Below are 57,671 nucleotides of genomic sequence, written 5' to 3' on the forward strand. Positions count from 1 at the left end.
CCTTTTCCGCGGCCGGCCCCGCCCGGGGGCCGCGACGCGTACTGCGTCGCGGCCCGCTGTCGGTGGTTTTCCTACCGGTCGCGCAGAGCGTACGGCTCGACCGCGCCGCGCTCCAGGGCCCGCGCGTCGATCGTCTCGGCGCGGTAGGGGAGCAGGGCGAGACGGTCGCGCATGCCGCGAACCGGGTCGTCGATCTTCTCGTTCAGGCCGAACAGGAAGGTCCATTCGTGCTCGTCGCTGCCGTAGGGGACCACGGTGGCGAACTGCTCGTGGAAACGACCCCACGAACGCTTCAGCGTCTCGTTGCGCCACATGGTCGCGCAGCCGGCCTGCGCCGACAGCACGCCGCCGGGGGCGAGCAGCGCCTTACATCGGGACAGGAACTCCGACTCGTAGAGTCGGTTGTGCTGGGCGTCCTCGACGCGCTCGTCGGGCAGATCGATCACGATCACGTCGTAGCGGGTGCCCGCCTCCTGCGCGTTCGCCAGGAAGTCCCAGCCGTCGGCGTAGTGCACGTGCACCGGGCCCTCGTGCTCGACTGCGGCGGTCAGCTCTTCGGTGGTGTAGCCGTAGGGCAGGTGCTCGGCACACAGCTCCACTTCGCGCTGATCGATGTCGACATGGTCGACCAGGGTCGCCCCGGCCGCCACCGACATCTGCGAGGCCACACCCTCACCGGACCCGATGATCAGCACCCGGTCGAGCTTCTCCGCCAGCACGAACGCCGGGACCATCATGGCCTCGTGGTAGGTGACCTGGGAGAACTCGGTGGACTGACGATCGTCGTCGGAGAACAGGGAGATCCCCTGATCGGTCCGCGCGATCACCATGTGCTGGAACGGGGTGTTCGTATCCACGATCACCTCGTGCAGATCCCAGATCCGGGTCAGGCCGTCGCCCACCGGTTCGTAGATCTTCTCGGCGCCGTGGCCACGCTGGACCGTCTGCATCCGAACTGTGGTGGGGGACAACTTGTCTCGGAGCAGCTCGACAGCTTTCGTCGCGCCCGCACCGATGCTGCCGCAGGTGAAGACGTCGACGAAGATGTCGCCGGACTCCGGATAAGTGTGAATCGAGGCGTGAGACTCCGACAACAGCGCGAGGACGGTCACCCCCTGCGGATCGAACTTTTTGTGAACGACTTCGCAGATGGTGACGCCCGCCGCGATCAGAGACTCACGCAACGCCGATTCGAGTCGTTCGAGATCGTCACACAGGGCTGTGTCGACGCCACCGAACTCGGCCAGCACGTGCCAACCGGTGAATTCCGCCGTCATGGGCAAACTCACTCTCGCTCAGCGCCCGAGACATGAACGGTCAAGGGCGGAAAACCATTGAAGGACACCGACGAATAACTCGCGGTATAGGCGCCGGTGTGCAGGATCTGAATCCGGTCACCGGCTCGCAACGTGGTCGGCAGAAGGACCTTCGTGCGTTGATACAGTACATCGTCGCCGTCGCAGGTCGGACCCGCGACCACCGCCTCCGACACCGGATCGCCGTCGCGATCGGTGACGAAACGGTAGGCGATGTACTCGTTCTCGGTCTCGGCCATACCGTTGTATCGGCCGATGTCGAGATACACCCAGCGCCGGCCATCCGGCGCGAATCGCACGCCGACGACCTCGGCGTGCACAGTGCCCGCGTTACCCACCAGCGCACGGCCGGGTTCCACGATCAGGCCGATGGCCGCGGGCAGGAACTCGGCGGCGGCGCCGGAGATGGCGGCCGCGATCGCGTCGAGTTCGGGGGCGGCGTCGACGTAGGAGATCGGCAGACCGCCGCCCACATTGACCGCCGTGACGTGAATGTCTTTGTCCGCCAGCGCCGTGACGATCGCACCCGCCTGCTCGATGCCGATCCGCCATGCGGCGGGGTCGAGCTGCTGGGAGCCGACGTGGAAATAGGGGCCGCCGACCCGCAGGCCCAGATCCCGGGCGCGCACCAGCAGCCGCAGGGCTTCGGCGGGCGCGCATCCGAACTTGGTGCCGAACGGGGTCCGTGATTCGGGGGCCGAGGACAGGAACCGGCACTCGACCTCGGAGCCGGGCGCGTGCTCGGCGATACGGTCGAGGTCGTCCTCGGTGTCGAAGGCGTAGCGGCGAACCCCTAGGGCGAAGGCGCGCGCGATGTGGGCGCTCTTCTTGATCGGGTTGCCGTAGCAGAGCCGCTCGGGCGCGACGCCGAGGTCGAGGCACTGGTCGATCTCGCCGATACTGGCGACGTCGAATTCGGCGCCCTCGTCGTCGAGCAGGGTGATCAGTTCCGCCACCGGCGCCGCCTTGACCGCGTACCTGATCCGGGTGCCGACAGCGACGGCGGCGTCGAGGGTTCGGTAGTTGGCACGTACCCGCTCGGGGTCGATGACAAGGTACGGGGATTCGGGCACAGGTGAACTTTCGGTCGGCAGCCGGGAGAGACTATCAGCGGCGCCTACCCAACAACGAATCCGTCAAACATTCGTCATATTCGTCATAGGCAACTGGTATTACTCATCCTGCCGTGACTGTGACCTCGTCGAACACGACCTCGCCCGCGGCGTCGGATTCCTCGAGATCCACGATCGCCGTGAGCGCCCAGCCGTGATCACCCGCGGGGTCGTCGATCACCTGGCGGACATGCCAGAAACCGGGCCGCTGCTCGATCCCGAACAGCTGTGGGCCGCGCGCGTCGGGGCCGGTGCCGATCGTGGCGTACTCGTCGAAATAGGGGGCGAAGTCCTCGGCCCAATCGGGGCCGGTGCCGAGTTGATCGAGTTCGTACCAGCGCTGTCGCGACGCCAGCTCCACCCGGCGGAACATGGCGTTGCGCACCATGATCCGGAAGGCGCGTTCGTTGGCGGTGATCGGGCGTACCGTTTCGGCGCCGAAGGCTATCTGCTGGGCGTCGTTCTCGGCGCCGGGGTTGGTGAGCTGTTCCCACTCGTCGAGCAGGCTCGAGTCGACCTGGCGGATGAGTTCGCCGAGCCATTCGGTGAGGTCGTCGAGATCTTCGGTGCGGGCGGCGTCGGGCACGGTGCGGCGCAGGGCACGGTAGGCGTCGGCGAGGTAGCGCAGCACGACGCCTTCGGAGCGGGTCAGCTCGTAGTGCGAGATCAGTTCGGCGAAGGTCATCGCGCGTTCGATCATGTCGCGCACCACCGACTTCGGTGACGGCGCGAATTCCGACACCCAGGGGTGGCCGGCTCGGTAGGTCTCGAACATCGGATCGATCAGCTCGGCCAGGGGTTTGGGCCAGGTGACTTCCTCCAGGAGCTCCATCCGCTCCTCGTATTCGATACCGTCGGCCTTCATTTCGTTGACGGCGACACCACGGGCCTTGTGCTGCTGGGCCATCAGCAGCTGGCGCGGGTCCTCGAGGGTGGCCTCGATCAGGGAGACGACGTCGAGTGTGTAGGTGGGACTTTCGCGATCGAGAAGGTCGAACGCGGCCAGCGCGAACGGTGACAGTGGTTGGTCCAGCGCGAAATCGCGTTGCAGGTCGACGGTCAGCCGCGCCATCCTGCCCTTCGCGTCGGGCTCGGAAAGTTGTTGCACCACACCGGCATCGCGCAGCGACCGGTACAGGCGCAGGGCTCGCAGGATGTGCTTGCGTTGCGCGGGACGCGGCTCGTGGTTGTCCTCGAGCAGGTGACGCATCGCGTAGAAGCAGTTGCCCGGGCGGGCGATCACATTGAGCAACATCGAGTTCGTCACCGCGAAGCGCGACACCATCGGCTCGGGCGGGGCGGCGATCAGCCGGTCGAAGGTCTCCTCGCTCCACGAGACGAAACCCTCCGGGGGCTTGCGGCGCACCACTTTTCGCTGCTTCTTCGGATCATCGCCCGCCTTGGCGATGAGGCGGGTGTTCTCGACCTCGTGCTCGGGAGCCTGCACCACCACAGTGCCCATGGTGTCGTAGCCCGCGCGACCCGCGCGCCCGGCGATCTGATGGAACTCACGCGCTTTGAGCCTGCGGGTGCGCACCCCGTCGTACTTGGTGAGACCGGTGAGCAGCACGGTGCGGATCGGGACGTTGATGCCGACGCCGAGGGTGTCGGTGCCGCACACCACTTTCAGCAGCCCGTCCTGAGCGAGCTTCTCCACGAGGCGGCGATATTTGGGCAGCATGCCCGCGTGGTGCACACCGATGCCGTGACGGATCAGCCGCGACAGCGTCTTGCCGAAGCCCGATGCGAACCGGAAATCGCCGATGGCGGCGGCGATCGCGTCCTTCTCGGCCCGGGAGGCGAAATTCACGCTCGTCAGCGCCTGCGCGCGTTCGAGCGCGGCGGCCTGGGTGAAGTGCACGACGTAGACCGGCGCCTGGTGGGTGGTCACCAGTTCTTCGAGAGTCTCGGTGATCGGGGTGCGCACGTACGAGAACGTCAGTGGGACAGGACGTTCGGTGCCCGCGACCACCGTGGTCGAGCGGCCGGTGCGCGCCTCGAGATCGGCGGCGAAGAAGTCCACTTCGCCCAATGTCGCCGACATCAGCAGGAATTGGGCGCGGGGGAGTTCGATGATCGGCACCTGCCACGCCCAGCCGCGGTCGGGGTCGGCGTAGAAATGGAACTCGTCCATCACGATCTGGCCGACCTCGGCCGCCGCGCCCTCGCGCAACGCCAGGTTCGCCAGGATCTCCGCCGTGGCGCAGATGATCGGGGCATCGGCGTTGACCGCCGCGTCACCGGTCACCATGCCGACGTTCTCCGCGCCGAACACCTCACACAGCGCGAAGAACTTCTCGCTGACCAGCGCCTTGATCGGCGCGGTGTAGTAGCTGCGCTGCCCGTTGGCCATGGCGAACAGGTGCGCGCCGACCGCCACCAGAGACTTTCCGGAGCCGGTCGGCGTCGCCAGAATGACATTGGACCCCGACGCCAACTCCATCAGCGCCTCGTCCTGCGCTGGATACAGGGTTGTGCCCTGCTCGGCAGCCCACGCCGCGAACGACTCGTAGAGCGCGTCGGCGTCGGTCCCGGGAATTTCCAGTAGGTCGGTCAGATCCACTCCGACCACCCTAGTCTGCGCAGCGGTCGAAGCCCTCGTCGGCCGCAGCGAAAGCGCAGCTACGTCCAGTGGGTGTGCGGGTCAGTCCTTGCCGTCGCCGGAGGTGTCGTCGTACCCGCCCTGCTCGGCCAGGAAGCGCTCGAACTCCGCCCCGAGCTCCTCACCGCTGGGTAGTTCGCCGTCGGCGGCGAGCAAGCTTGACTGGCGCTCCTGCGCGGTGACGAAACTGTCGTACTGGCGCTCCAGTGCCGTGACGACCGTCTCCACCTCCTCGTTGCCCGCGATGTGCTCGGCGACCTGCTCACGCACCCGCGCGGCCGCCTCACCCAGCGCCGAGAGCGGCAGATCCAGGCCGGCGTTGTCGGCGAAGTTCTCCAGCAGCGTCTGCGCGGCCTCGGGGTAATCGGTCTGGGCCAGGTAGTGCGGCACGTGCACCGAGAATCCGAGCGATTCGTGGCCGTGCTGCGCCATCCGGTACTCGAGCAGCGACGACGCGCTGCCCGGCACCTGCAACTCGCCCGGCCAGCGCTGGTGCTCGCCGATCAGCGAACGATCCGAGGAATGCGCGGTGACACCGAGCGGACGGGTGTGCGGGATCGCCATCGGAATCGCCGACAGGCCGATCGTGCGGCGCACGCCCAGCTGTTCGGCCAGCAGCCGCACCGCGGTGGTGAACTTCTCCCAGCGCAGGTCCGGTTCCAGGCCCGAGAGCAGCAGGAACGGGGTCCCCGCGGTGTCGCGCAACGCCCACAGGTTCAGTTCCGGTTCCGCGTAGTCGGCGAAATGATCGGTCTTGAACGTCATCAGCGGGCGGCGCGACCGGTAATCGAGCAACTCGTCGACGTCGAAGGACGCGACCAGTTCCGATTCGAGGCTCTCGCGCAGATGGGTCGTCGCCAGACGCACGGCGTGTCCGGCGTCGGTGAAACCTTCCAGACCGTGCACCAGCACGGGGCCCGCACCGTCGTCCGAGGACAACTGCGGCGCCGGAAACTCCAGTTCGTACATGTGCGACTGGTCATCCATCGCGTTTCTCCTTCCTGCGCGGTCCACCATCGCTCGCGGGGTGGGGAAGCGGATCTCCATTGTCCCCCACGCGAGCAGTGCCATCACACACGGCCGGGGACGGCTCGTCCTGTTAGGCAACAGCATGGACACCTCGCGCATTCCCGCCCGCCGCGGGGGACCGGGCTGTGCCGCGCATCCCGTCCGGCGTGGCGCGACCGGGCCGATCGAGGCGGTGGGGCACAGTGGACGGTGTGAACGTGGCGCAGGCGACACCGATCCGCGCGGGTGATCCGGGCCTGCGCCGCTGGTGGCTGGGGTTGGTGGCCGTGTCGTTCGCACTCACCGGGTGTGGGCAGAGCGTCAGCGGGACACCGGTCGCCGAGAGCGCGGTAGCGGTGCGGCAGATCGATGGTTCGCTGGCCGAGCTGCTGCCCGCGCCGTCGCGGTTTCCGGCCCGGTATCCGGCGGTCGTGCTGCCTGCCCAGGCGGCGACGGCGGCCGCGGCCGATCTCGACGGCGTGGGGGCGGGCGCGACCGTCAGCCCGGCGAAATGCACGCCGGCCGAGGCCGAGCCCGGCGGGGAGCCCGCGGCGGTGGCGGTCGGGACCGATGACGCGAGCCGGGCCACCCTGACCGTCGAGTTGTCGCGTAGCGCCGAACCGGTGTCGTCGCTGCGCGACCGACTCGGTGAGTGCGGGCTGATCCAGGTTCGGCGGGCGGGTGCGGGGTCCACTGTCACGACAGCGCTCGACCGGACCGCGCCGACCGGTACCGACGACGCGATAGCGTTGCGGCGCACCGTGGTTCCCGAAGTCGGCGGTGCGGGGCTGACGCAGACGATGCAGACCTCGATCGGGCAGATCGGCGACGTGCGCATCACGGTGACGTCGATGACCTTCGGTGCGGGACAACCGGATACGGCCGCAGTGGACGAGATGTTCGCCACCACCGCCGCCGCCGTACGCGGTAGCTGAAGCGCCTACCACCAGGCGGTGACAAGTTCGCCCGCAGTGCACGGCCGGGACCGGGGTTGCTCCACAGCTTCGGCGCTACGCACAGGGCGGATGAAAGCCCAGGTCGGTGCACCCGGTGCGGGGGAGCAGGCGGGCACCGTGGAGCCATGACGCCTTCGACGAACCCCACCCGCCGGGTCAAGCGCTCCGGCCCGTTTCCCCGCGCACTCGGCTGCGCCGAATCCACTCCCCGCTATCCCGGCGGGCCGCCGCGCCCACCGCTGCGGGTCGACGAACCCGGTGAGCTGATCGCCGCCCTGCCCGCGATGCTCGGCTTCGTCCCCGAACGGTCCCTCGTCGTTGCCGTGCTGCACGAGGTGGCGGGCGGTGCGGCCGAGGCGATCGAGGCGGTGGTGCGCTTCGACCTCGACGTGGCCACCGACATCCGGCTGCTCGACCAGTTCACCGCCTGCCTGGCATCGATCTGCCTGCGCGAAGAGGCGACCGGGGTGCTCGCCGTCTTCGTCGAGGACCGTGCCGAGTTCGAGAGCGAGGAAGTTCTGCGCGCGGCCGAATTGATCGACGTACTGGCCGAGGACGGGATCGCGGTCCGCGGTGCCTGGTCAGTTCCCGCGATCGCGGCGGGCGAACGCTACCGCAGTGTGTTCGGCCTGGTCGGGACCGGCCTGGTCGCCGATCCGTCGTCCTCGATCGTCGCCGTGTCACATGTGCTGGAAGGCAAGCAGATTCGCGGCTCGCGTCAGGAGATGACGGCGCTGATGGTTCCCGACGAGCTGCTGAGCGCGCGCGTGCGCGCTCAGCTCGGGCCCGCGGACGCGCGCTACCGGGGTGGGCTGGCGGCGGCGACGCGCGCCGGTGACGCCCTGGCCTACCAGCGGCGGGCACTGGAATGGGTGCTGTGGCAGATCGCCGACACCGCGTCCGGCGCACCGCGTGCCGCGCGCGAACTCGCGCGACTGGCCGCGACCCTGCGTGATCGGCCGATCCGCGACGCCGTGTACGGCCTCGCGGTCGGCGATCACGCCGAGGCCGCCGAGCGGCTGTGGGCGCAGTTGGTCAGGGCGACACCCGGTACCGACCGCGCCGAAGCAGCGGCTCTGCTCGGCTTCAGTGCCTACCTGCGCGGCGACGGACCGTTCGCCGGCGTCGCGATCGCCGCCGCCGTCGAGGCCGACGCCGAGCACGCGATGGCGGTGCTGCTGGAGACCTCGCTACAGACCGGACTGCGGCCCGAACGGCTGCGCAGACTCGCGCTGTGTGGTCACCAGATCGCCGCCGATCTCGGGGTCGACATCGGCCCGATCACCCGGTGAGTCAGGAAGGTCAGCGAGCGCTGTGGGCCTTCGTGCCGAGGGAACGCAGGAAATCCCAGGCGTCGGAGACGATCTCGTCGAGGTCGTTGTGCTCGGGTCGCCAGCCCAGTTCGGCGACCGCGCGATCACTGGAGGCGATCAATACGGCCGGATCACCCGCGCGGCGCGGCGCGTCGATCGTCTCGATCGGCAGACCGGTGACCCGCTCGCACGCCGAGATCACTTCGCGCACCGAGAAACCCGTGCCCGAACCCAGGTTGCAGATCCGGTGCGTGCCCGGCTGCGACGACGACAGCGCGAGCAGATGCGCCTGCGCCAGGTCGCGGATGTGGATGTAGTCACGCACGCACGTACCGTCCGGCGTCGGCCAGTCGGTGCCGTACACCGAAATGGCCTTGCGGTGACCCAGCGCCACCTGCAACACGAGGGGGATCAGATGTGTTTCCACCACCCGGTTCTCGCCGAGCCCGGCATAGGCGCCCGCCACGTTGAAATAGCGCAGGCTGGTCGCGGCCAGATCGTGGGCCACCGCGTAGGAGGTGATGGCGTGATCGATGGCCAGCTTGCTGGCGCCGTAGGGATTGGTGGGGCGAGTGGGCGAGGCCTCGGTGATCGGGACCTGCTCGGGCTCGCCGTACACCGCGGCGGTGGAGGAGAACACCAGGCGGGGGGTTCCGGTCTCACGGATCGCCTCGAGCAGCGTCAGCGTCTTCACGACGTTGCCGTGCCAGTACTTCTCGGGCTGCTCCACCGACTCGCCGACCAGCGACTGCGCCGCGAAATGCAGAACACCGTCGAAGGATTCGGCACGCAGCAGATCGGGGGCGGCGACAGCGATATCACCGTCGACGAACCGGGCACCGGCCGGCACACCGTCGGCGTTACCGGTCGAGAGGTCATCGACCACGACCACCTCGTGGCCCTCTTCGAGCAGCACGGCGGCGCAACCGCCACCCACGTAGCCGGCGCCGCCGGTGACAAGAAGTTTCACGAATCAGACCAGCCTCACCTGGACGGCATGCGCCATCTCTTCGGACAGTTCGAAACCGTTGTGGCCCGGCACCGTGATCAGTACCGCACCCGGCTTGGTCTCCACGGTAACGCGTGCGTCGGGCACCACGCCCGCCTCACGCAGCCGCCCGATGACCTCCGGGTCGGTCTGGATGTGTTCGGCCAGCCTGCGCACGACCACCGCGTGCAGCGCGCCGTTGGGCAGATCGGAGAGCCGGATCAGCTTCTCCTCGGCGGCGGGAGCGTCGGCGAGACCGAGTTCGTCCAGGCCGGGAATCGGGTTGCCGTAGGGCGAGGTGGTCGGGTGGTTGAGCACCTCGATCAGGCGCCGCTCCACCTCCTCGCTCATCACGTGCTCCCAGCGACACGCCTCGGCGTGGACGTTCTCCCAGTCCAGACCGATGATGTCGACCAGCAACCGCTCGGCGAGCCGGTGCTTGCGCATCACCGAGACGGCCATGGAACGGCCCTTGTCGGTGAGCTCGAGATGGCGATCGCCCGCGACGAGCAACAGGCCGTCGCGCTCCATCCGCGCGACCGTCTGGCTCACCGTCGGACCACTCTGCTCGAGGCGTTCGGCGATGCGTGCCCGCAACGGCACCACGCCCTCTTCCTCGAGGTCGTAGATGGTACGGAGATACATCTCCGTGGTGTCGACCAGATCCTTCACCTGATACCCCTTCGTCAGCACGAATTCTACCCACGCGCGAACGCCGGTCCGCCCGTCGGACCAGCGGCCCTATTTCTACTGCATGTCAACGCCGCACGGGGGCCGCTGCTTCCGGCTAGCGTGGCGACCATGGTCACGTCGCCGCGCAGCGAAACCAGTGGGACCGTCGTGTGGACCGAGCGATTCCTCGGCTACACCTGGAGTCCGGAGCATCCGATGAAGCCGGCGCGCCTGCAATACACCATGTCGCTGGCCGAAAGCCTAGGTCTTCTCGATGGTGTCGAACCGTTGGCACCCGACGCGGCCACCCAGGCCGACCTGATGCGGGTCCACAGCAGCGCCTACATCGAGGCGGTGCGCCGGGCCGGACAGGGGCCGCCGACGCCCGAGGATGTCCTCTACGGGCTCGGAACCGCCGACAATCCGGTGTTCCCGCAGATGCACGAGGCGGCGTCGGTGATCGTCGGCGGCACTCTCGCCGCCGCCAGGGAGATCGCGGCGGGCCGTACCCGGCGGGCTGTGAGCATCGGCGGTGGAATGCACCACGCCATGCCGGATTCGGCAGCGGGGTTCTGTGTCTACAACGATGCCGCGATCGCCATCTCGTGGCTGCTCGACCACGGCTTCGACCGCATCGCCTACCTCGATGTCGACGTCCATCACGGCGACGGTGTGCAACGCGCCTTCTACGCCGATCCGCGGGTGCTCACGGTGTCGATACACCAGCATCCGGCGACGTTGTGGCCCAATACCGGCTGGCCAGAAGAGACCGGGGTCGGGGCGGCCGAAGGTACCTCGATCAATCTGCCGCTGATGCCGGGCACCCGGGACGCACAGTGGCTGAGGGGATTTCACGCGGTGGTACCCGGTGCGGTCGCCGCGTTCCGCCCGCAGATCATCATCAGCCAGTGCGGTGTCGACACCCATCGCGAAGACCCGCTGGCCGATCTGGAACTCACCGTCGACGGTCAGCGCGCGGCCTTCCTCGCGATGCGCGATCTCGCCGACGAATACGCCGAAGGGCGGTGGCTGGCCATCGGCGGTGGCGGATACGGCGTAGTGCGCGTGGTGCCGCGCGCCTGGACCCACCTGCTCGCCGCGGCACTCGACCGGCCGCTCGCCCCCGAAACACCGGTGCCCGCCGACTGGATCGACCAGGTGCGCGCGACCGCGCCGCGCGTGCAACCACCGACGACCATGGGTGACGGAGGCGACACCGCGTATCGGGCCTGGGACGGCCCCGGCGGCACACCCGAGATCGGCGACGCGGGCCAGATCCGCGCGCAGCGCGCGGTCGACACCGCCATCACGGCCACCCGGCGGGCGAGTTTCGGCCTGCTCGGGCTCGATCCGGAGGATCCTCGTGACTGAGCCACTGCTCCCCGATACCTCCGACACGCCCGCGAATCCGCCTGCGCCGCCCCAACATTGGTACGGCGATGTGCTCGCCGCCGACGGTGGCGTGGTCCGGGTGCGCCCGATCGTGCCCGCCGACGCCGACGCGCTCGCGGCCTTTCACACCCGCCTGTCCGATCGCACCCGGTATCTGCGCTATTTCGGTCCGTACCCGCAGATCTCGCCGAAGGACATGTACCGCACCACCCACGTCGATTACCGCGATCGGGTCGGTCTCGTCGCGGTGCTCGGCACGTCGATCATCGGCGTGGCCCGCTACGAACTGCTCGCTCGGCCGGGCCCACGCGCGGCCGAGGTGGCGTTCGTGGTCGCCGACGAGCACCAGGGGCGTGGGCTCGGCTCGGTGTTGCTCGAACACCTCGCCGGTGCCGCCGCCGAGAACGAGGTGATCGCCTTCGTCGCCGAGGTGCTGGCCGAGAACGAGGCGATGATCACGGTCTTCCGTGAGGCCGGCTACCAACTGCAGCGCAGTCGTGACGGTTCCGAGGTACACCTCGAATTCGCCATCGACCCCACCGAAGCGCTGCGCACCGTGCGGGATTCGCGGGAGGCGGCCTCGGAAGCACGCAGTGTCGGCAATCTGCTCGCACCCGGTTCGGTCGCGGTGATCGGTGCCTCACCGGAACAGACCCGGGTCGGCGGCGCGGTATTCGCGAATCTGCTGGCAGGCGGTTTCAGCGGACCCGTGTTTCCGGTGAACCTGCACCGGCGCTCGGTCCGTGGCGTGCGCGCCTACGCCGCGGTGAGCGAGATCCCCGACGAGGTGGACCTGGCGGTGGTGGCGGTGCCACCCGCGGCGATCGGGGCGGTCCTGGACGACTGCATGGCCAAGGGGGTCAAGGGCCTTGTCGTGTTGACCGCGGGCTTCGGCGAGACCGGGGCAGCCGGGCTGGCCGCCGAACACGACCTGGTCGCCGCGGCGCGCGGGCATGGAATGCGCGTGGTCGGACCCAGCGCGCTCGGCATCGCCAACACCGATCCCGCGGTCGGCCTCAACGCGACTCTGGCCCCGGTGCTACCCCAGCGCGGGCGGATCGGCTTCTTCTGCCAATCCGGCCCCCTCGGTGCGGCGATCCTCGGCGAGGCCGCGGCCCGTAACCTCGGCCTGTCGACGTTCGTCTCGGCGGGAAACCGGGCCGACGTCTCGGGCAACGACCTGCTCCAGTACTGGGACACCGCCGCCGATACCGAGGTGATCCTGCTGTACCTGGAGAGCTTCGGTAACCCACGCAAGTTCTCCCGGCTGGCACGCCGGGTGGCCCGCGGCAAACCGATCGTCGCGGTGAGCAGCGGTCGCCTCGCGGCCGGCGCCGACATGGACCGCATCGTGGTCCGCGACCTCTTCGGTCAAGCCGGGATCATCCAGGTCGACTCCATCTCCGAACTGTTCGACTGTGCCGCCCTGCTGGCCTGTCAGCCGCTACCGAAGGGCCCCCGGGTCGCGGTGGTCGGTAACAGCGCCGCGCTGAACTGGCTGGCCATCGACGCCGCCCGCAGCGAAGGGCTGCGGGTGCACCGGCCCGTCACCGCGGTCGACCGAGGTCCCGGAGCCAGGCCCACCGAACGCGGTGTGCAGGCCGCGCGACCGCTGGAGCCGGACCCGCGGAACGCTCGGCCGGACGAGCGCACCGAGCGAGCCGCGGAGCGTGCCGGGCGGTCGGCGTGGGGATTGCGCGGTGCCCGACGGGGGAGCCGGGGCCCGGCCGATTCCGGGGCTGACCGGGCAGGGGACATTGCCGGCGCAGCCGACCGGACCACAGGTAGCGCCGGGCGGCCCGACCGGACCACAGGTAGCGCCGGGCCGCCCGACCGGGCCAGAGGTAGCGCCGGGTCGTCCGATCGGACCATCGACAGTGCCGGGCCGGCTCACCGGGCCGCCGACAGTGCCGGGCCGACCAGCCACACCGAGGGCGACCTCGGCCCGACCGCGCGGAGCGCGGACAGTGCGATCGTGGACGGTCCGGTGGATCTCGGGCCGGAGGCGACACCGGCCGACTTCCGGGAAGCGGTCCTGGCTGCGCTGCGCAGCGAGGAGGTCGACGCGGTGATCGTCGTGGTCGCCCCGCCTGTTCCGGTGCCGATGGAAGGCTTCGGAGACGCATTGCGGGCGGCAGCCGCGGCGGCGCCGGGCAAGCCGGTGCTCACCACGTTCGTCGCGGAATCGGGCATTCCGCGACAGTTGGCGGTGCGTACCACCGCGGGCGCGCCGGCGCGCGGGTCCATCCCGTCCTATCCGGATCCCGAGCGAGCCGCGCGAGCGCTGGCCAGGGTGGATCGGTACGCGCGCTGGCGGGATCGGCCGATCTCGCCGGTGGTGCGCCCGCCCGGAATCGACACCGCGGCCGCGGCGGCACTGGTGGAGGGCTGGCTCGCCGAGTCGGGCGGGCGGTGGCTCACCGACGAGGAGGCGGTGCGGCTACTCGGGTGCTACGGCATCGACGTGGTCGAGTTCCGGGCTGTCCGCGATGCCGACCAGGCGGTCGCCGCGGCCGAGGAACTCGGTTATCCGGTCGCGGCGAAGGCCACGGGGGAGCTGTGGCGGCGCCGACCCGATCTGATCGGCGTGCGTCTGGATCTGTGGGGACCGGAGGCGGTCCGGCAGGCCTACACCGACCTGGTGGAGATCTGCGGCGATCCGCTGCTGCACGTGCAGAAGATGGCGACCAAGGGTGTCGGCTGCGTACTGCGCGTCACCGACGACCCCTCGTTCGGGTCGGTCATCCAGTTCGGCCTGTCCGGCATGATCATCGACCTGCTCGGCGACCGCGCCTACCGCGCGCTACCGCTGACCGAGGAGGAAGCGACCGCGCTCATCGACGCACCACGCGCGGCGCCGCTGCTGTCGGACGGGCCGGGCAGAGTGGGGGTGGACAAAGCCGCGCTGGCCGAACTGGCTCAACGCATCTCGGCCCTGTTCGACGACATCCCCCAGATGCGCGAACTCTCCTGCGACCCCGTACTGGCCGCCTCGGCCTCGGCGGAGATCATCTACGCCCGAGCGCGCATCGGTCCCGAACCGAGCCGCTTCGACACCGGCCCCCGTCGGCTGGCCTGAATGGTGGCCGGTGGGTCCGGTGCAACGAACAACGCCGACCGGCTCGCGACCCGGAGGGGAGGGGTGCGCGGTCGCCGGTCGGCGTTTCGGCAGACGACCCCGCAGGGCTGTCGAGTTCTCGGATCAGCTGGCGTAGGCGCGCAAGCGGTCGGCGCGGTCGCCCTTGCGCAGCTTGGACATGACCTCGCGCTCGATCTGGCGGACCCGCTCGCGAGACAGGCCGAAGAGCTTGCCGATCTGGTCCAGGGTGCGCGGCTGGCCGTCGTCGAGACCGAAGCGCAGGCGGATGACCTGCTGTTCGCGCTCGTCGAGGGTGGCCAGGACGCTGCGCACGTCGTGGTGCAGCAGGCCGGCGATGACGGCGCTCTCGGCGGAGGTGGCCTCGGAGTCCTCGATGAAGTCGCCCAGGGGAGCCTCCTCGTCGTTGCCGACGGGCATGTCCAGGCTCACCGGGTCGCGGCTGTGGTCGAGCAGATCGGCGATCTTCTCCACCGGGATGCCCGACTCGTTGGCCAGCTCGGCGTCGGTGGCCTCGCGGCCCAGCTGCTGATGCAGTTCACGCTTGATCCTGGCGAGCTTGTTCACCTGTTCGACCAGGTGCACGGGCAGCCGGATGGTGCGGCTCTGATCGGCCATGCCGCGGGTGATGGCCTGACGGATCCACCAGGTGGCGTAGGTGGAGAACTTGAAGCCCTTGGCGTAATCGAACTTCTCCATCGCGCGGATCAGCCCGAGGTTGCCCTCCTGGATCAGGTCCAGCAGCGGCATGCCGCGGCCCGTGTAGCGCTTGGCCAGGGATACGACCAGACGCAGGTTGGCCTCGAGCAGGTGCGAGCGGGCGGCAGAGCCCTCGCGAACCAGAATCGCCAGGTCGCGCTTGCGAGCCGCCGTCAACCGCTTACTGGTTGACAGCAGGTTCTGGGCATACAGGCCCGCCTCGATGCGCTTGGCCAATTCGACCTCGTCGGCCGCCGTGAGCAGTGCCGTGCGTCCGATTCCGTTGAGGTACACGCGTACCAGATCGGCTGCGGGGCTCTGGGCGTCGATATCGGCCTCGCTGGGGCGCAAACGAGTGGTGGCGGGGCTTGTCATGACTTGCCTCCTGTCGGTGGTGTCTCACTCCGATCAACGGACCCGACTTAGAGAAAGTTCCCGATCCCGCGGTCGATAAACCGCTCTGAGCTGCTGGTTCCCACCCCAACGGCTGAGAAGTTCCTGAGAAGAGGGTCCTGGTCGGAACTCGCTGCCACCGCGGGGCGGTTCAGACGGGCCGCACCAGTCCGTGCCGGACGAGTCCGGCGACCACACCGAGGGCCTGGGCGGCGAATTCCGGCGTGACCTGCTCCGCTCCGTCGGCGAGGGCGAGTAGTTCGATCAGTTCGTACAACGGCAGCCCGTCGGGCCGCATTCCCGCGACCAGCGCGACCGTCGACTCGTCGACCTCGTGCTGCCAGCGTGGTCCGTCGCCGCGATGAAGCCGGGCCACCTGCTCGGTCCAGCCGAACTCGCCGGGCAGATACACCCGCTCCAGCGCGGTCGCCGGGCTCGGCGCGAAACGGGATGCCCACGCGAGATTTTCGTCGGCGGCCACCGCGCGCAACCATGCCGACCGCGCGAAATACCCGGCCACCTCGGTGCCTAGCGGGTCGTCGAAACCGTGGGTGAGGTCCTCGGCGAGGAGTTCGGTGGGGCCGTCGATCGCGCGCAGATAGACGAAACCGAACCCGACGCCTTCGACGTCGGCGGCCTCGAAGGCGTCGAGCCACCGCGCCGCCTGTTCCTGGGCGGCCGGATCACGCGGGTCCAGGCCCGCGTCGCGCAGCCAGGTGCCGACGTAGAGGCCCGGATCGGCGACGTCGCGCTGCACGACCCACGCGTCGACGCCGTGGGCGGGCAACCAGCTCGACACGCGTTGACGCCAGTCCTCGCCGTCCACGTGCACCCAGGCGGCGAGCATGGCCGCCGTGCCGCCGGGGGCCAGTAGCTCGGGCGCCTGCCCGATGACCAGCTCGCTGGCCCCGTCCAGGGCGAGCCCGGAGTCGCGATAGGTGTGCTCGATGCGTGCCGGACCGACCACGAACGGCGGATTGGCCACGACCTGGTCGAAGCGTCGCCCGGCCACCGGCTCGAACCAGGACCCCTCGAGCAGTTCGATATCGAGTTCGTTGAGCGCGGCCGTGGCCTGCGCCAGCCACAGGGCCCGCGCGTTGACATCGGTGGCGGTGACCCGGCCCGCGTAACCCGCCGCGTGCACGGCCTGCACACCGCAGCCGGTGCCCAGATCCAGCACGGTGCCGACGGGTTCGGTGGGTGTGGCGCGCAGCAACGACAGCGACGCGTGCCCGACGCCGAGGACGTGATCCTCGGTGAGCGTGCGCCGCCGCATCGAATCGTCGAGATCGGACAGGATCCACCGGGTACCCGCGCCGACATCGAGCGGCCGCAGATCCAGCGCGGCCCGCACCTGGTCCCCGTCGCGCGCGAGCAGACCCGCCGCCACCGCCGCGTCGATGCGCACCGGCGCCAACGCGGTCGCGACGTCGCGCTCCGGCAGGACGTCGCCGAGCAGCAGCAACCGCACCAGCGTGCCGAGGTCGCCCGCCGCGCGCGCCGCCCGCCGCACCGGCACCGGCTCCGAACGGCTCAGTGCCGCATGCACATCGGGCCCCAACGCCTCGACGAGGGTGTCGGCGTCGTAGCCGACCCGGATCAGCGCGGTGCGCAGGTCCGGGCACAGCGCGGTGAGCAGGCAGTCGGTCATCGTCGGGTTCGTAGGCACCCGCCTACTCTGCCAGGGCCACGAGCACTGAGAACGACCAGCTGCCACTGCGCGTCGCCGCGTGCGCAGACCCCGGGCTCGGCTGAATACCGCGGTAGCTGTGGCGGCTTGTTCCTCGCGCGGCCGGATGGAAAGCCGTTGAGTGGACCGGCACATCGACGGTGTTCGCGGCAGGTCGCTGTGTGTGGCGGTTCAGCCGGTGTAGGGGTCCCTGGATGTCACGCAGTACAGCGCATTTCCGGGGTCACGCAGGACGATCCAGTGTTCCGCGTCGGTGACCCGGGTAGCGCCGAGGGACTCGTGCCAGGCTGCGGTGGCGGTGATGTTCGACGAGGCCAGGTCGGCGTGCGCGCCGGTGGGGCCGGGTTCATCGAGGCGCTGGAGCAGAAAGTGCAGTGGCTGGTCGGGGCCACGCAGGCGCGAGAATTCCGGGCGGCGGCCGGGCTTGTGCGTCCAGTCGGTGAGTGCCTGCCAGAAGGCGGTATCGGCGTCGATGTCGGTGGGGGACAGGTCGAGGCAGATCTGATCGAGGCGGGTCACTGTGCCATCGGGCGCGGTCGAGACCGTGATCGGCGCCGGACCGAGACCGGGGGGCTCGGTAGAGGGAATGAGGCAGAACGTCTGTCCGGCAGGCGATTCCAGCACGGTGTAGCCGTCCACCTCGGCGACCACCTGGGCGCCGAGCCCGGTCGCGGTCGCTACCGCCGCGGGGAGATCGTCGACGTCGAGATCCAGGTGGATGCCGCCGTCGTCGTGGACGGCCTGCATCTTGATCCACGCGGGCCCGGTGGCGGGCAGCAGGGTGATGAACTCATCGTGTTCGCCGCGCGGTTCCGAGACCGTGGAGTCGGTGACCCGTGCCCAGAATCGTGCGCAGTCGGCGAAAGTGTCGACGGGTCGGTCGAGAAAGGCCCAGGTCCAGCGAATCATGCTGTCTCCCTTCCACTATGAGGACGCCTCTGGAGCCGTCGGCCGGATTCGGTTGTCCTGTCAGGCAGCTCGGGTGGTCCTGTCCGAACGGTAGGCGGCCCGCGCTCCGCTGTCGACAGCCTTATCGGTTCGGTGTGCGGGCACCGCTGTCACGGCCCTTCGTGCGCAGTTCGCTCGCCGCCGGTCGCCCGCGCCCGGCCAACCCCGCCGTTGGCGGGATATTGACGAAACATGTCACACCGGCCACTCGCTCGCTCGGCGTCGATCCGGCACGCTGGCCGAGTGACCGATCTACGTGTGCCCGCGCCGCCCACCGGCGACGACCCGGCCGGCAATCTCACTTCCGCACCGGCATCGGTCACCGACGAACGTCGTCGACTCCATCCCGCGTGGATCGTGGCGGGCGTCGGCTTCGTCGCCCTGCTCGGCGCGGCCGCCTTCCGCTCGGTCCCCAGCGTCCTCATCGAGCCGCTGCACACCGAATTCGGGTGGTCACACGCCACGATCTCCACCGCCATCTCGCTGAATATGCTGCTCTACGGCCTGATCTCGCCGTTCGCCGCCGCGCTGATGGACCGATTCGGCATCCGCAAGGTGGTGTGTTCGGCGCTGGTGCTGATCGCCGCGGGCAGCGGGCTGACGGTGTTCATGACCCAGGCGTGGCAGCTGGTGGCGACGTGGGGATTGCTGGTGGGTGTCGGCGTCGGGTCGATGTCGATGCCGTTCGTCGCGACCATCACCGGTCGTTGGTTCGTCCGGAGTCGTGGCCTGGTCACCGGAGTGCTCACCGCGGCGGGCGCCACCGGTCAGCTGGTGTTCCTGCCGCTGGTGTCGATGCTGGCCACCGAGCACGGCTGGCGGCTGCCGTCGTTGATCGTGGCGGCAGTGGCGCTGTCGGTGGTGCCGCTGGTCTGGCTGTTCGTGCGCGACTATCCCAGCGACGTCGGTGTCCGCGCGTACGGGGCGCCGGCCGATTCGGACGCGGGCGCGCGAGTCCCGATCGTGGGCGGTGCCAACCGGGCGTTGAAGGTGCTCGCCTCGGCCGCGCGCCGGCCCGGATTCTGGCTGCTGGCGGGCGGTTTCGCGATCTGTGGGGCTTCGACGAACGGCCTGGTCGGCACTCATTTCGTCACCGCGGCCCACGACCACGGCATGCCGCCGACCATCGCGGCCGGGCTGCTCGCACTGGTCGGGATCTTCGATGTGGCGGGCACCATCGCCTCGGGCTGGCTCTCGGACCGCGTGGATCCGCGCTACCTGCTCCTCGGCTACTACTCGCTGCGCGGGCTCTCGCTACTGATCCTGCCGTCGCTGCTCGGCCCGCACACCGAGCCGAGTATGTGGGTGTTCATCGTGTTCTACGGCCTGGACTGGATCGCGACCGTCCCGCCGACCGTGCTGCTGTGCCGCGAACTCTTCGGCGCCGACGGCCCGATCGCGTTCGGCTGGGTCTTCGCCGCCCACCAGGTCGGCGCCGCCGTGGCCGCCACCGGCGCGGGCTTCATCCGCGACGTCCAGGGCTCCTACGACCTCGCCTGGTACGTGGCCGGTGCGCTCTGCGGGATCGCCGCGGTCATGTCGATGCTGGTCCGCAGACCGGCAACGGCCGCGTAGCCGCTATTCCAGGGTCTTGTGCCGTCCGGATTCCAGTGCGATCTGGTTCGTGCGGCCGTCCCAGCGGCTGGGTTCGTCCTTGGTCCGCGGCGGGCGGTCGTTGGCGATCAGCACCGCGATCCACGGCAGCGGCACCGAGGCGGCGATGATCAGGATCGAGAGCAGCGGGTTCTCGAACGCGCTGTAGGCGATCGCGGCCAGGATCAGGCAGGGGATCCGGAAGGCCATGATGAACGTGTAGCGGCGCACCCTGGCGCGATGCTGGTCGTCGAGCGAGGGTGCGGCCTCGGTGATCAGCACGGCGTGTTCGGCGGGGGCGGGCCGGAAGAACCCACGCGAGGACTTGGGCTCGGGGGGCATCGTCACTTCCGGGTCCGGCTTCGGTTCGTCGGCGCCTGGGACATCGCCGTAGGACTGCATACCCCGAGTCTTCCACTCGGCGTCATCGAGCGCACACGCGGCTGGTCAGCGGCCCGGGGTCGGGATGCGGCATCATGGAAGGCGTGAGTACAGACACTCTGGTACGCCCGGAAACCACGACCGACGAGACGACCAGCGACGACACCCCCAAATTCTTCCATTACGTGAAGAAGGACCGGATCGCCGAAAGTGCCGTGATGGGCACGATGGTCGTCGCCCTGTGTGGCGAGGTTTTCCCGGTGACGCGTTCGGCCAAGCCCGGCTCGCCCGTGTGCCCGGACTGCAAGAAGGTCTACGAGGGCTTGCGCAAGGACGGCGACTGAGCCGAGGGCTCGGTCGGTGACGCCGGTGCCTCGGAGCGGGCCCCGGCGGTTTCGTCGTGCTCATCGTCATCGTCGTCGTCACCGCGCACCTGGCTGGTGATCCATTCCTTGACCTGCTCGATCCGGGTGGCCCGGGCAGGCCAGAACTCCTGAACGGCGGCGTTGAACTCCGCGCCCAGGATCACCGCGAAGCCGAGGAAGTACGTGAAGAGCAGGAACGCGATCGGGGTGGCCAGCGCGCCGTAGCTCACCCCGGTGGCGGTGATCCACGACAGGTACCGGCGCAGCAGGTCGCTGGCCGCCATGAAGAAGACCCCGGCCACCAGCGCGCCGCCGAACAGCCGATGCCACGGCAGCGATTTGTGCAGGGCCAGCTTGTAGAGCGTGGTCAGCCCGACGATCAGCAGCAACCCGACGATCGGGTAGTAGAACGTGTCGATCAGCCGCAATCCCGGCTCCCGCCACGCCTCGGGCAGCACCCGCCCGATCCTGGTGGGACCCAGTGCGATCACCGGCAGGATGAGCACCGCGGCCACCAGGAACTGCACGTAGAGCAGCAGCGCGAAGATCCGCTGCCAGATCGGATGACGAGCGTCCTGCTGTCCGTGCGCCTCCACGATGGCGTCGACGAAGGTGGCCATCGCCGAGGACCCCGCCCACAGCGACAGCACGAAACCCACCGACACCAGCGCGCCGCGCCCTCGGCCGAGCACGTCGTCGACGGTCGGTTCGATCAGATCCGAGACCACCGACGGGCTGAAGAACTCGCGGCTGAACGCGATGATCTTGCTCTCCACGATCTGCACGGTGTCGGGCCCGAACAGCCCGCCCACATAGCCGAGGCTGCCGAGGAGGCCGAGCAGCAGTGGTGCCAGCGACAGGGTCTGCCAGAATGCCGCCGCCGCGGACTTGGCGAAAATCGAGTTGTCCCAGCACTTGACCGCGACCCGGACCACCAGTCGCCATGCCGTAGCCAGCCATCGCACCCACGGCGCGTGATCGCTGCGACGTTGCGGAGCGGCCTGCGCGCCGACCACAGGGCGCGCGGGCGAGTCGCGGGGCGGCAGCGCCTGCGCCGGGTGCGCCGCGTCGGCAGCCGGGACCTGGTCGTTGTTCATCTCGGTGTCAAGCATCCCGCACGTTGGGGGTCTGTGTGGTGCGGGCCGGGCATCGTGTCGGCGGGTAACAGGTAAATGGCCGGTGACCACGCGCGCGGTTGTGATGCCTGTCGCCCACCCCGCGTCGGTTTGGCGACACGCCGCATCGGGCGGCTAGGGTCGACTGCGTGACTGGGTCGGGTGGCGCCGCTACGGCGAAGCAAGCGGGGACACCGGGCGAGATTGCCGCGGGAGGTGCCCCGTCGGGTTCGTTGCGCGCCTGGCAGCGGCGCGCGTTGACGAAGTACCTGGCCACCAAGCCGCGCGACTTCCTCGCGGTCGCGACGCCCGGCGCCGGTAAGACCACCTTCGCGCTGCGTGTTGCCGCGGAGTTGCTGGCCGATCGTACGGTGGATCAGATCACCGTCGTCGCCCCGACCGAACACCTCAAGCACCAGTGGTCCGCCGCGGCCGCGCGCACCGGGATCCAGCTGGACTCGCGGTTCTCCAACTCCACCGGCGCGACCTCCGGCGACTATCACGGCGTCGTGGTGACCTATGCCCAGGTCGCCGCCCACCCGACACGGCACCGGGTGCGCACCGAGAATCGTCGCACGCTGGTGATCCTCGACGAGATCCATCACGCGGGCGACGCCAAGACCTGGGGCGAGGCGACCGAGGAGGCGTTCGGCGACGCGACACGCCGACTGGCGCTGACCGGAACCCCGTTCCGCAGTGACGATTCGAAGATCCCGTTCGTCACCTACGAGCCCGACGAGGGCGGTTTCCCGCGTTCGCGCGCCGATCACTCCTACGGCTATGCCGACGCGCTCGCCGACGGCGTCGTGCGACCGGTGGTGTTCCTGGCCTACTCCGGTGACGCGCACTGGCGCGACAGCGCGGGCGAGGAACACACCGCCCGCCTCGGCGAACCGCTCAGCGCCGAACACACCGCGCGGGCCTGGCGCACGGCCCTCGACCCGGCGGGTGACTGGATCTCGGCGGTGCTGCGCGCAGCCGACGTGCGCCTGCGTCAGCTGCGCGCGTCGGGCATGCCCGACGCGGGCGGTCTGGTGATCGCCACCGATCAGGAACGGGCCCGCGACTACGCCGAACTGCTCGAGCACATCTGTGGCGAGCGGCCGTCGGTGGTGCTCTCGGACGACCCGCAGTCCTCCCAGCGCATCGGTGAGTTCGGTAAAGGCACCCAGCCGTGGATGGTCGCGGTGCGCATGGTGTCCGAGGGTGTCGACGTGCCACGCCTCGCCGTCGGCGTCTACGCCACCAGCGCCTCGACGCCGCTGTACTTCGCGCAGGCCATCGGCCGTTTCGTGCGTGCCCGCAAGCCGGGAGAGACCGCGAGCGTGTTCCTGCCGTCGGTGCCGGTGCTGCTCGACCTGGCCGCGCAGCTGGAGTTGCAGCGCGATCACGTCATCGGCAAGCCGCACCGCGAGAAGGACGGCCTCGACGACGAGCTCCTGATGGACGCGAACAAGGCCAAGGACGAGCCCGGTGAGGACGAGAAGTCCTTCGTGGCCCTCGCCGCGGACGCCGAGCTCGACCAGGTGATCTACGACGGATCCTCCTTCGGCACCGCCACCATCGCGGGCAGCGACGAGGAAGCCGACTACCTCGGCATTCCCGGTCTGCTCGACGCCGACCAGATGCGTGCTCTGCTCCGCGACCGTCAGACCCGTCAGCTGGCCGACCGTAGCGCCGCGCAGGAGTCCGCCCCCCAGCCCGCGGCCGTCGCCGAACGGGTCGCCACCTCGGACAAACTGGGCGAGCTGCGCCGTGAACTCAACAGCCTCGTCGCGATGCACCACCACCGCACCGGCAAACCCCACGGCGTGATCCACGGCGAACTCCGTCGCGAATGTGGTGGTCCGCCTACGGCATTGGCGAGTGTCGATCAATTGGGTGAACGCATCGCCGCCCTGCGCCGACTCTGAGAGACCGAACCTCGGCGGCGCGTCGGCCCGGCGTCGAAGGCTGCGCCTAGCGTGTCACGGCTTCGAGTGTGCACAGCGCGCTGTCGACGGCGGCGCTGAGTTCGCCGGGGCTGACGCCGTCTCTGGCCTGGATCGACAACCCGTACAGGACAGTGCTGTACAGCATGGCCAGCGAGGCCGTGTCGGTGTCGGGGGAGAGGTCGCCGTCGGTGACGCCGCGATCGAGGCGGGCGCGGATGTCGGCCGTGGTGTGGCGACGGGCTTCGACCAGGAATTCGCGCACCGCGGCGTTGCGGGTGGTGTAGGTCGCGCCGGCGAGGACCACCATGCAGCCGTTGGGCAGACCGGGATCGGTGTAGTGGGTGATGTTGTCGCGCAGCATCGCCTCGATCGCGGCGTAGGCGGTGGGTTGCTCGCGCAGCGCCCTGGCCGTGTAGGAGCCCTCGGTGTGGCGGTAGAGCTCGACGGCGGCGCGGAACAGGGCTTCCTTGTCACCGAAGGCGGCGTAGAGGCTGGGCGAGTTGATGCCCATGGCGGCGGTGAGGTCGCTCATCGAGGCGCCGTCGTAGCCGAGCTCCCAGAACACCTCCATCGCGCGGCGCAGCGCGACGTCACGGTCGAAGCCTCGGGGGCGCCCGCGCTCTGCCATGCGAAACCTTTCTGTGCCGATCGGTAAATATACCGCGCCCGCGGACGTCCGCGTTCGTCGCCGCCTATTTCTGTGCCGATCGGTAAGAAACTCTTGACGGCAGCGCTGTGGATGCGCTTCTCTATTTGTGTATCGACCACTACACAATTGGAGCGAGCCTGATGACGAGCAGCAACACCGTGGCCCTGGTAACCGGCGCGAGCCGCGGGATCGGCGCGGCCATCGCCCGCGCGCTGGCCGCCGCCGGCGCCGATGTGGCGTTCACCTATCAGCGTGACGAGGTCGCCGCGAAGGCAGTGGCCGCCGAGATCGAGGCGCTGGGCAGGCGGGCGCTGCCGATCAAGGCCGACAGCGCCGATGCCGCGGCGGTCGTCGCCGCCGTGGAACAGACCGCGCGCGAACTGGGCGGGCTCGACGTCCTCGTGAACAACGCGGGCATCTTCCCGGCCAAGCCCTACGAGGAGTTCACCCTCGACGAGATCGACCGCGCGCTGAACATCCACGCCCGCGCCGCCTTCGTCGCGGGCCAGGCCGCCCTCCCGTACCTCGGTGACGGCGGCCGGATCATCTCCATCGGCTCCAACCTGTCCGAACGCGCGCTCTTCGGTGGGCTGTCGCTCTACAACCTCAGCAAGTCGGCCCTCAACGGCTTCACCAAAGCCCTTGCGCGCGAGCTCGGTCCGCGCGGCATCACGGTCAACCTCGTCCAGCCGGGACCGACCGACACCGACATGAACCCCGCGGACAGCGGGCACGCTCCTACGCAACGGGAGTTCAACGCGCTGGGCCGTTTCGGTGCTGCCGCCGACGTGGCCGACCTGGTCGCCTTCCTCGCGGGTCCCTCGGGCCGATCGATCACCGGCGCGATCCTCACCGTCGACGGCGGCACCAACGCCTGAGCGGCGGGCGCAGCCCGAACGGGCTCTGTGCATCGTCCGGATGCCGGCTCAGTCGGCCGGGAACAGCAGGACTCAGGGACAACCCGTTGCGTTCCAAGAGGTCTCTTCGGCCGATCGCCTAACGGGCGATGTCGAAGAATTCGACCGGGTCGAGGGTGTGCAGGGGAGTCCAGCGTTGTTCCTGAGTGGGCGTGTCGGATTCGGCGGTCGCGTCGAAGTATCCCTGCAATTCCAGTGCGAGGCGCGGATTCTCGTCGACCTTGCGCGCGATCGTGTACAGCGTCGCGAACACGTGCAGGCAGCGCGAGGTCCGTGCCGAGCAGGAGCAATCGGTGCTCACCAGGGTCGGCGCGGGGGAGTGGCCCGCGTCGGCCAAGGCGCGGTGCATCTCGTCGGTGAGGACGGTCGGGTCGGTGATCGTCTGACCGATCGCGGTCACCGCCGCCCGCGACAGCGGTGCCACCTCGACGTGCGCGATCGAGGCCTGACCGCCGCGATGCAGGTGCGCGCGCACCGTTCGCCCCTCGATCTCGACGCGCACACCGTCGTTGCGCGCGATGCTGCGGGCGCGGGGCAGCAGTGGTTCCGGCCGCGTCTGGCGCAGCGGTTCGGCCAGGCGCACCCAATCCCGACCCCACTGGGTGTAACCGAATTCGTTGTCGGCCATCAGTTCTCTCGCTTCCGGCGCAGGATGTCGACGAGGGCGTCGTCGTCGAGGCGGGCCAGTTCGGCGATGCCCGCCGCATCGGACAGGTCCGTCAGCGCGGACTTGCGGGTGTGCATCGCGGCGATGTGTTCCTCCACCGTGGTGGCGCTGGTGAGGGTGGTGACGGTGACGGTGCGGGTCTGCCCGATCCGGTGCGCCCGGTCCGAGGCCTGCGCCTCCACCGCCGGATTCCACCAGCGATCGAAATGGATCACATCGGCCGCGCGGGTGAGGGTGAGGCCGGTGCCCGCCGCGCGCAGGCTCAGGATCAGCACCGGCGGCCCGTCCGGCGCCTGGAAGCGGGTGACGAGGTCGCCGCGCTGGGTCGCGTCGAGCCCGCCGTGGAAGAACGGCGTCTCGACGCCGAACTGTTCGGCCAGGTGCCGCACCAGGAGGTCGCCGGTCTTGCGGTACTGGGTGAAGATCAGCGTGGGGTCACCGGTGTCGAGGTTGGTGGCGACGATGTCGGTGCACAGGTCGAGTTTGCCGGAGCGGCCCGCGAGTTCGCCCAGGTCGCCGGAAACCAGTCCGGGGTGGTTGCACACCTGCTTGAGGTGGGTGAGCGCGGCCAGTACCCGTCCCTGTCGTTGCAGGCCGGAGCCGAAGCCTTCATCGAGGGCGTCGGCGAGCACCGCGTCGTACACCCGTTCCTGCTCGGCGGTGAGATCGCACAGCAGATCGCTGTGGATCTTCGCGGGCAGTGACGCCGCCACCTGAAGCTTCTTGCGTCCGAGGACAACCGGCTCGACGGCGTCCCTGAGTCGTGCCGCGGCCGAGGCCGAACCCTCCTCGATCGGCCGCACGAACCGGCGCCGGAACTGCGTGCGATGCGCGAACAGCCGCGGCACGGTGAGATTGAGCAGCGCGAACAGTTCGTCGAGGTGGTTCTCCACCGGCGTTCCGGTCAGCGCGACCTTCGCGTCGGCGGTCAACGCGCGCGCCGCCCGCGACACCTGGGTGCGCGGATTCTTCAGTGCCTGCGCCTCGTCGAACACCACGGTGGCCCACTGCTCACCGGTCAGTGCCGCCCCGTGCAGCCGCAGGGTCGGATACCCGGTCACGAGAACCGTCCCCGCCCCGGCGGGCGCCGCGCCACCACGCCACGACACCGGCTTCAACCCCGGCGCGAACCGTGCGATCTCGTGCACCCAGTTGCCTACCAGCGAGGTCGGACACACCACCAACTGCGGACCGTCGGAACGGCCCTGCAGGAACCCGATGGTCTGCACCGTCTTCCCGAGTCCCATCTCATCGGCCAGCACGGCCCCGCCGAACGCCGACACGGTCTCGCGCAACCACCCCACCCCGCGGACCTGATACGGCCGCAGCGTGGCATCGAGAACTCCCGCCAGCTCTCCGTCGAGGGCCCGCGTCTCGCGCAACACCCGCGCCGCCCGCTCGGCGGACACGATCGCGGTGCCGACCGCGTCGGGGACGGCGTGTGCGGCGGTGGGCAAGGCGACGGACCGCTCGTCGGTCATCGACGCGCGCCAGGCCAGCGCGGACGGGGCGAGGTCGCCGAGGGTGACGTCGACCAGTTCGGCGGGTGTCACCACCGCGGTCGCCACCTCGACGGGTTCGATCGCGCCGCGTTCACCGACCGGCAGTGCGAGGGTGAGCTGTTCCGGATCGCCGACCCCCGTCGGCGCGGGCCCGGTGTCGTGCCCGGTCCAGGTCCACAGGGCGAACAGGTGACGGTCGGGAAGGTAGGTGGCCTGAATGGCGGGCAGAACGTTCTCCTCTGATCGGGCAGCACGAACAACCGAACAACGTACACTGTACTGAGTTTGTTCCCGAACGCTCGAAACAATCTCCGGAGAGGATGCTCGTGCCCGCTGACCAGGACGGGGAATCGACCGCTCAGGCCACCCGGATCCTCGAATTGCTGTGGCGGCACTCCTTGCCGTCGAAGCCGGGCGCGCGTGGCCCGAAACCCGGGCTCACCGTCGACGATGTGGTGGCGGCGGGCATCACCCTGGCCGACCGCGACGGCATCGACAAGCTGACGATCCGCGCGGTCGCCACGCAACTCGGTCTGCGCGCGATGAGTCTCTACACCTATGTCCCCAGCAAGGACGCCCTGATCGTGCTCATGGTCGACGCCGTGGCCGCCGCGGACTCCCCGATCCCGGCCGACCTGCCGGTCCGCGAACGCATGATCACCGTCGCCACCCGGATCAGGGTCGAGCTGATCGAGCACCCCTGGCTCCTCGAGGTGTCCCCGTGGCGCCAGGTGCTCGGCCCCGCCCGCATGCGCCGCTACGAACATCAGCTGGCGGCGATCGAGGGCATCGGCCTGAGCGATCTGGCCATGGACCGCGCGATCGCGGTCCTCACCGACTTCGCGACCGGCAATGCCCGCCTCGCCATCGCGGCCGCGGGCGCCGCCGCGCAGCTGAGCGACGCCCAATGGTGGGAGGTCAACGGACCCTTGCTGGCCCAGGTGATGCCCGCTGGCGAATTCCCGCTCGCTGGGCGGGTCGGGACGGCCGTGGGCGAGCACTACCAGGCGCCCGCCGACCCGGACGGCGCGTTCGACTACGGCGTGGCCACCCTCGTCGACGGCATTCTCGCCGACGCCCGATAGCCGGATACAGCGACAGCGGGCGCCCTGTCCGGGTCGCCCGCTGTCGGGAGTTTTCTGTTGTCAGATGTGGTTGTTTCGGACGCGAGGAGTGGTCAGATCGCGGGAGCTTCGTCCGTGTTGATCACGGCTTCGAGTTCGCGCAAGCGGTCCATGTGTTCATTCGCGTGGTGCTGGCAGAAGAGCAACTCGCCACCCGCGGGAAGCACGGCACGCACTCGGGCAGCCGCCCCGCAACGATCGCAACGATCGAGTGCGGTCAGTGGGGTGCTGGTCAGTGTTCCTGGCATGACTCCTCCGTCCCGGCTCCCGGCGCTGCGTGGCCGTTCGCCTAGGTGTGGGCCTCGTGGTCACTCCACGCGGCTCGCATCCGCTACTTCCCAGCAGTGGTACGACTACTCTGTCAGACGTTCGGGGTTCAGGCTTTGTTCCCGGAAGTGAATCTTTGTGTTTTCGATAACAGACCTGCGGTTTCGCTGAAAGCGAACACCCGCCGGTCGTCGGTCTCGAGCACCCACCGATCACCCGCGAAGCGCTGATGCCACCTCCCACTCGAACCTGACACTCACCGATGTGTCGCTCGCTGCGGTGTTGCTCGTTACGGACGAGCCGAGCACCGAACCGGGCCGAACACGATCGAGTTGTGACAGGGTCTTGACCGTCCGAACCTGTTGTCTACCCGGAGATTACCCGTGACATCCGACACTCACACCCTTGTTCACCTGTGTTCTTCCCAAGAATGGGAGGAAGCTCGCCGCGCGGGTGAACGCAGACCGCCTTCGCTGGCCGATGCGGGCTTCGTGCACCTGTCCACTCCGGAGCAGGTCCACCTGCCCGCCAATCGACTCTTTGCCGGGCGCGCCGACATGGTCGTGCTGTGGCTGGATCCGACAGCGTTCACCGGTGCGGTGAAATGGGAACCGGGCGTGCCGAGCGACCCGTCGTCGATGCTGTTCCCGCACCTCTACGCACCGCTGCCGGTCGCCGCGGTGCTGGCCGCGCAGCCATATCTGCCCGGCTCCGACGGCGTGTTCACCACACCGCGCCGGGAGGGAGTGGCGTAGACCACAATCGGGGCCGGGCGCGGCTACTGTTGAGGGTGTGAACGTCGACGTCACAGCGCTACCGGGCATCGGAGTGCGTAAGGATTTCGAAGTCAGGTCGGGGCGCCGCGTCGGGGTGGTCGCCCACCGCGACGGTGACATCGATCTGATCGTGTCCAAACCCGACGACCCGGACGCCATCGCCGCCCAGGTGCCGCTGTCCACCGACGAGGCGTCGGTGCTGGCGAACCTGCTCGGCGCGCCGCAGCTGGTCGCCAAACTCAACGACGACCATCGGGATCTGCCGGGCATCACCACCCGCCAGCTCGCCATCGTCGACGAATCCCCCTACGCGGGACGAACGCTCGGCGAGACCGGCATGCGCACCCGCACCAAGACCTCGATCGTCGCGGTGATGCGCGCCGGTCAGCTCCACCCGTCACCCGGCCCGGACTTCACCTTCACCGAGGGTGATCTGCTCGTGGTCGTCGGTACCCCGGACGGCCTGGAAGCGGCCGCGAAGATTCTCGCGCACGGCTGACCGCCGTGACCTCGCAGGCCTTGGCTCTGCTCGAGCTCGGCGTGATCTTGTTCGCGCTGGGGATCTGCGGGCGAGTGGCGGGCCGCTTCGGGATGTCCCCGATTCCGCTGTACCTGCTCGGCGGACTGGCGTTCGGTCGCGGCGGATTCATCGAGCTCGACGTCGCCGCCGAGTTCGGGCACATGGCGAGCGAGATCGGCGTCGTGCTGCTGCTTCTGCTGCTCGGGCTCGAGTACACCGCCCCCGAGCTGATGACCGGCCTGCGGCGCTCCTGGGCAGCCGGAGTCCTCGACCTGGTGGCCAACGCGCTGCCCGGGGTCGCGGTCGCGCTCATCATGGGCTGGGGTGTGCTCGGCGCCGTCGTGCTCGGCGGGGTCACCTACATCTCGTCGTCGGGGATCGTGGCCAAGGTGCTCGACGATCTGGGCCGTCTCGGTAACCGCGAGACCCCGGTGGTGCTGTCGATCCTGGTGCTCGAAGACCTCGCGATGGCGGTGTACCTGCCGATCCTGACCATGATGCTGGCCGGATTGAGCCTGCTGAGCGGATTGATCTCCCTCGCGGTCGCGCTGGCGACCATCACGGTGGTGCTCGTGGTGGCGCTGCGGTTCGGGCGGGTGGTCTCGGCCGTGCTCGACAGCGCCGATCGCGAAGTGTTCCTGCTCCAGCTGCTCGGCGCCGCGCTGCTCGTGGCCGGGGCGGCCTCGGCACTCAATGTCTCGGCCGCGGTCGGCGCGTTCCTGCTCGGCATCGCCATCTCGGGGTCCACCGCGCACGAAGCCGCGAAACTGCTGGAGCCACTGCGTGATCTGTTCGCGGCGATCTTCTTCGTCGCGTTCGGGCTGTCGATCGACCCGACCGCGATCCCGCCGGTGTTCGCCTGGGCGGTCGCGCTGGCGGTGGTGACCACCGGCACCAAGATCGCGGTCGGGTGGTGGGCGGCGAGCAGACAGGGAATTCGGCGGATGGGCCGGGCGCGGGCGGGCGCGGCGCTGGTGGCGCGCGGCGAATTCTCCATCGTCATCGCCGGATTGGCGGTCGCCTACGGCCAGGCGGACGCGCGGTTGGCCGCTCTGGCCTCGGCCTATGTGCTGCTGATGGCGATCCTCGGCCCGATCGCGGCCCGGGTCGTCGAGCCGGTGGTCGAATTCGTCAGGCGCCGTTCGGGTGTCGCGACGACCTGATCAGTCGACGACCCGGCGTGGCCAGGCGCCCGCACCGTCGTAACTCAATTCCTCGGTGCGGTACTCGTGCTGTGTGGGCGGCGTGTACTGCGCGACCGGTCGCGCGGGCTTGGCCGGTCGCGGCTGGGGACGGTGCCGCGAGGTGAGCCACATGCGCGGCAGCGCTTCCTCGTTCTCGATCTCGGTGAGGCTCACACTGATCAGCACGAGCATGGTGACGATGCTGCTCACCCCGATCAGCGGCGCCAGCAATTGCATCGCCTCGGCGCCGCTCGCGGGCGCGGTTTGATGTCCGGTGTGCGCGTGCATCGAGGCCATCCCGGTGTAGTGCATGCCGCACACGGCCACACCCATGATCAGTGCCGCACCCACGGTGGCGAGAAAACCCTTGACGCGCAACGTGAACCACAGCGCCACGACCGAAGCCACCACCGCGATCACCATCGACAGGGCCACGATCGCCGGGTCGTAGCGCACGGTCGCGCTGGACCGCATCGCGTACATGCCGGTGTAGTGCATGGTCCCGACACCGAGGCCGGTGATGACGCCACCGGAGAGCAGTGAGCGCAGCGTCGGCTGCGGCTTGTTGACCATGAACAGCCCGATTCCGACCACCACCATCGCGGTGATCGCGCTGAACAGCGTCAACGGGATGTCGTAGCGGATCTCGGCGCCGCGGATGGTGAAGCCGAGCATCGCGATGAAATGCATGACCCAGATCCCGGTCCCGCCGATCGCGATCGCGGCGCCGATCAGCCAGCCGACCCGTCCCTCGGTGGCGTTGCGACCGCGGGCCGCGCATTGCAGTCCGAGCAGGCAGCCCGTGACGGACATGAAGTAGGCGAGAACGGGGGTGATCCAGCCGTAGCTGAAGTGATAAATGTCGAGCACGCGCGAAAAACCCTCAATGCCGATACCGCAGACTTGAGGCGGTAGAACGAAAAGCTGGGTGTGACGATACGGCGAAGATCGCCAATCCGTGTCCTCCACAGTGCAATCCAGCAGTGTGGGTTTGATCACGAAACGATTAACCCATCGGTTTACTGGATAAAACAGACCGCTAGGAATGTAGCGGGGGAAACGACAAGAGGCCCGCACCACCGAATCGGTGGTGCGGGCCTCTTGGGTGGAACCTAGTCGAGGTAGTCGCGCAGAACCTGCGAACGGCTCGGGTGGCGCAGCTTGCTCATCGTCTTCGATTCGATCTGGCGGATGCGCTCACGCGTGACGCCGTAGACCTGACCGATCTCGTCGAGGGTGCGCGGCTGACCGTCGGTGAGGCCGAAGCGCAACCGCACCACGCCCGCCTCACGCTCGGACAACGTCTCCAGCACCGACTGCAGCTGATCCTGCAGCAGGGTGAAGCTCACCGCGTCGACCGCGACGACCGCCTCGGAATCCTCGATGAAGTCACCGAGCTGGCTGTCGCCCTCGTCGCCGATGGTCTGGTCGAGCGAGATCGGTTCACGCGCGTACTGCTGGATCTCGAGGACCTTCTCCGGCGTGATGTCCATTTCCTTGGCGAGTTCCTCCGGCGTGGGCTCACGGCCCAGGTCCTGGAGCAGCTCGCGCTGGATGCGGCCGAGCTTGTTGATGACCTCGACCATGTGCACCGGGATGCGGATGGTGCGGGCCTGGTCGGCCATGGCGCGGGTGATGGCCTGACGGATCCACCACGTCGCGTAGGTCGAGAACTTGTAACCCTTGGTGTAGTCGAACTTCTCGACCGCGCGGATCAGACCCAGGTTGCCTTCCTGGATGAGATCGAGGAACGCCATGCCGCGACCGGTGTAGCGCTTGGCCAGCGAGACGACCAGTCGCAGGTTGGCCTCGAGCAGGTGGTTCTTGGCCCGGTTGCCGTCGCGCACGATCCAGTTGAAATCGCGGCGCGTGGTGACCGAGAGCTTCTCGCCCGCCTCGGCGAACTCGCGCATCTTCTCCGCGGCGAACAGGCCGGCCTCGATTCGCTTGGCGAGTTCGACCTCCTCCTCCGCGTTGAGCAGCGCGACCTTGCCGATCTGCTTGAGGTAGGCGCGCACCGAGTCGGCGGAGGCGGTGAGTTCGGCGTCCTTGCGTGCTTGACGCAGCGCTTCGGACTCCTCCTCGTCCCAGACGAAATCGCCGGAAGCCTTGTCCTTCTCGGACGGCTCCGCGGTATCGGCGACCTCGGCGGCCTCCTCGGTGACGTCCTCGACGACGACTTCCTCGCCGACGAGTTCGTCTTCGGCGACTTCGAGATCACCGAGATCGTCGACTTCGACCGACTCGTCGTCGAGCTGCTCCTCACCGCCCTCGCCCGAGGTCGCCTTCTTCGCGGCGGTTTTCTTGGCCGGAGCCTTCTTGGCGGCAGCCTTCTTCGCCGGCGCCTTCTTGGCTACGGCCTTCTTCGCCGGCGCCTTTTTGGCAGCGGCCTTTTTAGCCGGCGCCTTCTTGGCCGGGGTTACGGCGTCGTCGGCATCGGCGTCGGAGGCCGAGTCGGCGGTCTGACGGGTATTCGTGGCTACCACGTACGCCCTTTCGTGACGGTCTCGTGCGGCGTCACGCCAGAGTGGTTTTCCGGCGGAGCGGTCGGTCGGGTTGCACCGGCGATGCGTCGGCCGGGGAAGTCGGCGCTCGTTCACCGACCTTCTCGCGACCGGCCGCGGCCGGAAGGTTTCACCGGCTCACCGCCGGACGTGTTCCATTGTAACGATCCAACCAGGGTACTCATGGCACGATGCCACCCAGGCGTTGCGTGGCAGGCCGCGCCGGGCTACGGCGCGAGGCCCGCATCGATGGCCATCGCCGCGCCGACGATACCCGCGGTGTTCTTCAATACGGCCGGAATCACGGGAGTTCTGTTGGTGAGCAACGGAATCCACTGTTCGTGATCGCGGCTGATGCCGCCGCCGGCCACGATCACCTTCGGCCAGAACAGATCCTCGATGTGTTCCAACACGCGACTCACCCGCTGCGCCCACTCCGGGTAGGTGAGGTCCTCGTTGTCCTTGACCGAGGCCGCGGCCAGATCCTCGGCGTCGACGCCCTCGATCTTGAGATGGCCGAGCTCGGAGTTGGGCACCAGCACGCCGTTGTAGAGCAGCGCGGAGCCGATGCCGGTGCCGAAGGTGAGCAGCAGCGTCAGCCCGTGGAGGTCGCGTGCGGTGCCGTAGCGGTCCTCGGCCAGTCCCGCCGCGTCGGCGTCGTTGAGCACGGTGACCTCGCGCCCGCCCAGCGCCTTCGCGAACAACGCGCGGGCGTCGGCGCCGATCCATGCCTGGTCGATGTTGGCCGCGGTTCTGGCGTGGCCGTCGAGGACCACGCACGGCATGGTGATACCGACCGGGCCCTCCCACCCCGCCTGCGCGACGAGTTCGGCGACCGCCCCGGCGACGGCGTCGGGCGTCGACGGCTGCGGTGTCGGGATCTTGATGCGCTCATGGGTGAGCAGGCCGGTGGCCAGATCGACCTCGGCGCCCTTCACCCCGCTGCCGCCGATATCGATACCGAATGCGTGCCCCCGAGTGGACATGGTTCAACCCCTTGCTGACGTGGTCGAGGTGCCTGGCAGACACCAGGGAGAAGAGTAGCGGTAGTCACCCCTCGCGCGACGAGCCACGACATGTGATGCGATGGGTGGGTGCCCGAATACACCGAGCCCGAGACCGTAACCGCCCCCACCACATCCGCCGATTACGAGCAGTTGCGGCGCCTGGCCGTCGAGCTCGCCGAGACGGCCGCCGCGCACGTGCGCGCCCGCAGGCCCGAGGTGTTCGCCGACGACGGACCCGTGGCGGGCGCCGTGGCCACCAAGGGGCACGTCACCGATCCGGTCACCATCGTCGACACCGAATCCGAACAGCTGATCCGTGCGCTGCTCGCCGAGCGCAGGCCCGGTGACGCGATTCTGGGGGAGGAGGGCGGCGGCGATGTCGGCGCCACCGCGGCGGGTGCCGTCACCTGGGTCGTCGACCCGATCGACGGCACCGTGAACTTCCTCTACGGGCTCCCCGGCTACGCCGTGTCGGTGGGCGCGGTGGTCGACGGCAAGCCCGTGGCGGGCGCCGTGGTCGACGTCGCCGCCGCCACCACCTACAGTGCCGCACTGGGCGCTGGATCGCACGCTGTGCGACCGGACGGCACCCGGGTGGCATTGCGCTGCAGTAGCGAGGATTCCCTCTCGGTGGCGCTGGTAGCCACCGGCTTCGCCTATGGCAGCGCGCGCCGGGCCCGCCAGGCGCAGCTGCTCACCGAGATCCTGCCGCGGATCCGCGACATCCGCCGCCTCGGCGCCGCCGCCATGGACCTGTGCCATGTCGCCTCGGGCAGGCTCGAGGCGTACTACGAGCACGGCCTCAACGCCTGGGACTGGGCCGCGGGTGCCCTCATCGCCGCCGAAGCGGGTGCGGTCGTGCACGTTCCCCCGGTCACCGTCGGCGGCGCCGCGGGCGAACTGACGGTCGTCGCGGCCCCCGGTATCGCCGGGGACCTCACCGACCTGCTCGACCGGGTCGGCGCGCCGACGGCGCTACCGGACTAGGTCGCTCAGCACTTGACTTCGCGTGCGGCGTCGAGGAGGTCCGGGTCGATCGAGGACGAGCTCGCTCCGGGGGCCAGGTTCTTGAGCGACCGGAGCACCGCCTCGGCGTCGGCGCCGGGCCGCAGCGATTCACCGAACGCCTGGCCGAGGACCAGATCGACGGTGTCGTCGGTGCGCGGATCCTCGATCAGCTCGGCGCAGGGCGCGATCAACTGCACCGAGGCGGCCGCGGGCCGACCGTTCACACCGAACCGGATCTGACCGGTGCAGGTGAGGTCGCCGCTGACATAGACCGGATCGTTACCGACCTGTGTCCCCGGCGCGCCGGCGAAGCCGAGGTCGGCCAGTGCCGCGCCGATGTTGCCCGCCTGGCCGCTCTTGCCGTTGGCGTTGAACACCCGCACCCGAGACTCCGACAGGGCCGCCGGGTCGACCTCCGCGAGTCGCGTCGGACCCACCCGGGTACCCAGCGCCGCGGGCTGTGGCGCGTTGGTGGCCGTCGGCGTGCTCGGCGCGTTGCACGCCATCGGTTCGTTGCTGTCGTCACGGGTTCGGAACGCCGTGATCCAGACGAACAGGCTCACCAGAGCCAGCACGAGGACGAGCGCGAGCCAGAGCTCGGGCCGCCGCCGCGGAAAGGGTTTGCCGTCGCGATCTGTCGCGCTGCCTTCGGTGATCAGTGAAACCACGCGCTCACTCTACGAGTCCCGCGGCGGTGCGCGAGTCGGGGAGGTCTCGGCGAGTTTCCCGGCAGGTGACGATTCGTCGTCGGTTTCGGCTCGGCGCGGGTTTGATTGCGACTTTCGTCCATTGGTCCGCTATTGTCTGGCCGCCCAGATCGAATATTTACCGGTGAAACGGTGGTCGGTCGCGGGAACAACAAGGGCATGTCCTGCGTTTACCGAACGCTGTCGGAGTAGATCGCTAGCCGATCGAACCTGATAGACGACCGGTGCACGTGTGAGGTGCACCACCGGCGGGGCGGTACGAACGCCGGAACCCTGCGGGGTTACGGCAATCGACTGATCCGGGATATACGGAGTAAGGACTGAGGGGAAGACGACATGGCAACCGACTATGACGCACCGCGGCGCACCGAATCCGACGAGGTGTCGGAGGATTCGCTCGAGGAGCTGAAGGCCCGCCGCAACGAGGCGCAGTCCGCCGTCGTGGACATCGACGAATCCGATACAGCGGAATCGTTCGAGCTTCCCGGCGCGGACTTGTCCGACGAGGTACTCAGCGTTCGGGTGGTCCCGAAGCAGGCGGACGAGTTCACCTGCTCGAGCTGTTTCCTCGTGCATCACCGCAGCCGACTGGCCACCGAGAAGGGTGGACAGCTCATCTGCATGGATTGCGCGCTCTAGCGGCAGGCAGTGCGTGGCCCCGTGCGGTCGATCGACCCGCATGGGCTACGCGGACTGATCCGTAGGGATCAGCGAGGAAGGGTCAGCCCGCGCTCGGGAGTCCGAGCGCGGCCAAGACCTGGTCCGGCCTTCTCGTACTGACCAACCAGTACGGCGTGGGGTCGTCCGGGTCGTCCAGCACCAGCAAAGCCATCGGGCCGATCCAGGCCCGGTGCTGCACATAGGCGGCGGGGTCGAGTTGTCGGCCCAGCGCCGCACTCTTGGCCGTCGGCGCGACGGCCGCGGCGCGCGCGACGAAGCTCACCGGTAGGTGGGCGCGGTCGACGCGCAGTTCCGCCGTACCATCGTCGGCCACGGTGACATCCAGGCGATGCCTGCTCATCCACAACAGAATCCAGACCGGGACCGGCGCCAGCAACACGTACGGCAGCCACGCCCGCAGACCCGGCGCGCCCATGTGGATCTCGGCCGCGAGCAGGCCAGCGATCGCGAAGCCGACCGGCCACCACCACAGCGGCACCCACAGGCGCTCGGAGTAGGGCGACGGACCCTGCGCGCTCGGCGCACGGTGGTCGGTGTCTGTGGTCGCGGTCGTCGGGGAATGGGGCTGGTCGGGCACCCCTCAACACTAGGTCACCGCACCAGGGCTGCGACGAGAAGGTCCGGCCTCGACCGCGTAGTCTCGACCGATGTGAACGCACTTGCACCGATTCCGCTGCGGCGGCTCGATCCCGGCATCCCTGTGCCGACGCGTGCCCACCCGGGTGACGCGGGCGTCGACCTCTGTACCACCGAGGATGTGATCATCGAACCGGGCGAACGGGTGCTGGTCGGCACCGGGATCGCGATCGCGTTGCCGATGGGCACGGTCGGCTTGATCCACCCCCGGTCCGGCTTGGCGGCGAAGGCCGGTCTGTCGGTGGTCAACACGCCCGGCACGGTCGACGCGGGCTACCGCGGTGAGATCAAGGTGTGCCTGATCAACCACGACCCACGCACCGCCATCGAGCTGCGTCGCGGCGACCGCATCGCGCAGTTGCTGGTGCAGCGGGTCGAGTTGGTCGACTTCGCCGAGGTCGACGATCTCGACGACACCGCCCGTGGCACCGGCGGGTACGGGTCGAGCGGCGGGCATGCCAGCCTGGCCGGCAAGGAGGCGTGATGGGTCTGTTCGGAAAGAAGAAGCGCGCGCGTGACGACGCTGCCGACGACTACGTCGAATACGACGACGTCGAGTACGACGAGGCGGACTACGACCTGGACGCGGACTCCGACGAGTACGACACCGACGAGTTCCAGCGCCCCGACTTCGCGCGCCTCGACTTCGACGACGCTCCCACCGATGAGCGCATCTACGGCAATTTCGACCATGCCCCCGATGCCGCCGCGGGCCCCTACGACATCAGTGAGGTCTCCGACGAGGCCATCTCGCGTCGCCTCGATCTCGGCTCGGTGCTCATCCCGGTGCCCCAGGGCGGGCAGTTGCAGGTGGAGATGAGTCCCGACGGCACCCCACAGGCGGTGCACCTGGCCACCGAGCACGGCAGGCTCACGGTCGCCGCCTACGCCGCGCCGAAGTCGGCGGGTCAGTGGCGCACGGTCGCCGCGGATCTGGCGGAGTCGCTGCGCGGTGACGGTGCGAGCGTGGCTGTCGAGAAGGGCCCGTGGGGCCGCGAGGTCAAGGCGATCACCGAGGGCGCCGATCTGCGTTTCATCGGTGTCGACGGTCCTCGCTGGATGATCCGGCTGGTCGCCGCCGGCCCCAAGGGCGCCGTCGACGATCGCAGCCCGCTGATCACCGCTGCCCGCGCGGTCCTGGCCGACGCCGTGGTCCGCCGCGGCACCGAACCCCTGCCCGTGCGCGACCCGCTCCCGGTGGTCCTGCCCCAGGAACTGGCCGAACAGCTGGCCGCCGCCCATCAGCAGCAGGTCCAGGCCCAGCAGGACGCGCTCGAGGCCCAGGCGGCCGCCGCGGCCGCTCCGCCGCCCTCGGCCCTCCCGCCGAAACTGCCGGACGAGCCGCGTCGAGGCGCGGATGGTTCGGCCATGCAGCAACTCGGCCTGAACTGAGTTGGGCTCCTCCGCCTCTCCGCGGCTTTCGCCGGTCGTGGGGAGGTGGTTCGGCTGGTGAACGGGCCGGTGGCTCGGGGTGGGTCTGATGTCGGGGATACCTGGCGAGTTAGCCCTGTACTCGCGAAATCAGTTGTCCTGCAGGATGTTTCGTTGCCTGGGGGTCGCTGGTAGTAACTTGCCCAACTCTGCGAACCCGGCATGCCCGAGTACCGCCGGGTCGGCGCCCAGCTCGGCGAGTGTCACCCGGTGTAGTCGGGCTGACGGCAATGTTGCCGCCCATTCCTCGGCGACAGCGATCGGGTGGACCGGGTCGTCCTCGGCGCCGACCACCGCGACCGGCACGTCGTTGCCCGCCAAGTCGTCCAGCGACGGCCACGCGTACGCTGCGGCCTCGTCCAGCGCTGCGGGCAGATGCGGCCACTGCCCGCGCCAGGACTGGGTCAGTGCGTCGGCCAACCAGACCGGACTCGAGGCGCGCATCCGCTCGATCACCGCCTCCAGGCCGTCGGCTCGCAGTTGCTCGGCGGTAACCGCGGCGCTCAATGCGGCTGGGCACGCGGCGGTTTCGGCACCCGTCCAGGCGGGTAATGCTGTGATGACACCGACTACCGCGGTCCGGTGCTCGGCTGCCCAGTCGAGTGCGATCGCGGCGCCGAGGGAGATGCCCGCGGCCAGGACCGGACCGCGCGCCGCGGCAGCGTCCAAAGCCGCGGTACAGCTCCCGATCACGGCCTGCGGGTCCGGTTCGACGGCGTGGAAGGCGAGTCCGTACGCGAGGGCGGCAGGCCCGAACGCGCGGGCCGCGAAATCGGCGTCGGAGCCGGTCCCCGGCAGGGCGACCACGGTGACCTGGGGTGGGGTGCGCAACACCGACCGAGCGTAGCGGCCGGGCGTTTGCCCATCTACAGTGGCGGTGTACGGCCAACTAGCGGGAGAAGCGTGACATGTCGTCATCCACGGGCGGACACAAGTCGGGATCGGGTCCGGACTCGGGATATTTTCGCCGACTCGGTCGTCGTCTCACCGCCGATATCGACCAGCTCGACGCCGAGGAATTGGCCGAGACGGTCGATGCCTCCGGTGCCCGGCGGGCCAAGGATTGCTGTCGTGGCGAAGAGGCGACGATTCTGGGCAGACTCCGCAGTGTCGAGGCGTGTCCCAAGGCGGCCGGTGCCACCGTGCAGGCCGAGTTCTTCGACGGCACCGATGCCATCACCCTGGTGTGGATCGGGCGCAGGCGCATTCCCGGTATCGAACCGGGCAGGCGCATTCTGGTCCGTGGTCGCGTCGGCGACCGCGACGGCCGCAAGGTGATCTTCAACCCCTACTACGAATTGCGCGGGAACAGCTGACGTATGCCCTCCAGCGACGAGTACCGCACTGCCGCGGACCCCGAAGCCACCGTGGCGTTGCCCGTGGTCACCGATGAAACGGTGGACCCGGAGATCGACACCGAGGTCGACAAGGCCGAACAAACCTTGCTCGAGCAGCTCGGCGGTTTCAGCGGCCTGATCTATTCCACCCTCCCGGTTCTGGTTTTCGTCCCGGTGAACACCTTCGCGGGCCTCACCGTGGCCATCTGGGCCGCTCTCGGCGTCGCCGCCGCCATCCTGATCTGGCGGCTGGTGCAGCGCAGCCCCATCCAGCCTGCCGTCTCGGGCTTCCTCGGCGTCGGCCTGTGCGCGCTCATCGCCCAGCGAGTGGGGGAGGCCAAGGGCTTCTTCCTGTTCGGCATCTACACCAGCCTGGTGTACGCGGGCGTGTTCGCGGTGTCGATCCTGCTGCGCAGACCGCTGGTCGGGGTGATCTGGGGCGCGCTCAACGGGCACGGTCACCGCTGGCGGACCGACAAGCGCATTCGCAAGCTCTACGACCTGGCCACCGCGGTCTGGGTGGTCGTGTTCGGCGCCCGCTATCTGGTGCAGTCGCAGCTCTACGACACCGACCACACCACCTGGCTGGCCGTGGCGCGGATCGGCATGGGCTGGCCGCTCACCGCGGTCGCCCTGGTGGTCACCGTGTGGGCGGTGCGCCGCGCCGGGCACCTGCCCGCCGAGAAAGCCGACAAGCCCGGCGCCGGAACGGAATCCGTGCCCGCGTAAGGGTGGGCAGCGCGCCGCCGGAGGTGGGGAAGTACCCACCCTGGGGTATCTGGTCGCGACCGGCTGTTCGTCGCACGATCAATGCGTAGGAAAACGCGATGATCGTGAGAGGACCGGCGACCATGATGGCAACCGAGCACCGAAATGAGCGACCGGCCACCACAGCACGCCGCGACGCCGCCAAGACCCCGGCGCCCGTGCTGTCGGAGAGCAAGCGCCTCGGCGCCGAACTCGACGCGCTGATCGGCCCGGCGGCCGCCGGTGATCGCGCCGCCGTCGCCGAGATCCTGCGCCTGGTGCACCCGGTGGTCCGCCGGTACTGCTCGGCCCGCATGGGCACCACCGGGCACCTCACCGTCACCGCCGACGATGTCACCCAGGAAGTCCTGATCGCCACCGTCACCGCCATCCCGCGCTACCGCGATCAGGGCAAGTCGTTCCTGGCCTTCGTCTACGGCATCGCCGCCAACAAGGTCTCCGACGCGTTCCGTCGCGGCAAGCACACCGCTTACCCCACGGCCGAGCTGCCCGACAGTGCCAGCACCTCGGCGGGTCCGGAGGAATGGGTGCTGGCCTACGAGCGCCGCGCCGCCACCCTCGAACTGATGAAGGTGCTCGCGCCGAATCACCGTGAAGTGCTGCACATGCGCATCGTGCTCGGCTGGAGCGCGGCCCAGACCGCCGAGGCCATCGGCACCAGCCCGGGCGTGGTCCGGGTGATGCAGCACCGCGCGCTCAACAAGCTGCGCGCGGAACTGAAAGTGGCGTAAGGACTTACGGCCGCACGCCGTGCGTCGCCAGGGTGAGCCGCAGATCCTCTTCGGCCTCCACCGAGGTGACGAACAGCAGTTCGTCGTCACCCTCGAACGGATCGTCGGGTTGCGGCACGATGACCCGGCCACCACGCAGGATCGTCACCAGCGCGGTATCGCGCGGCATCTTCAAGGTCCGCACCGGCTTTCCGGCCAGCTGGGTGTCGGCGGGCAGGGTGATCTCGACCAGATTGGCCTGCCCTTGCCGCAGCGTCATCAGCCGCACCAGATCACCCACCGACACGGCCTCCTCGACCAGCGAGGCGAGCAGCCGCGGCGTCGACACTGCCACGTCGACGCCCCACGACTCGTTGAACAGCCATTCGTTGCGCGGATCGTTGACCCGCGCCACCACCCGGCGCACCCCGAACTCGGTCTTGGCGAGCAGGGCGTGCACCAGATTCGCCTTGTCGTCGCCGGTGGCCGCGATCACCACCTCGTAGGTCTCGAGATCGGCGTTCTCCAGCAGCGACAGCTCGCAGGCGTCGGCGTGCACCCAGACGGCGTCGGGGATCGCGGCGGGATCGATGTGGTCGAGCTGGCGTTCGAGCAGCATCACCCGATGTCCGCCGCGTAGGAGTTCCCTGGCGATCGAGCGCCCGACCGCGCCCGCTCCGGCGATGGCGACCTTCATGTGTTCAGTCCTCGCTCAGTGGGGCCTTGGCGGCCAGGGCGATCGCCTCGCCGACCGTGCCGGACGTGGCCGCGACATAGACGACGTCGTCGGCCTGGACGATCGTCTTGGATTCGGGCAGCAGGCCCTGGCCGAAGCGCAGGATGAACGCCACCCGCACCTGCAAGTCGCGTTCCAGATCGCGCACCGTGCGACCGGACCAGTCCTCGTGCAGGGTCAGCTGGGTCACCGCGACCGCGCCGGTGGGATCGCGCCAGGTGGTGGTCGAGTTGTCACCGATGAGGGTGCGCAGGAACCGGTCGGTGGTCCACGGCACGGTGGCGATGGTCGGGATGCCGAGTCGTTCGTACACCTCGGCGCGCTTGGCGTCGTAGATGCGAGCGACGACACGTTCGACGCCGAACATCTCTCTGGCCACTCGTGCCGAGATGATGTTGGAGTTGTCACCGGAGCTCACCGCAGCGAAGGCGTCGGCGCGCTCGATCCCGGCGCGGGTCAGCACCTCACGGTCGAAGCCGACGCCGATCACTTCCTGCCCGGTGAAGCCCTCACCGAGGCGGCGGAAGGCGGTGGGATCCCGGTCGATGACCGTGACCTCGTGACCCACCCGGGTCAGCGCACGCGCCAGTGACGAGCCGACACGCCCGCACCCCATGATCACTACGTACACCGTGCACCCTCGTTCCTTGCCTACCCGTGGCGTCCGGCAAGGACCGTACCCGCCGGATGCTCCCATCGCCCATTTTCCCCGCGCCGACGCGGGGCAAACAATCCGGACATCGCCGTGACGCCGATCAACGTGCGCGCGAAGGTGCTGGTGAACTCCTCTATGCTCAGCCCGGTGTCCAAGTTGACGACGGCAGCCAAGCGTGTGCTGCTGGGCAGGCCGTTCCGTAGCGATTCGCTCGGCCACACGTTGTTGCCCAAGCGTATCGCTCTTCCGGTCTTCGCCTCCGACGCGATGTCGTCGGTCGCGTATGCCCCGGAGGAAATCTTCCTGGTGCTGTCGGCGGCGGGCATCTCGGCCTACGTGTACGCGCCGTGGGTCGGGCTTGCCGTAGCCCTGGTGATGGCGGTGGTCGTTGCCAGCTACCGGCAGAACGTGCACGCCTACCCGTCGGGCGGTGGTGACTACGAGGTCGCGACCAAGAACATCGGACCCAACGCCGGTCTGACGGTCGGCAGCGCGCTGCTGGTCGACTACGTGCTCACCGTCGCGGTGTCGATCTCCTCGGCGGCGTCGAACATCGGGTCCGCCATTCCGTTCGTGGCCACACACAAGGTGTTGTTCGCGGTGGTGGCGATCGCGATCCTGACCGCGATCAACCTGCGCGGCGTGCGCGAATCCGGTACGGCGTTCGCGATTCCGACCTACGCGTTCATCGTCGGCATGGTTGTGATGCTGGCCTGGGGCCTGTTCCGTACCTACGTGCTCGGCGACGATATCCAGGCCGAGTCCGCCGGTTTCGGGCTCAACGCCGAAGACGAGCACCTCTACGGCTTGGCCTTCGCCTTCCTGATCGCGCGCGCCTTCTCCTCCGGCTGTGCGGCGCTGACCGGTGTCGAAGCCATCAGCAACGGCGTGCCCGCGTTCCGTAAACCCAAGTCGCGCAATGCCGCGACCACCCTGCTGCTGCTGGGTTCCATCGCGATCGTGCTGCTGATGGGCATCATCATCCTGGCCCAGAAGATCCGCGTCGTGTACGCGCACGACCCCGCGCACCTGGTCGGCGCGCCCGCCGATTATCACCAGAAGACCCTGATCGCGCAGATCGCCGAAGCGGTGTTCCACGGTTTCCCGATCGGCTTCTTCTTCATCACCATCGTCACCGCCCTGATCCTGGTGCTGGCCGCCAACACCGCGTTCAACGGTTTCCCCGTGCTCGGTTCGATCCTGGCCCAGGACCGCTACCTGCCCCGTCAGCTGCACACCCGCGGCGACCGGCTCGCGTTCTCCAACGGCATCCTGTTCCTCTCGGGTGCCGCGATCGCGTTCGTGGTGTTCTTCGGCGCCGAAGTGACCAAGCTGATCCAGCTCTACATCGTGGGTGTGTTCGTCTCGTTCGTGCTGAGCCAGACCGGCATGCTGCGGCACTGGACGCGCCTGCTGCGTACCGAGACCGACCCGGCGCAGCGCAGGCAGATGATGCGTTCCCGGGTGATCAACGCGATCGGTCTGACCGCGACGGGCGCCGTGCTGATGATCGTGCTGGTGACCAAGTTCTTCGCCGGCGCCTGGATCGCGATCCTGACGATGGTGGCGATCTTCGTCGTGATGAAGCTGATCCACAAGCACTACGATTCGGTCTCGCGCGAACTCGACGAATCCGACTGGGACGGCGTGCTGCCCAGCCGCACCCACTCGCTGGTCCTGGTGTCCAAGCTGCATCTGCCCACCCGCCGCGCGCTGGCCTTCGCGCGCGCCACCCGCCCGGACACCCTGGAAGCGGTGACGGTCAACGTCGACGACGCCGACACCCGCAAGCTGGTGCGCGAATGGGAGAACAGCGAGATCAACGTGCCGTTGAAGGTGATCGAATCGCCCTATCGCGAGATCACCAAGCCGGTGCTCGAGTACGTCAAGCGGGTGCGCAAGGACGCCCCGCGCGACGTGGTCACCGTCTTCATTCCCGAATACGTGGTCGGCCACTGGTGGGAGCAGGTGCTGCACAACCAGTCCGCGCTGCGGTTGAAGGGCAGGTTGCTGTTCGAGCCCGGTGTGATGGTGACGAGTGTGCCGTGGCAGCTCAGTTCCTCCACCAGGGCCAAGCAGACAGCCGATGTGAACGCACCGGGTTCGGTGCGTCGAGGTTTCGAACGACCAGGACGTCGCGAATGAGCGGCGCGCCGGTCGAGGGTGAGAGTGGGTGTGGCCGTGAGTGATTGGAGCGGACAAGAATTCGAGGTGCGTCTCGGGGCGCCCGGGCACGGTGGGTTCATCGTCGGGCGCCACGAGGGCCGGGTCGTGTTCGTGCGACATGGGCTGCCCGGTGAGCTGGTGCGGGCGCGGGTGACCGAGGATCGCGGCGGTTCGTTCTGCCGGGCCGACGCGGTCGAGATCATCGAGGCGTCCCCGGACCGGGTGCCCGCGACCTGTCCCGTGTCCGGGCCGGGCGGTGCGGGGTGCTGTGACTTCTCCTTCGCGACGCCCGCGGCGCAGCGCGCGCTCAAGGCCACAGTGGTGGAAGAGCAGTTGCGTCGGTTGGCCAAGATCGAGCGCGAGGTGACGGTCGAGCCGATCGCCGGTGATTCCGGTGAGGTCACCGGTGGCTGGCGCACGCGGGTCCGGTTGGTCGTGGACGGAGCGGGGCGCGCCGGTGTGCACCGTTACCGCAGCACCGAGGTGATCGCGGATCTGCGCTGCCCGCAGCCTGTCGCCGGTGCGCTCGACGGCGTCGCGGATCGGTTGTGGACCCCGGGCGCCGATCTGGTCGTCGCGGTCGACGGTGACGGTGTGCGTCATATCGTCGAACTGGCCGAGACTCCTGCTTCCGGTCCCGCCGGCCGCCCGCAGACACCGCGTGGCGCGAGCCGTGGTCGCGGTCAGCGCCCGGGGCGTCGTCGTGAGTCGGCGCCGCCGGTGGGTGACGAGCGTGGCGCGATCCGGGACCGGGCGGCTTCGCGGAAGTCGGCGATGAACGCGCCTCGTGAGGAGTGTGTGGTCGAGGGTTCGGGTCGCGTCGTCGAGTATGTGGCGGGGCGTCGCTGGGAATTGTCGGCGACGGGATTCTGGCAGGCGCATCGCGGTGCGGCGCAATGCTATTCGGACCTGATCGCCGAGTGGTCGGGGCTCGCTCCCGGCGGTTCGGGGTGGGACCTCTACGCCGGTGTGGGCGTGTTCGCTGCCCGCCTGGCCGAGCAGGTGGGGCAGACCGGGGCGGTGACCGGGGTCGAATCCGCTCGTTCGGCGGTTGCCGACGGGGTGGCGGCGCTGGGGGATCTGCCCTGGCTGGAACTGCGTAGTGAGCGGGTCGAGCCGTGGGTTCGCAGTGCTTCCGGTAGGCCGGATGTCGTGGTGCTCGATCCGCCGCGGGCGGGGGCAGGCAAGGATGTCGTCGCCGCTGTGGCCGATGCCGATCCGCGCCGGATTGTTCACATCGGTTGCGACCCGGCGGCTTTCGCTCGTGATCTGGGGTTGTACCTGGACGCCGGGTACCACCTGTCGGAGCTGCGGGCCTTCGACGCCTTCCCGGCGACGCACCACGTCGAATGCGTGGCGCTGCTCGACCGCTGAGTGTTCGGTGATCCCGGACGAATCCACCGATAGAAAGAGAGAGTTCGCGCTACATTGTCTCAATGGTGGACGTGAACGACTCACGCCGGTTCGTTGTCATCGGGGGTGGGCTGGCCGGGCTGGCCGCCGCCGTGTGGCTGGCGGAAGCCGGTGAACAGGTGACCCTGCTGGAGCGGCGAGGTCGGCTCGGCGGCCGCACGCAGGCGATGGGGGTTGCCGAGGTGGACGACCTCGCCGACAACGGCCAGCACGTGGTGGCCAGTGGGTACCGGAGCCTGTGGCGGTATCTGGAGAGCGTGGGCACGCTGCAACACGTGGAGTTCCCCGGGGCCGGGAGCCTGCGCTGGCCGGGCGGTCGCGCAGTCATGTTGCACACCAAAGGTTTCGGAGCCGTGCGCACGCTGATGGGTGCGCATCCCGACGCGGGACCGCTGGAGCGGCTGCGCGCGCTGCGTTCCGCGCTGACGTTGGTGCGGCAGGCGCTGTGGCAGCCGGCCTACCTCGCCGACATCACCACCGACGAGTGGTTCCGGCGCCTGGCCATGCCGCCGAAAGCGCGGGAAGCCCTGTGGGATTGGCTCGCGCTCGGCATCGCCGCGGAACCGGTGGACAGGGAGTCGGCGAAGGTGTTCGCCGATGTGCTGGCCACCGGGGTCCGGATCGGGATGCGGACCCGGAAGGGTGTGACCATCGGCTACCCCACCGTGGATCTGGACACTCTCTACATCACCGGTGCCGAGAAGGTCTTCGAACGTCACGGGGTCGACGTGCGCTACCGGGCGGTGGCCCGCAAGATCGTCATCGTCGACGGTGAAGCGACCGGGGTGCAGCTGGCGGACGGCTCGGTGGTCGAGGCCGATGCGGTGATCTGCGCGGTCCCGAACTCGAGTATCAGCGGGCTCCTCGACGACCTGCCCGAACACGCCGAAATATACGCTGCCGCAGACAAACTGGGTTTCACCCCGATCGTGAGCACGAACCTGTATCTGGACCGGCCGCTGAAAACCAAGTCGGCCATGGAGGCGCTGATCGGCGGCACCGGAGTGATCGATCAGGTCTTCGACCGGCAGCGCATGCACCGGCGCGCGCCCGACGGCACCTGGCTGTACTGCCTGACCACCAGCGGCGCCTACGAGCAGATCCACAAGAGCAACAGCGAGATCGTCGCCGAGCAAATGGATCTGATCCGCCGCTACTACCCGGAAGCCGCCGAGGCTCAGGTCGTCACCGGCCATGTGGTGAAGATGCCGAAGGCGACCTTTTCCCAGGTTCTCGGTACCGACAACCTGCGCCCCGACCAGCGCACCTCGGTCCCGAACCTGATGCTGGCCGGCGACTGGACCCGCACGGACTGGTGCGCCACGATGGAAAGCGCCGTCCAGAGTGCCGAACGCGCCGTCGAAGCGCTGCTCGCCCAGCCGGAGCAGACCGGCCGCGTCAGTCGAGGGCCCAGGTGACGCGGACGCTTGCTCCGACTTCGGTTTCGCCGGGGACCACGGGAACCGGGGAGCTGGCTCGGGCCATCAGCATGGGGGCGGAGTCCATTTCCGCGCTGATGTCGTAGGCGCGGGAGCTCGGAGGTGAGGTGTCCTCGGTGATCTGGAGGACAGCGCCCAGGCTCACTCCGGCGCGGGTCGCGTACTGCTCGGCTTTCGCCTTCGCGTCGTCGTAGGCCGCGTCGCGGGCTTGCTCGAGCAGGGGGTCCGGGTCGGCGATGCCTCGGGTGAGGCCGCCGAGGCGGACATCGTCGCCGCCCGCGTTCACCGCGGCGGCGACCGTTTCGGCGGGGTCGATGCCGGTGCCTTCGCGCAGCGACACACTGAGGCCGGTGGAGGCCAGGTATCCGGCGATCTCGTTGCGCCCGTTGTCGGTGTAGACGGTTTCGGTGCGCACGCTCAGGCCACTGGTGGCCATGTCCGCGTCACTCACTCCGGCGGTTCGCAGCGCTGCGACGACCGCGCTCACCCGGTCGCCGGCCCGCCCGTAGGCCCCGGCGACGGTGTCGGCGCGCGATTCCACCGACAACGTCAACCGGATCAGGTCGGGGACCGCGCGCACCACGCCGCGCCCGAAGGTGGTCGTGCTCGCCTGCCAGGACTTCTTGCTCACCGCGGTACTCCTGTCGGTCGAAGGCTGCTGTGCTGCTCAACGTCTCGCGTAAGGACCGAGTTCCGCCCGGCGGTCAGTAGTTCTCGGCGTTGCCCGAGATGGTTCGGACGGTGGCTTCCATCTGCGCGTATGCCCCGGCCGCGAGCCGTTGCAGCAGGGCGAGTTTCAGCTGCGGGTGCTGCTCGGCGAGCTCGTCGAACACGGCCGCGCTCATCACCGCCACCCGCAGCCCGGTCTCGGCGACGATGTCGTTGACGAACTTCTCGCCGGTCAGCATCGGGATCTCGCCGAACGACATCCCCGACGACAACGTCACCAACCGGTGCACCCGCCCGTCGGTGCCCGCGAACGTGGCTCGCACCCGCCCGGCGAGAATCAGATACAGCCCGGACCGTGGCTCGCCGCGCTCGGCGATCACCTCGCCGCGGGCGAAGGTGCGGGCGACGAAATCCGCGCACAGCCGGTCCCGGTCGGCGGCGGCGAGCCCCACCAGCAGCGGATGCTCGTGGAGGTCGATCGACGTGGCGGCGCGCGTTCCCGGCGGTCGATGCCGGTCGAGCACGATGTCCTCACACCATTCGGTCGCGGTGTCGCGGTCGACGAACACCCGCCCGCGCGGATCGTCGGGATCCAGACTCGACACCTCGTGACCGAGCTTGGCATCGGGATCGACCAGCGCCACACGGCTGCCCCGGCGCACCAGCTCGGTCTGCAACTGCTCGACCATCCCGCGGGCCACCTGGCTCACCTCGCCGACCCGGCGCAGGTCGATCACCAGCGCGTCGAGCTCGTCGGCGTTGCCCTCGATCGCGCGCACCGCCCGCTCGGCACCGGCGAACAACAGGTCGCCGTGCAGCTCGTAGACCCGCGCACGGTCACCATGGGCGGCCAGCACCTCGGCCTCCTCGGGGGTGCGGCGCAGTCGCGACGGCAGCTGCGCGACCGAGTAGTCGGCGCGGATCGCGGTGCGCGCCGATCGGGTCACGTGACAGAAGTGCAGTTCGAGCCGCCGCGACAGCTCCCGGCACGCCGCCACCCCGCGCACGCTGTTGCCCTGCCCGTCCAGCCTCGGTGAATACACCGAGATCCCGAGCTGACCGGGCAGCACCGCGATGATCCCGCCGCCGACCCCGCTCTTGGCGGGCAGCCCGACCGTGGTCACCCAGTCACCGGCGGCGTTGTACATGCCGCAGGTGGTCATCACGCTGAGCACCCGTTCGGTGAGCGAGGTCGACAGCGCCCGTTCGTGTGTCTTCGGATTGACCCCGTTGTCGGCCAGGGTCGCCGCCATCACCGCCAGATCGGCGCAGGTGATCTCGATCGAGCACTGCCGGAAGTACCGGTCGACCACGTCGTCCGGATCGACGTCGATGATGCCGACCGAGCGCAACATGTACCCGATCGCCCGATTGCGGTACCCCGTGCGGGCTTCGGATTCGTAGACCGCCTCGTTCATCGTCAACTCGCGCCCGGCGAAGCGGGAGTAGCAGCGACGGACCCGCTCGAACTTGTCGGCGGCGTCGCGGCCGTCGATCAGCGAGGCCGCGGTGATGGCCCCGGAGTTGATCATCGGATTGCTCGGGCGCTGGGTGTCGGGTTCGAGGCTGATCTCGTTGAACGGTTCACCCGACGGCTCCACATCGATGTGCTCGGCCACCTCGTCGAGTCCGCGATCGGCCAGCGCCAGCGCGTAGGTGAACGGCTTGGAGATGGACTGGATGGTGAACCCGATGTCGGTGTCGCCGACCTGATAGACGAGTCCGTCGGCGGTCGCCAGGCACAGTCCGAACGAATCCGGTGCCACGGCGGCGAGCTCGGGGATGTAGTCGGCGGGTGCGCCGGAGGTGTCGTCGCGACAGACCGCGTACACCTCGTCGAGCATGCCCGCCACCACACCAGGGTCGATCGTGCGCGTCGCGCCGTGCGGTCGAGTCACAGCGTCACTGTAGGTCGCGGCGTCGATGGCCCGGTCCTGGACGCGCGGGGGAGATTGTCCTCACAGCCCAGAACTCGGTGAGGTAAGCCTTGGTCGAACCCGATTTCCGCCCGCGCGTCCTGTTCACCGGGCCTGCGGCGGTATCGTCGTCGCGACCGTAGAGCTCGCCGTGCCCGTGCTGGGAAGGGCCCGCGAGCCTGTGCCCGTCACGCGGGCAAATACACTGGGCTGATCACAATGTAGTCCGGAGGGAGCGAGTTCAGGTGGGAGTGCTGTCGCGGGTGGATTCACCCGAAGATCTGCGCCGGCTGAGCGTGCCGCAGCTGCGGGAACTGGCGGACGAGATCCGCGAGTTCCTGGTGCAGAAGGTCGCCGCCACCGGAGGCCATCTCGGCCCCAATCTCGGGGTGGTCGAGCTGACCATCGCCTTACACCGGATTTTCGATTCGCCCGCCGATCCGTTGATCTTCGACACCGGCCACCAGGCGTATGTGCACAAGATCCTCACCGGTCGCAAGGATCGCTTCGACTCGCTACGCAGCCGCGACGGTCTGTCGGGCTACCCGAGCCGCGCCGAGAGCGAACACGACTGGGTCGAGTCCTCACACGCGTCAGCCGCGCTGTCCTACGTCGACGGCCTCGCGAAGGCGTTCGCGCTCACCGACCAGGACCGCACCCCGGTCGCGATCGTCGGCGACGGCGCGCTCACCGGCGGCATGTGCTGGGAGGCGCTCAACAACATCGCGGGTGCGCCCGATCGCCCGGTGGTGGTGGTGGTCAACGACAACGGCCGTTCCTATGCCCCCACGATCGGCGGACTCGCCGACCGCCTGACCGCCCTGCGCACCCAGCCCGCCTACGAGCACGCGCTCGACGCCGGGAAACGCATCCTGAAAAGCATTCCCGCCGTGGGTGATTCGGCGTACTCGATGGTCCACGCCCTCAAGGCCGGGATCAAGGACGCGGTGAGCCCGCAGGAACTGTTCTCCGATCTGGGCATGAAGTACGTCGGCCCGGTCGACGGCCACGATCTCGTCGCGCTCGAGGCGGCGATGCGGCGTGCCAAGGACTTCGGTGGCCCGGTCGTCGTGCACGTGGTCACCCGCAAGGGCAACGGTTACGAGCACGCCGAGAACCACGTCGCCGACCAGATGCACGCCTGCGACCCGATCGACCCGCTCACCGGCCGCCCGCTGGCGGGCAAGAAGGCCAAGGGCTGGACCGCGGTGTTCTCCGAGGAGCTCATCGAACACGGTGCGCGCCGCGACGACATCGTCGCCATCACCGCCGCCATGCCGGGCCCCACCGGCCTGGCCGCGTTCGGTGAACGCTTCCCCGAGCGCATGTTCGACGTCGGCATCGCCGAACAGCACGGCATGGCCTCGGCCGCCGGTCTGGCGCTGGGTGGCATGCACCCCGTGGTCGCCATCTACGCCACCTTCCTCAACCGCGCGTTCGACCAGCTCCTGATGGACGTGGCATTGCTGAAGCAGCCCGTCACGGTCGTGCTGGATCGCGCGGGTGTCACCGGCCCCGACGGCGCCAGCCACAACGGCATGTGGGACTTCTCGCTGCTGGGCATCATCCCCGGTATCCGGGTCGCGGCCCCGCGCGACGGTGCCACGCTGCGGGAGGAACTGGCCGAAGCGCTCGCCGTCTCCGACGGACCGACCGTGCTGCGGTTCCCGAAGGGCAGTGTCGCCGAGGACATCACGGCCGTCGAACGTCTCGACGGGCTGGATGTGCTGCGACTGGCCGTGCCTGGTGCGAGCTCCGCCCAGTCCCAGCACGGTGACGTCCTGATCGTCGCCGTCGGCCCCTTCGCCGACACCGCGATGAAGGTCGCCGAACTCCTCGAACCTCGAGGCATTTCGGTCACCGTCGTCGACCCGCGCTGGGTCATCCCGGTGTCGGACACCTTGGTCAAGCTCGCGGAGAACTACCGCCTCGTGGTCACCGTCGAAGACGGCGGCTTGCACGGCGGCATCGGCTCCACCGTCTCCGCCCGCCTGCGCGACGCGGGCCTGGACGTCCCCACCCGCGATCTCGGTGTGCCCCAGCAGTTCCTGGACCACGCCTCCCGCAACGAGATCCTCGAAGAACTCGGCCTCACCCCCGACGCCATCGCCCAGCGGATCGGCGGCTGGCTGCAATCACGCTGACCAGAGCCGGATAGCGCCCGCCGCGTGTCGGGCGTTGTCCACCTCGGGCGTTGCGTACCCTCGCTGCCGAACGGACTGCTCGGGATTCCGATCGGCAGGAGAGTAGCTGGCCGCCGCCCACCGCTGACGATGTCGTGCTCGCCTCCTCCTCGTCCTCGCTGCTGCCCACCGACTTCTCCCAGGGCAGCGCCGCGGCGGACCGCAATCGACTCACCGGACAAGTCGGCCATGGGCATGGTGGTCCAGCAAGTCGACGCCGCCTACGGCAACGGCGCGCAGAAGTACGAGCAGGGCGTGACAGCCCGCGACGAGAAGACCCGGGCGATCCTGCATGCCCTCGGCGAGGATGCCCGAAACTGCGCGGCTCGACGGTGTCTAGTGGCCGGGCCGCCGGGCGACGACGGCGAAATTCAACGGGATGCGCGGTGCGCCGTCGGGTAATGTCCACCCCTGCTCGCAGGGCACGAGATCGGTGAACGCGGGCCAGTCCATCGTGGGCAGCTCGGTCAGCGCCTCGATGACGAGCCCGGCTCCGAGCAGCGCTCCGACGATCTCGCCCAGGTCGTGGCGCCACTCGTGATTGGTGGTGTGCGCGATCTGCCCCTCGGATTCCTCGGTGTAGGTCCCCGAGTCCGAGTAGCTGCGAGCACCGCCACCGCCGAGATAGTCGTCGTCGATCTCCCACGGTTCGAACTGCATCGCACCCAGAATCGGATGGTCGTCGCGGATCACGAACACCCCGCCCGGCTCGAGCAGGTCATGGATCGACCGCGCCCACGCGGTGAGCTCCGGCAGCCAGACGATGGTTCCCGCGCTGGTCACGATGGTGTCGAAGCGCCGGTCGAGCAGCGAGGAGGCGAACCGCGCGTCGCCTTCGACCCAGGTGATCTCGCGACCGTCGGCCGCGGCGATCCGCGCGGCGTGCCGCAGCGAGTTCGGTGACAGATCCAGTCCGTGTACCTCGATCGCGCCCAACCGCGCCCAGGACACGGTGTCGGTCCCGATGTGACACTGCAGATGCAGCAGGGATCGCCCCCGGATCCCGGATTCCGGTAGGTGCGGGGCCAGGACCGCGAGATCGTTGCGCACCACCGAGGAAATGTCGTCCGGGTCGGCCAGAAAGGCGTCGACGTCGTACATCCGCGAGCGCGCGTGCACGTCGGCCCGGTCGTCCCAATTCGCGCGGTTGGCGGCGATCGCTTCGGCTTCGAGCACGGCGTGACCTTTCGACGACGGTGTGACGGCGAGGATCAACGCTAGTTGCCGGGTAACCGCCGGGTCGACTGATTTTGTGTCGCCGGGTCTCTCGGCACGCAGCGGGTCGTCGGCGCGGGTCGCGTCGCTCAGGGCGTGCGGCGGACCGGGGAGTATTCCTGTTCGGGGCGGCCGGTGGTGCCGTAGCGGAGTTGCATGCGTAGATCGCCGGTGGTGACGAGGGCGGCGAGGTAGCGCTGGGCGGTGGCCCGCGAGATTCCGATCGCGGTGGCGACCTCACCCGCCGACATCGGGGCAGTGGCGCCGTGCACCGCCTGGAGTACGAGTTCCTTGGTGGGGGAGGCGGTGGCAGAGCCCCGGTCCGGGGTGGCCGGGGTGGGCCGCAGCGCGTCGAGCGCCGCGTCGACCTCGCGTGCGCTCACCTCGGGGACGGCGAGGATTCTGCGGTAACGGGCATAGCCGGCCAGGCGGGCGGCGAGGACGGTGTGATCGAACGGTTTCACCAGATACGCCAGCGCTCCCGCCGCCGAGGCGGCGCGGACCGTGGCCGATTCGGTGGCAGCGGTGAGCATCATGGCGTCGCAGTGCAATTCGCGCACCAGGTCGATGCCCGACCCATCCGGCAGATAGACGTCGACCAAGGCGAGATCGATGGCGCTCGTGGCCAGTGCCTGACGGGCGGCGGCAACGGTGTTGACGACCGCGCCGACGGCGAATCCGGGTAGCGCGCCGACGATTCCGGCATGCATGTTCGCCACCCGGAAGTCGTCATCGACCACGAGCACGGTGTAGTCGGGCCGGTTCACGACACTTCTCCCTCGTTGAGCACGCCGGGTAGGCGCGCGATGAACTCCGCCCCGCTCAGTTGTCCACCGGCGCAGGCTGCCGAGGCCAACCACACATCGCCACCGAGCGCCCGCGCGACCTGCCGCGACAACGCCAGCCCCACCCCGCGACCTCCGGGCACCCCGCCACCGTGTTTCGTCGAAACCCCGTCGGCGAACAGCGAATCCACCAGTTCCGGTCCGATTCCCGGACCGCTGTCGGCGACGGTGATGTGCAGCGTTGATCCCTCCTGCACCAACTCGGCCTCGACCAGCGCGCGGGCCTGCGCGCCGGTCTCGTTCGCCACGGAATCATCGCGGATGCGTGCGTCGAACTCGGCGGGCCCGCCCGACCCCGTGGCGGCAGGGTCGACGACGCGCACGGCATCGATGGCATTGTCGAGCAGATTGCCCAGCACTGTCGTCACATCCACCGGCGCAACAAGATTCGCGTCCACCCAGGTGCTCGGCCCCAGCCGCAACGACACCCCGTTCTCCCTGGCATGAGCGGCCTTGGCGGCGAGAAACGCTTGCAGATACGGATCGCGCACCGCATCGATCCCCGGCATGGCGGCACCGAGCGGCCCCGACCCGAGCAGCTCGTCGATGTACTTCGCGGCCTCGCTGGGCCGATCGCCGTGCAGCAACCCACTGAGCAGATGCAACCTGTTGGCGAACTCGTGCCGCTGCGCCCGCAACACCGTGCTCATCGATCGCACCGCGTCCAGCTGCCGGGTCAGCGACTCCACATCGGTCCGATCGCGCACATCGAGCACCGCCCCCAGCGCACGCCCCTCACGGGTGACCGTCCTGGCGGTGACCACGACGATCCGATCACCGACCGCCGCCTGCACCGGCTGCCCGTCGGCGCTGCGAAATGCCTCGAGCACGCGCGGCGTGAGACCGATCGAATCCACCGAACGTCCACTCTCCCCGTCGATTCCGAGTAGGGCGCGCGCCTCGTCATTGATCACCGTCGTGCGCCACCTGGCATCGACCGCGACCACCCCCACGCCGATCCCGTGCAGCACCACATCCTGTTCGCGCACCAATTCGGCCAGCTCGGCGGGCTGCAGGCCCAGGGTCAACCCGTGCCACCGCCGCGCCAGCAACACCGACCCCGCGATCCCCGCGAACAGCGCGCCCATCACCAGGACGGCGGCCCGGCGCAGGTCGCTCACCAGCTGATCGCTCACCGCCTCGGTAGAGATCCCGACGCTCACCTCGCCCACCACCCGATCCGAACCGGGTTCGCGCACCGGCACTTTCGCCCGCACCGAGTCGCCGAGTGTGCCGTGCTCGCGAATCACCACCTCACGCCCTGCCAATGCCTCCGAGGGATCCGTGCTCACCCGCGCACCCAGCCGCACCGGGTCCGGATGCGCCAACCGCAATCCCGCGTCATCGGTGATCACCACGAACAGTGCCCCGGTCCGCAGCCGCGCCGCCTCGGCCGTCTGCTCCAGTTCCCCACTCGCGAGCTCCGCGCGGAGCAGCGGCCCCGGCTCCAGCGCCGCGTACCGGGCGACCTCCTGGCGCACCACCGGATCACTGGCGACGGTGCGCGCGATGGCCAGAGCCCGCTGCCCGTACTCGGCCGACAACCGCTGATCGCTCAGGTAGGCGAACACCCCGAACGCCAGCCCCAGGATCAACGCCACCAGCGCGACCTGCAGCAACACGATCTGCGTCCGTAGCCGGACACCACGGGGGAACAGCCTCACCGGCTCAGTGTAGGCACCCCCGGTGGCCATGAGCACAATGCGCACAACGTCCGTATCGCCGCTTGCGCAGGTTGTGCGCACAAGCGCGCGCCCTGTGACCCACAACACTTACCGTGCGATAGCGGCCGCACATCACACCAAGGCGGCGCCGGACACAGGAGCAGCAATGAGCAATCCACTCATCGAACTCCGGGGCGCGACGAAGCGCTTTCCCGGAACCGACGGTGGCATCCACACCGCGGTGAAGAACATCGACTTCACCGTTGCCCCCGGCGAATTCGTCGCGGTGGTCGGTCCGACCGGCTGTGGCAAGTCCACCACCCTCTCGCTGGTGTCGGGCCTCGAGCCCACCTCGGCGGGGCGCACGCTGGTACGCGGCAAGGATGTCGACGGCATCCCCGAGGGCATCGGCTACATGTTCCAGCAGGATGCCGTGCTGCCGTGGCGCAGCGTGCTCGACAATGTCGCGCTCGGCCCGCGCTTCCGTGGCGTGTCGAAGACGCAGGCGAAGGCCAAGGCCGCCGAATGGGTGCGCATCGTCGGGCTGGCCGGGTTCGAGGACTACTACCCGCACCAGCTCTCCGGCGGCATGCGCAAGCGCGTCGCGCTGGCCCAGACCCTGGTGAACGAACCCGAGATCATGCTCATGGACGAGCCGTTCAGCGCGCTCGATGTGCAGACCCGCCAGCTCATGCAGGACGAACTGCTGCGCGTGTGGGCAGGCACCGACGCCGCGGTGATCTTCGTGACCCACGACCTCGAGGAGGCCATCGCCCTGGCCGACCGGGTCGTGGTGATGAC

Annotated in this window: 52 protein-coding genes (1 of these 52 cut by a window edge); 24 read left to right on the forward strand and 28 right to left on the reverse strand. The window is 69.0% G+C overall.

The genetic code is table 11. The features are described 5' to 3' along the window. Window positions 1-71: 71 nt before the first annotated feature. The 4 genes from speD to ACFTS5_RS01775 all read right to left on the reverse strand — a co-directional run bounded on the left by speD (window position 72) and on the right by ACFTS5_RS01775 (window position 6,017). The gene (gene speD / locus ACFTS5_RS01760; RefSeq protein WP_378626649.1) at window positions 72-1,277 is read right to left on the reverse strand and encodes an adenosylmethionine decarboxylase; all 1,206 of its coding nucleotides are present in this window, start codon (window positions 1,275-1,277) and stop codon (window positions 72-74) included. A gap of 8 nt (window positions 1,278-1,285) precedes the next feature. Further along, a complete protein-coding gene (locus ACFTS5_RS01765) occupies window positions 1,286-2,389 on the reverse strand; it encodes a type III PLP-dependent enzyme (RefSeq protein WP_378626650.1) in 1,104 nt (367 codons plus the stop codon). Window positions 2,390-2,492: 103 nt separating this feature from the next. After that, window positions 2,493-4,991: a DEAD/DEAH box helicase gene (locus ACFTS5_RS01770; protein ID WP_378626652.1), complete on the reverse strand. Its 2,499-nt coding sequence runs from the start codon at window positions 4,989-4,991 to the stop codon at window positions 2,493-2,495. A gap of 81 nt (window positions 4,992-5,072) precedes the next feature. Further along, the gene (locus tag ACFTS5_RS01775; protein WP_378626654.1) at window positions 5,073-6,017 is read right to left on the reverse strand and encodes a PAC2 family protein; all 945 of its coding nucleotides are present in this window, start codon (window positions 6,015-6,017) and stop codon (window positions 5,073-5,075) included. Window positions 6,018-6,250: 233 nt separating this feature from the next. On the opposite strand from ACFTS5_RS01775, the gene ACFTS5_RS01780 reads away from it, so the two are divergent. Further along, window positions 6,251-6,973, forward strand: coding sequence for a sensor domain-containing protein (locus ACFTS5_RS01780; RefSeq protein ID WP_378626655.1), 723 nt, complete (start codon window positions 6,251-6,253; stop codon window positions 6,971-6,973). Window positions 6,974-7,119: 146 nt separating this feature from the next. Then, entirely contained in the window at window positions 7,120-8,286 is a 1,167-nt protein-coding gene (locus ACFTS5_RS01785) for a DUF4192 domain-containing protein (RefSeq protein WP_378626656.1), read from the forward strand. Between the two features lie 10 nt (window positions 8,287-8,296). Here ACFTS5_RS01785 and galE read toward each other — a convergent pair whose 3' ends face one another. Both galE and ACFTS5_RS01795 read right to left on the reverse strand, forming a co-directional pair. After that, a complete protein-coding gene (gene galE / locus ACFTS5_RS01790) occupies window positions 8,297-9,277 on the reverse strand; it encodes a UDP-glucose 4-epimerase GalE (RefSeq protein WP_378626657.1) in 981 nt (326 codons plus the stop codon). 3 nt (window positions 9,278-9,280) lie between these two features. Beyond that, window positions 9,281-9,967, reverse strand: a complete 687-nt coding sequence (locus tag ACFTS5_RS01795; RefSeq protein ID WP_056815561.1) for a metal-dependent transcriptional regulator — start codon at window positions 9,965-9,967, stop codon at window positions 9,281-9,283. 129 nt (window positions 9,968-10,096) lie between these two features. On the opposite strand from ACFTS5_RS01795, the gene ACFTS5_RS01800 reads away from it, so the two are divergent. Then, a complete protein-coding gene (locus ACFTS5_RS01800) occupies window positions 10,097-11,338 on the forward strand; it encodes an acetoin utilization protein AcuC (protein WP_378626659.1) in 1,242 nt (413 codons plus the stop codon). Continuing rightward, entirely contained in the window at window positions 11,331-14,438 is a 3,108-nt protein-coding gene (locus ACFTS5_RS01805) for a GNAT family N-acetyltransferase (RefSeq protein ID WP_378626661.1), read from the forward strand. Before ACFTS5_RS01800 ends, ACFTS5_RS01805 begins: the two co-directional genes overlap by 8 nt. 123 nt (window positions 14,439-14,561) lie before the next feature. Here the strand turns inward: ACFTS5_RS01805 and ACFTS5_RS01810 are convergent, their stop codons facing one another. The 3 genes from ACFTS5_RS01810 to ACFTS5_RS01820 form a co-directional block, all read right to left on the reverse strand. Next, window positions 14,562-15,530, reverse strand: a complete 969-nt coding sequence (locus tag ACFTS5_RS01810) for a sigma-70 family RNA polymerase sigma factor (protein WP_378626663.1) — start codon at window positions 15,528-15,530, stop codon at window positions 14,562-14,564. Between the two features lie 169 nt (window positions 15,531-15,699). Further along, the gene (locus ACFTS5_RS01815; RefSeq protein ID WP_378628278.1) at window positions 15,700-17,199 is read right to left on the reverse strand and encodes a methyltransferase; all 1,500 of its coding nucleotides are present in this window, start codon (window positions 17,197-17,199) and stop codon (window positions 15,700-15,702) included. Window positions 17,200-17,409: 210 nt separating this feature from the next. Further along, window positions 17,410-18,147, reverse strand: a complete 738-nt coding sequence (locus ACFTS5_RS01820) for a VOC family protein (protein WP_378626665.1) — start codon at window positions 18,145-18,147, stop codon at window positions 17,410-17,412. A gap of 282 nt (window positions 18,148-18,429) precedes the next feature. Here ACFTS5_RS01820 and ACFTS5_RS01825 point away from each other — a divergent pair, with 282 nt between their 5' ends. Then, entirely contained in the window at window positions 18,430-19,761 is a 1,332-nt protein-coding gene (locus ACFTS5_RS01825) for an MFS transporter (protein WP_378626667.1), read from the forward strand. Between the two features lie 3 nt (window positions 19,762-19,764). Here ACFTS5_RS01825 and ACFTS5_RS01830 read toward each other — a convergent pair whose 3' ends face one another. Then, a complete protein-coding gene (locus tag ACFTS5_RS01830) occupies window positions 19,765-20,121 on the reverse strand; it encodes a DUF3099 domain-containing protein (protein ID WP_378628280.1) in 357 nt (118 codons plus the stop codon). Window positions 20,122-20,264: 143 nt separating this feature from the next. Between ACFTS5_RS01830 and ACFTS5_RS01835 the strand changes: the two genes are divergently transcribed. Then, window positions 20,265-20,504: a DUF3039 domain-containing protein gene (locus ACFTS5_RS01835; protein WP_056815556.1), complete on the forward strand. Its 240-nt coding sequence runs from the start codon at window positions 20,265-20,267 to the stop codon at window positions 20,502-20,504. Here ACFTS5_RS01835 and ACFTS5_RS01840 read toward each other — a convergent pair. Beyond that, complete coding sequence (locus ACFTS5_RS01840; protein WP_378626669.1) at window positions 20,474-21,637, reverse strand: YihY/virulence factor BrkB family protein; 1,164 nt, start codon at window positions 21,635-21,637, stop codon at window positions 20,474-20,476. The genes ACFTS5_RS01835 and ACFTS5_RS01840 overlap by 31 nt on opposite strands. A gap of 206 nt (window positions 21,638-21,843) precedes the next feature. Here ACFTS5_RS01840 and ACFTS5_RS01845 point away from each other — a divergent pair, with 206 nt between their 5' ends. Continuing rightward, complete coding sequence (locus tag ACFTS5_RS01845) at window positions 21,844-23,553, forward strand: DEAD/DEAH box helicase (RefSeq protein ID WP_378628281.1); 1,710 nt, start codon at window positions 21,844-21,846, stop codon at window positions 23,551-23,553. 46 nt (window positions 23,554-23,599) lie between these two features. On the opposite strand, the gene ACFTS5_RS01850 is transcribed toward ACFTS5_RS01845, so the two are convergent. Continuing rightward, complete coding sequence (locus ACFTS5_RS01850) at window positions 23,600-24,202, reverse strand: TetR/AcrR family transcriptional regulator (RefSeq protein WP_378626671.1); 603 nt, start codon at window positions 24,200-24,202, stop codon at window positions 23,600-23,602. 161 nt (window positions 24,203-24,363) lie between these two features. Between ACFTS5_RS01850 and ACFTS5_RS01855 the strand changes: the two genes are divergently transcribed. Continuing rightward, window positions 24,364-25,101 carry an SDR family NAD(P)-dependent oxidoreductase gene (locus tag ACFTS5_RS01855; protein ID WP_378626673.1) on the forward strand — a complete coding sequence of 246 codons (738 nt, stop codon included), beginning with the start codon at window positions 24,364-24,366 and terminating at the stop codon, window positions 25,099-25,101. Window positions 25,102-25,219: 118 nt separating this feature from the next. Here the strand turns inward: ACFTS5_RS01855 and ACFTS5_RS01860 are convergent, their stop codons facing one another. Together ACFTS5_RS01860 and ACFTS5_RS01865 are read right to left on the reverse strand one after the other, a co-directional pair. Beyond that, window positions 25,220-25,768 (reverse strand): hypothetical protein, encoded by a 549-nt coding sequence (locus ACFTS5_RS01860; RefSeq protein WP_378626675.1) that lies wholly within the window; start codon window positions 25,766-25,768, stop codon window positions 25,220-25,222. Further along, the gene (locus ACFTS5_RS01865; protein WP_378626677.1) at window positions 25,768-27,363 is read right to left on the reverse strand and encodes a DEAD/DEAH box helicase; all 1,596 of its coding nucleotides are present in this window, start codon (window positions 27,361-27,363) and stop codon (window positions 25,768-25,770) included. Before ACFTS5_RS01865 ends, ACFTS5_RS01860 begins: the two co-directional genes overlap by 1 nt. A gap of 272 nt (window positions 27,364-27,635) precedes the next feature. Between ACFTS5_RS01865 and ACFTS5_RS01870 the strand changes: the two genes are divergently transcribed. Further along, window positions 27,636-28,394, forward strand: coding sequence for a TetR/AcrR family transcriptional regulator (locus ACFTS5_RS01870; RefSeq protein ID WP_378626678.1), 759 nt, complete (start codon window positions 27,636-27,638; stop codon window positions 28,392-28,394). Between the two features lie 92 nt (window positions 28,395-28,486). Here ACFTS5_RS01870 and ACFTS5_RS01875 read toward each other — a convergent pair whose 3' ends face one another. Next, window positions 28,487-28,681, reverse strand: a complete 195-nt coding sequence (locus ACFTS5_RS01875; protein WP_056811260.1) for a hypothetical protein — start codon at window positions 28,679-28,681, stop codon at window positions 28,487-28,489. 402 nt (window positions 28,682-29,083) lie between these two features. Between ACFTS5_RS01875 and ACFTS5_RS01880 the strand changes: the two genes are divergently transcribed. Genes ACFTS5_RS01880 through ACFTS5_RS01890 form a run of 3 tightly spaced genes read left to right on the forward strand, consistent with a single transcriptional unit; the run spans window position 29,084 to window position 31,159 of the window. After that, window positions 29,084-29,455 (forward strand): DUF952 domain-containing protein, encoded by a 372-nt coding sequence (locus tag ACFTS5_RS01880; RefSeq protein WP_378626680.1) that lies wholly within the window; start codon window positions 29,084-29,086, stop codon window positions 29,453-29,455. A 37-nt stretch (window positions 29,456-29,492) separates the two neighbouring features. Continuing rightward, window positions 29,493-29,975 (forward strand): cation:proton antiporter regulatory subunit, encoded by a 483-nt coding sequence (locus ACFTS5_RS01885; protein ID WP_358113423.1) that lies wholly within the window; start codon window positions 29,493-29,495, stop codon window positions 29,973-29,975. A gap of 5 nt (window positions 29,976-29,980) precedes the next feature. Further along, window positions 29,981-31,159: a cation:proton antiporter gene (locus tag ACFTS5_RS01890; RefSeq protein WP_378626682.1), complete on the forward strand. Its 1,179-nt coding sequence runs from the start codon at window positions 29,981-29,983 to the stop codon at window positions 31,157-31,159. Here the strand turns inward: ACFTS5_RS01890 and ACFTS5_RS01895 are convergent, their stop codons facing one another. From ACFTS5_RS01895 to ppgK, 3 genes are all read right to left on the reverse strand, one after another. Next, on the reverse strand, window positions 31,160-32,050 hold the full coding sequence (locus ACFTS5_RS01895) for an MHYT domain-containing protein (RefSeq protein WP_378626683.1): 891 nt from the start codon (window positions 32,048-32,050) through the stop codon (window positions 31,160-31,162). A 242-nt stretch (window positions 32,051-32,292) separates the two neighbouring features. After that, a complete protein-coding gene (locus ACFTS5_RS01900) occupies window positions 32,293-33,666 on the reverse strand; it encodes an RNA polymerase sigma factor (protein ID WP_378626684.1) in 1,374 nt (457 codons plus the stop codon). 245 nt (window positions 33,667-33,911) lie between these two features. After that, window positions 33,912-34,670: a polyphosphate--glucose phosphotransferase gene (gene ppgK, locus ACFTS5_RS01905; RefSeq protein ID WP_378626686.1), complete on the reverse strand. Its 759-nt coding sequence runs from the start codon at window positions 34,668-34,670 to the stop codon at window positions 33,912-33,914. A gap of 108 nt (window positions 34,671-34,778) precedes the next feature. On the opposite strand from ppgK, the gene ACFTS5_RS01910 reads away from it, so the two are divergent. Next, window positions 34,779-35,678 (forward strand): inositol monophosphatase family protein, encoded by a 900-nt coding sequence (locus tag ACFTS5_RS01910; protein WP_378626687.1) that lies wholly within the window; start codon window positions 34,779-34,781, stop codon window positions 35,676-35,678. Window positions 35,679-35,683: 5 nt separating this feature from the next. On the opposite strand, the gene cei is transcribed toward ACFTS5_RS01910, so the two are convergent. Further along, on the reverse strand, window positions 35,684-36,367 hold the full coding sequence (gene cei / locus ACFTS5_RS01915; RefSeq protein ID WP_378626688.1) for an envelope integrity protein Cei: 684 nt from the start codon (window positions 36,365-36,367) through the stop codon (window positions 35,684-35,686). Between the two features lie 375 nt (window positions 36,368-36,742). Here cei and ACFTS5_RS01920 point away from each other — a divergent pair, with 375 nt between their 5' ends. After that, complete coding sequence (locus ACFTS5_RS01920; protein WP_056811237.1) at window positions 36,743-37,045, forward strand: DUF4193 domain-containing protein; 303 nt, start codon at window positions 36,743-36,745, stop codon at window positions 37,043-37,045. An 82-nt stretch (window positions 37,046-37,127) separates the two neighbouring features. Here ACFTS5_RS01920 and ACFTS5_RS01925 read toward each other — a convergent pair whose 3' ends face one another. Then, on the reverse strand, window positions 37,128-37,664 hold the full coding sequence (locus tag ACFTS5_RS01925; protein WP_378626690.1) for a DUF3093 domain-containing protein: 537 nt from the start codon (window positions 37,662-37,664) through the stop codon (window positions 37,128-37,130). Between the two features lie 72 nt (window positions 37,665-37,736). Here ACFTS5_RS01925 and dut point away from each other — a divergent pair, with 72 nt between their 5' ends. Both dut and ACFTS5_RS01935 read left to right on the forward strand, forming a co-directional pair. Next, window positions 37,737-38,207, forward strand: a complete 471-nt coding sequence (gene dut / locus ACFTS5_RS01930; RefSeq protein WP_266290988.1) for a dUTP diphosphatase — start codon at window positions 37,737-37,739, stop codon at window positions 38,205-38,207. Then, entirely contained in the window at window positions 38,207-39,115 is a 909-nt protein-coding gene (locus ACFTS5_RS01935) for a DUF3710 domain-containing protein (protein WP_378626692.1), read from the forward strand. Before dut ends, ACFTS5_RS01935 begins: the two co-directional genes overlap by 1 nt. A gap of 129 nt (window positions 39,116-39,244) precedes the next feature. On the opposite strand, the gene ACFTS5_RS01940 is transcribed toward ACFTS5_RS01935, so the two are convergent. Further along, window positions 39,245-39,988: an alpha/beta fold hydrolase gene (locus ACFTS5_RS01940; protein ID WP_378626693.1), complete on the reverse strand. Its 744-nt coding sequence runs from the start codon at window positions 39,986-39,988 to the stop codon at window positions 39,245-39,247. A 74-nt stretch (window positions 39,989-40,062) separates the two neighbouring features. On the opposite strand from ACFTS5_RS01940, the gene ACFTS5_RS01945 reads away from it, so the two are divergent. From ACFTS5_RS01945 to shbA, 3 genes are all read left to right on the forward strand, one after another. Further along, window positions 40,063-40,470 (forward strand): OB-fold nucleic acid binding domain-containing protein, encoded by a 408-nt coding sequence (locus ACFTS5_RS01945; RefSeq protein WP_101466671.1) that lies wholly within the window; start codon window positions 40,063-40,065, stop codon window positions 40,468-40,470. Between the two features lie 3 nt (window positions 40,471-40,473). Next, the gene (locus ACFTS5_RS01950; RefSeq protein ID WP_378626695.1) at window positions 40,474-41,220 is read left to right on the forward strand and encodes a DUF3159 domain-containing protein; all 747 of its coding nucleotides are present in this window, start codon (window positions 40,474-40,476) and stop codon (window positions 41,218-41,220) included. 98 nt (window positions 41,221-41,318) lie between these two features. After that, complete coding sequence (shbA, locus tag ACFTS5_RS01955; RefSeq protein ID WP_378626696.1) at window positions 41,319-41,990, forward strand: RNA polymerase sigma factor ShbA; 672 nt, start codon at window positions 41,319-41,321, stop codon at window positions 41,988-41,990. Window positions 41,991-41,994: 4 nt separating this feature from the next. Here shbA and ACFTS5_RS01960 read toward each other — a convergent pair whose 3' ends face one another. Both ACFTS5_RS01960 and ACFTS5_RS01965 read right to left on the reverse strand, forming a co-directional pair. Further along, the gene (locus ACFTS5_RS01960; RefSeq protein ID WP_067458738.1) at window positions 41,995-42,666 is read right to left on the reverse strand and encodes a TrkA family potassium uptake protein; all 672 of its coding nucleotides are present in this window, start codon (window positions 42,664-42,666) and stop codon (window positions 41,995-41,997) included. A 4-nt stretch (window positions 42,667-42,670) separates the two neighbouring features. Beyond that, a complete protein-coding gene (locus tag ACFTS5_RS01965) occupies window positions 42,671-43,336 on the reverse strand; it encodes a TrkA family potassium uptake protein (protein ID WP_056811222.1) in 666 nt (221 codons plus the stop codon). A 171-nt stretch (window positions 43,337-43,507) separates the two neighbouring features. Between ACFTS5_RS01965 and ACFTS5_RS01970 the strand changes: the two genes are divergently transcribed. From ACFTS5_RS01970 to hpnE, 3 genes are all read left to right on the forward strand, one after another. Further along, window positions 43,508-45,505, forward strand: coding sequence for an APC family permease (locus ACFTS5_RS01970; RefSeq protein ID WP_378626697.1), 1,998 nt, complete (start codon window positions 43,508-43,510; stop codon window positions 45,503-45,505). A gap of 36 nt (window positions 45,506-45,541) precedes the next feature. Beyond that, a complete protein-coding gene (locus tag ACFTS5_RS01975) occupies window positions 45,542-46,900 on the forward strand; it encodes a class I SAM-dependent RNA methyltransferase (protein ID WP_378626698.1) in 1,359 nt (452 codons plus the stop codon). A gap of 62 nt (window positions 46,901-46,962) precedes the next feature. After that, complete coding sequence (hpnE, locus tag ACFTS5_RS01980) at window positions 46,963-48,357, forward strand: hydroxysqualene dehydroxylase HpnE (RefSeq protein ID WP_378626699.1); 1,395 nt, start codon at window positions 46,963-46,965, stop codon at window positions 48,355-48,357. Here the strand turns inward: hpnE and ACFTS5_RS01985 are convergent. Next, window positions 48,338-49,009 (reverse strand): SIMPL domain-containing protein, encoded by a 672-nt coding sequence (locus tag ACFTS5_RS01985; protein ID WP_378626700.1) that lies wholly within the window; start codon window positions 49,007-49,009, stop codon window positions 48,338-48,340. The genes hpnE and ACFTS5_RS01985 overlap by 20 nt on opposite strands. Before the next feature lie 73 nt (window positions 49,010-49,082). Continuing rightward, a complete protein-coding gene (gene glsA, locus ACFTS5_RS01990; protein WP_378628283.1) occupies window positions 49,083-50,891 on the reverse strand; it encodes a glutaminase A in 1,809 nt (602 codons plus the stop codon). A gap of 317 nt (window positions 50,892-51,208) precedes the next feature. Here glsA and dxs point away from each other — a divergent pair, with 317 nt between their 5' ends. Continuing rightward, window positions 51,209-53,107, forward strand: coding sequence for a 1-deoxy-D-xylulose-5-phosphate synthase (gene dxs, locus ACFTS5_RS01995; RefSeq protein WP_378626702.1), 1,899 nt, complete (start codon window positions 51,209-51,211; stop codon window positions 53,105-53,107). 375 nt (window positions 53,108-53,482) lie between these two features. On the opposite strand, the gene ACFTS5_RS02000 is transcribed toward dxs, so the two are convergent. The 3 genes from ACFTS5_RS02000 to ACFTS5_RS02010 all read right to left on the reverse strand — a co-directional run bounded on the left by ACFTS5_RS02000 (window position 53,483) and on the right by ACFTS5_RS02010 (window position 56,900). After that, a complete protein-coding gene (locus tag ACFTS5_RS02000; protein ID WP_378626704.1) occupies window positions 53,483-54,322 on the reverse strand; it encodes a class I SAM-dependent methyltransferase in 840 nt (279 codons plus the stop codon). 128 nt (window positions 54,323-54,450) lie between these two features. After that, complete coding sequence (locus ACFTS5_RS02005; protein ID WP_378626706.1) at window positions 54,451-55,128, reverse strand: response regulator; 678 nt, start codon at window positions 55,126-55,128, stop codon at window positions 54,451-54,453. Beyond that, a complete protein-coding gene (locus ACFTS5_RS02010) occupies window positions 55,125-56,900 on the reverse strand; it encodes an ATP-binding protein (RefSeq protein ID WP_378626707.1) in 1,776 nt (591 codons plus the stop codon). Before ACFTS5_RS02010 ends, ACFTS5_RS02005 begins: the two co-directional genes overlap by 4 nt. A gap of 136 nt (window positions 56,901-57,036) precedes the next feature. Here ACFTS5_RS02010 and ACFTS5_RS02015 point away from each other — a divergent pair, with 136 nt between their 5' ends. Beyond that, window positions 57,037-57,671 carry the 5' portion of an ABC transporter ATP-binding protein gene (locus ACFTS5_RS02015; RefSeq protein ID WP_378626708.1) on the forward strand. 172 nt of this gene lie beyond the right edge of the window, so the window shows 635 of its 807 coding nt (coding positions 1-635); its start codon is at window positions 57,037-57,039; its stop codon lies beyond the right edge, outside the window.

Origin of the sequence: Nocardia sp. NPDC056952, from assembly GCF_042674185.1 — a bacterium.
In the GTDB taxonomy this organism is placed as follows: domain Bacteria; phylum Actinomycetota; class Actinomycetes; order Mycobacteriales; family Mycobacteriaceae; genus Nocardia.

Coding starts and splice junctions, on each gene's coding strand:
- speD (WP_378626649.1), bottom strand. CDS start 1,277: ATGACGGCGGAATTCACCGGTTGGCACGTGCTGGCCGAGTTCGGTGGC.
- ACFTS5_RS01775 (WP_378626654.1), bottom strand. CDS start 6,017: ATGGATGACCAGTCGCACATGTACGAACTGGAGTTTCCGGCGCCGCAG.
- ACFTS5_RS01785 (WP_378626656.1), top strand. CDS start 7,120: ATGACGCCTTCGACGAACCCCACCCGCCGGGTCAAGCGCTCCGGCCCG.
- ACFTS5_RS01800 (WP_378626659.1), top strand. CDS start 10,097: ATGGTCACGTCGCCGCGCAGCGAAACCAGTGGGACCGTCGTGTGGACC.
- ACFTS5_RS01810 (WP_378626663.1), bottom strand. CDS start 15,530: ATGACAAGCCCCGCCACCACTCGTTTGCGCCCCAGCGAGGCCGATATC.
- ACFTS5_RS01815 (WP_378628278.1), bottom strand. CDS start 17,199: ATGACCGACTGCCTGCTCACCGCGCTGTGCCCGGACCTGCGCACCGCG.
- ACFTS5_RS01820 (WP_378626665.1), bottom strand. CDS start 18,147: ATGATTCGCTGGACCTGGGCCTTTCTCGACCGACCCGTCGACACTTTC.
- ACFTS5_RS01830 (WP_378628280.1), bottom strand. CDS start 20,121: ATGCCCCCCGAGCCCAAGTCCTCGCGTGGGTTCTTCCGGCCCGCCCCC.
- ACFTS5_RS01840 (WP_378626669.1), bottom strand. CDS start 21,637: ATGCTTGACACCGAGATGAACAACGACCAGGTCCCGGCTGCCGACGCG.
- ACFTS5_RS01850 (WP_378626671.1), bottom strand. CDS start 24,202: ATGGCAGAGCGCGGGCGCCCCCGAGGCTTCGACCGTGACGTCGCGCTG.
- ACFTS5_RS01855 (WP_378626673.1), top strand. CDS start 24,364: ATGACGAGCAGCAACACCGTGGCCCTGGTAACCGGCGCGAGCCGCGGG.
- ACFTS5_RS01860 (WP_378626675.1), bottom strand. CDS start 25,768: ATGGCCGACAACGAATTCGGTTACACCCAGTGGGGTCGGGATTGGGTG.
- ACFTS5_RS01875 (WP_056811260.1), bottom strand. CDS start 28,681: ATGCCAGGAACACTGACCAGCACCCCACTGACCGCACTCGATCGTTGC.
- ppgK (WP_378626686.1), bottom strand. CDS start 34,670: ATGTCCACTCGGGGGCACGCATTCGGTATCGATATCGGCGGCAGCGGG.
- ACFTS5_RS01920 (WP_056811237.1), top strand. CDS start 36,743: ATGGCAACCGACTATGACGCACCGCGGCGCACCGAATCCGACGAGGTG.
- ACFTS5_RS01935 (WP_378626692.1), top strand. CDS start 38,207: ATGGGTCTGTTCGGAAAGAAGAAGCGCGCGCGTGACGACGCTGCCGAC.
- ACFTS5_RS01945 (WP_101466671.1), top strand. CDS start 40,063: ATGTCGTCATCCACGGGCGGACACAAGTCGGGATCGGGTCCGGACTCG.
- ACFTS5_RS01950 (WP_378626695.1), top strand. CDS start 40,474: ATGCCCTCCAGCGACGAGTACCGCACTGCCGCGGACCCCGAAGCCACC.
- shbA (WP_378626696.1), top strand. CDS start 41,319: ATGATCGTGAGAGGACCGGCGACCATGATGGCAACCGAGCACCGAAAT.
- ACFTS5_RS01960 (WP_067458738.1), bottom strand. CDS start 42,666: ATGAAGGTCGCCATCGCCGGAGCGGGCGCGGTCGGGCGCTCGATCGCC.
- hpnE (WP_378626699.1), top strand. CDS start 46,963: ATGGTGGACGTGAACGACTCACGCCGGTTCGTTGTCATCGGGGGTGGG.
- glsA (WP_378628283.1), bottom strand. CDS start 50,891: ATGCTCGACGAGGTGTACGCGGTCTGTCGCGACGACACCTCCGGCGCA.
- ACFTS5_RS02010 (WP_378626707.1), bottom strand. CDS start 56,900: ATGGCCACCGGGGGTGCCTACACTGAGCCGGTGAGGCTGTTCCCCCGT.